Origin of the sequence: Geomonas anaerohicana, assembly GCF_016458305.1 — a bacterium.
GTDB lineage: Bacteria > Desulfobacterota > Desulfuromonadia > Geobacterales > Geobacteraceae > Geomonas > Geomonas anaerohicana.
In genome coordinates this window covers 1-57671 of the sequence record NZ_JAEMHL010000004.1, presented here as the reverse complement: position 1 = coordinate 57671, position 57671 = coordinate 1, and the positions used below count along the sequence as shown (strand labels likewise).

Annotated in this window: 50 protein-coding genes (1 of these 50 running past the window's edge); 18 read left to right on the top strand and 32 right to left on the bottom strand. The window is 62.4% G+C overall.

What is annotated here, in order from left to right:
- From JFN91_RS09355 to JFN91_RS09345, 3 genes are all read left to right on the top strand, one after another.
- Positions 1-2205, top strand: partial view of a hybrid sensor histidine kinase/response regulator gene (locus JFN91_RS09355; protein WP_199388951.1) — the 3' portion only. The gene continues 135 nt to the left of window position 1, outside the view; only the last 2205 of its 2340 coding nucleotides appear in the window; its start codon lies off the left edge, out of view; it ends in the stop codon at positions 2203-2205.
- 69 nt (positions 2206-2274) lie between these two features.
- Entirely contained in the window at positions 2275-3288 is a 1014-nt protein-coding gene (gene ruvB / locus JFN91_RS09350; protein WP_199388950.1) for a Holliday junction branch migration DNA helicase RuvB, read from the top strand.
- 1 nt (position 3289) lies between these two features.
- Positions 3290-3997: a DnaA/Hda family protein gene (locus tag JFN91_RS09345; RefSeq protein ID WP_199388949.1), complete on the top strand. Its 708-nt coding sequence runs from the start codon at positions 3290-3292 to the stop codon at positions 3995-3997.
- Positions 3998-4230: 233 nt separating this feature from the next.
- Here the strand turns inward: JFN91_RS09345 and JFN91_RS09340 are convergent, their stop codons facing one another.
- From JFN91_RS09340 to trpB, 4 genes are all read right to left on the bottom strand, one after another.
- The gene (locus tag JFN91_RS09340) at positions 4231-6129 is read right to left on the bottom strand and encodes an ABC-F family ATP-binding cassette domain-containing protein (protein ID WP_199388948.1); all 1899 of its coding nucleotides are present in this window, start codon (positions 6127-6129) and stop codon (positions 4231-4233) included.
- Between the two features lie 190 nt (positions 6130-6319).
- On the bottom strand, positions 6320-6814 hold the full coding sequence (locus JFN91_RS09335) for an LEA type 2 family protein (RefSeq protein WP_199388947.1): 495 nt from the start codon (positions 6812-6814) through the stop codon (positions 6320-6322).
- A 100-nt stretch (positions 6815-6914) separates the two neighbouring features.
- A complete protein-coding gene (locus JFN91_RS09330) occupies positions 6915-7607 on the bottom strand; it encodes a transglycosylase SLT domain-containing protein (RefSeq protein ID WP_199388946.1) in 693 nt (230 codons plus the stop codon).
- Between the two features lie 239 nt (positions 7608-7846).
- Positions 7847-9037 (bottom strand): tryptophan synthase subunit beta, encoded by a 1191-nt coding sequence (gene trpB / locus JFN91_RS09325; protein ID WP_199388945.1) that lies wholly within the window; start codon positions 9035-9037, stop codon positions 7847-7849.
- 264 nt (positions 9038-9301) lie between these two features.
- Here trpB and JFN91_RS09320 point away from each other — a divergent pair, with 264 nt between their 5' ends.
- Both JFN91_RS09320 and JFN91_RS09315 read left to right on the top strand, forming a co-directional pair.
- The gene (locus JFN91_RS09320; protein ID WP_199388944.1) at positions 9302-9778 is read left to right on the top strand and encodes a tRNA (cytidine(34)-2'-O)-methyltransferase; all 477 of its coding nucleotides are present in this window, start codon (positions 9302-9304) and stop codon (positions 9776-9778) included.
- Between the two features lie 65 nt (positions 9779-9843).
- Positions 9844-10167, top strand: coding sequence for a cupin domain-containing protein (locus tag JFN91_RS09315; protein WP_199388943.1), 324 nt, complete (start codon positions 9844-9846; stop codon positions 10165-10167).
- A 9-nt stretch (positions 10168-10176) separates the two neighbouring features.
- Here the strand turns inward: JFN91_RS09315 and JFN91_RS09310 are convergent, their stop codons facing one another.
- Positions 10177-10731, bottom strand: coding sequence for an exopolysaccharide biosynthesis protein (locus tag JFN91_RS09310; RefSeq protein ID WP_236015083.1), 555 nt, complete (start codon positions 10729-10731; stop codon positions 10177-10179).
- A 249-nt stretch (positions 10732-10980) separates the two neighbouring features.
- Here JFN91_RS09310 and JFN91_RS09305 point away from each other — a divergent pair, with 249 nt between their 5' ends.
- On the top strand, positions 10981-11481 hold the full coding sequence (locus JFN91_RS09305; protein ID WP_199388941.1) for a rubrerythrin family protein: 501 nt from the start codon (positions 10981-10983) through the stop codon (positions 11479-11481).
- A 172-nt stretch (positions 11482-11653) separates the two neighbouring features.
- Here JFN91_RS09305 and JFN91_RS09300 read toward each other — a convergent pair whose 3' ends face one another.
- The 6 genes from JFN91_RS09300 to JFN91_RS09275 all read right to left on the bottom strand — a co-directional run bounded on the left by JFN91_RS09300 (position 11654) and on the right by JFN91_RS09275 (position 18329).
- The gene (locus JFN91_RS09300) at positions 11654-12391 is read right to left on the bottom strand and encodes an alpha/beta hydrolase (protein WP_199388940.1); all 738 of its coding nucleotides are present in this window, start codon (positions 12389-12391) and stop codon (positions 11654-11656) included.
- Between the two features lie 11 nt (positions 12392-12402).
- On the bottom strand, positions 12403-14142 hold the full coding sequence (locus JFN91_RS09295) for a sensor histidine kinase (RefSeq protein WP_236015082.1): 1740 nt from the start codon (positions 14140-14142) through the stop codon (positions 12403-12405).
- 267 nt (positions 14143-14409) lie between these two features.
- Positions 14410-14712 (bottom strand): hypothetical protein, encoded by a 303-nt coding sequence (locus JFN91_RS09290; RefSeq protein ID WP_199388939.1) that lies wholly within the window; start codon positions 14710-14712, stop codon positions 14410-14412.
- A gap of 288 nt (positions 14713-15000) precedes the next feature.
- The gene (locus JFN91_RS09285) at positions 15001-15741 is read right to left on the bottom strand and encodes a succinate dehydrogenase/fumarate reductase iron-sulfur subunit (RefSeq protein WP_183349514.1); all 741 of its coding nucleotides are present in this window, start codon (positions 15739-15741) and stop codon (positions 15001-15003) included.
- A complete protein-coding gene (locus JFN91_RS09280; RefSeq protein ID WP_199388938.1) occupies positions 15741-17654 on the bottom strand; it encodes a fumarate reductase/succinate dehydrogenase flavoprotein subunit in 1914 nt (637 codons plus the stop codon). Before JFN91_RS09280 ends, JFN91_RS09285 begins: the two co-directional genes overlap by 1 nt.
- Positions 17655-17663: 9 nt before the next feature.
- Positions 17664-18329, bottom strand: coding sequence for a succinate dehydrogenase cytochrome b subunit (locus tag JFN91_RS09275; RefSeq protein ID WP_199388937.1), 666 nt, complete (start codon positions 18327-18329; stop codon positions 17664-17666).
- Between the two features lie 435 nt (positions 18330-18764).
- Between JFN91_RS09275 and tgt the strand changes: the two genes are divergently transcribed.
- The 3 genes from tgt (at position 18765) to mazG (ending at position 21172) form a co-directional block, all read left to right on the top strand.
- The gene (gene tgt / locus JFN91_RS09270) at positions 18765-19874 is read left to right on the top strand and encodes a tRNA guanosine(34) transglycosylase Tgt (RefSeq protein ID WP_199388936.1); all 1110 of its coding nucleotides are present in this window, start codon (positions 18765-18767) and stop codon (positions 19872-19874) included.
- 5 nt (positions 19875-19879) lie between these two features.
- Positions 19880-20227: a c-type cytochrome gene (locus tag JFN91_RS09265; RefSeq protein ID WP_199389246.1), complete on the top strand. Its 348-nt coding sequence runs from the start codon at positions 19880-19882 to the stop codon at positions 20225-20227.
- Positions 20228-20371: 144 nt separating this feature from the next.
- Entirely contained in the window at positions 20372-21172 is an 801-nt protein-coding gene (mazG, locus tag JFN91_RS09260; protein ID WP_199388935.1) for a nucleoside triphosphate pyrophosphohydrolase, read from the top strand.
- A gap of 302 nt (positions 21173-21474) precedes the next feature.
- On the opposite strand, the gene murJ is transcribed toward mazG, so the two are convergent.
- The 18 genes from murJ to JFN91_RS09170 form a co-directional block, all read right to left on the bottom strand.
- Positions 21475-23043 carry a murein biosynthesis integral membrane protein MurJ gene (gene murJ / locus JFN91_RS09255; protein WP_199388934.1) on the bottom strand — a complete coding sequence of 523 codons (1569 nt, stop codon included), beginning with the start codon at positions 23041-23043 and terminating at the stop codon, positions 21475-21477.
- 147 nt (positions 23044-23190) lie between these two features.
- Positions 23191-24360, bottom strand: coding sequence for a class II aldolase/adducin family protein (locus tag JFN91_RS09250; RefSeq protein ID WP_199388933.1), 1170 nt, complete (start codon positions 24358-24360; stop codon positions 23191-23193).
- Positions 24361-24363: 3 nt separating this feature from the next.
- The gene (locus JFN91_RS09245; protein ID WP_199388932.1) at positions 24364-24588 is read right to left on the bottom strand and encodes a hypothetical protein; all 225 of its coding nucleotides are present in this window, start codon (positions 24586-24588) and stop codon (positions 24364-24366) included.
- On the bottom strand, positions 24575-25126 hold the full coding sequence (locus JFN91_RS09240) for a nucleotidyltransferase family protein (RefSeq protein ID WP_199388931.1): 552 nt from the start codon (positions 25124-25126) through the stop codon (positions 24575-24577). The genes JFN91_RS09245 and JFN91_RS09240 overlap by 14 nt, the downstream gene beginning before the upstream one ends.
- Positions 25127-25145: 19 nt before the next feature.
- On the bottom strand, positions 25146-26885 hold the full coding sequence (locus JFN91_RS09235) for an aldehyde ferredoxin oxidoreductase family protein (protein ID WP_199388930.1): 1740 nt from the start codon (positions 26883-26885) through the stop codon (positions 25146-25148).
- Positions 26886-27066: 181 nt separating this feature from the next.
- Positions 27067-28140, bottom strand: coding sequence for a mannose-1-phosphate guanylyltransferase (locus JFN91_RS09230; RefSeq protein WP_199388929.1), 1074 nt, complete (start codon positions 28138-28140; stop codon positions 27067-27069).
- A 56-nt stretch (positions 28141-28196) separates the two neighbouring features.
- The gene (locus JFN91_RS09225) at positions 28197-29348 is read right to left on the bottom strand and encodes a Na+/H+ antiporter NhaA (RefSeq protein WP_199388928.1); all 1152 of its coding nucleotides are present in this window, start codon (positions 29346-29348) and stop codon (positions 28197-28199) included.
- A complete protein-coding gene (locus JFN91_RS09220) occupies positions 29349-29741 on the bottom strand; it encodes a cupin domain-containing protein (RefSeq protein ID WP_199388927.1) in 393 nt (130 codons plus the stop codon).
- A 108-nt stretch (positions 29742-29849) separates the two neighbouring features.
- Positions 29850-30680, bottom strand: coding sequence for a dTDP-4-dehydrorhamnose reductase (rfbD, locus tag JFN91_RS09215; protein WP_199388926.1), 831 nt, complete (start codon positions 30678-30680; stop codon positions 29850-29852).
- A 231-nt stretch (positions 30681-30911) separates the two neighbouring features.
- Positions 30912-31982 carry a dTDP-glucose 4,6-dehydratase gene (rfbB, locus tag JFN91_RS09210; protein ID WP_199388925.1) on the bottom strand — a complete coding sequence of 357 codons (1071 nt, stop codon included), beginning with the start codon at positions 31980-31982 and terminating at the stop codon, positions 30912-30914.
- 127 nt (positions 31983-32109) lie between these two features.
- Positions 32110-34242 carry an LPS-assembly protein LptD gene (locus JFN91_RS09205; protein ID WP_199388924.1) on the bottom strand — a complete coding sequence of 711 codons (2133 nt, stop codon included), beginning with the start codon at positions 34240-34242 and terminating at the stop codon, positions 32110-32112.
- A gap of 43 nt (positions 34243-34285) precedes the next feature.
- Positions 34286-35560, bottom strand: coding sequence for a bifunctional folylpolyglutamate synthase/dihydrofolate synthase (locus tag JFN91_RS09200; protein WP_199388923.1), 1275 nt, complete (start codon positions 35558-35560; stop codon positions 34286-34288).
- Positions 35561-35620: 60 nt separating this feature from the next.
- Positions 35621-36247 (bottom strand): LysE family translocator, encoded by a 627-nt coding sequence (locus tag JFN91_RS09195; RefSeq protein ID WP_199388922.1) that lies wholly within the window; start codon positions 36245-36247, stop codon positions 35621-35623.
- Between the two features lie 295 nt (positions 36248-36542).
- Complete coding sequence (gene accD / locus JFN91_RS09190) at positions 36543-37394, bottom strand: acetyl-CoA carboxylase, carboxyltransferase subunit beta (protein WP_199388921.1); 852 nt, start codon at positions 37392-37394, stop codon at positions 36543-36545.
- A gap of 141 nt (positions 37395-37535) precedes the next feature.
- Positions 37536-38333 carry a tryptophan synthase subunit alpha gene (gene trpA, locus JFN91_RS09185; protein WP_199388920.1) on the bottom strand — a complete coding sequence of 266 codons (798 nt, stop codon included), beginning with the start codon at positions 38331-38333 and terminating at the stop codon, positions 37536-37538.
- A 345-nt stretch (positions 38334-38678) separates the two neighbouring features.
- Positions 38679-40883: a methyl-accepting chemotaxis protein gene (locus tag JFN91_RS09180; protein WP_199388919.1), complete on the bottom strand. Its 2205-nt coding sequence runs from the start codon at positions 40881-40883 to the stop codon at positions 38679-38681.
- Positions 40884-40887: 4 nt separating this feature from the next.
- Positions 40888-41247: a cytochrome C gene (locus tag JFN91_RS09175; RefSeq protein WP_199388918.1), complete on the bottom strand. Its 360-nt coding sequence runs from the start codon at positions 41245-41247 to the stop codon at positions 40888-40890.
- A 62-nt stretch (positions 41248-41309) separates the two neighbouring features.
- A complete protein-coding gene (locus JFN91_RS09170; protein ID WP_199388917.1) occupies positions 41310-42614 on the bottom strand; it encodes a cytochrome C in 1305 nt (434 codons plus the stop codon).
- A gap of 245 nt (positions 42615-42859) precedes the next feature.
- On the opposite strand from JFN91_RS09170, the gene JFN91_RS09165 reads away from it, so the two are divergent.
- From JFN91_RS09165 to JFN91_RS09155, 3 genes are all read left to right on the top strand, one after another.
- Positions 42860-44698, top strand: coding sequence for a cytochrome C (locus JFN91_RS09165; protein ID WP_199388916.1), 1839 nt, complete (start codon positions 42860-42862; stop codon positions 44696-44698).
- A gap of 9 nt (positions 44699-44707) precedes the next feature.
- The gene (locus tag JFN91_RS09160; protein ID WP_199388915.1) at positions 44708-45238 is read left to right on the top strand and encodes an epoxyqueuosine reductase QueH; all 531 of its coding nucleotides are present in this window, start codon (positions 44708-44710) and stop codon (positions 45236-45238) included.
- Positions 45239-45319: 81 nt separating this feature from the next.
- Positions 45320-45532, top strand: a complete 213-nt coding sequence (locus JFN91_RS09155) for a DUF2905 domain-containing protein (protein WP_199388914.1) — start codon at positions 45320-45322, stop codon at positions 45530-45532.
- Positions 45533-45640: 108 nt separating this feature from the next.
- On the opposite strand, the gene hpnI is transcribed toward JFN91_RS09155, so the two are convergent.
- The 3 genes from hpnI to JFN91_RS09140 form a co-directional block, all read right to left on the bottom strand.
- Positions 45641-46837, bottom strand: coding sequence for a bacteriohopanetetrol glucosamine biosynthesis glycosyltransferase HpnI (gene hpnI, locus JFN91_RS09150; protein WP_199388913.1), 1197 nt, complete (start codon positions 46835-46837; stop codon positions 45641-45643).
- Positions 46837-47403 (bottom strand): tRNA (mnm(5)s(2)U34)-methyltransferase, encoded by a 567-nt coding sequence (locus JFN91_RS09145; RefSeq protein ID WP_199388912.1) that lies wholly within the window; start codon positions 47401-47403, stop codon positions 46837-46839. The genes hpnI and JFN91_RS09145 overlap by 1 nt, the downstream gene beginning before the upstream one ends.
- A gap of 315 nt (positions 47404-47718) precedes the next feature.
- Complete coding sequence (locus tag JFN91_RS09140) at positions 47719-50367, bottom strand: MMPL family transporter (RefSeq protein ID WP_199388911.1); 2649 nt, start codon at positions 50365-50367, stop codon at positions 47719-47721.
- A 231-nt stretch (positions 50368-50598) separates the two neighbouring features.
- Between JFN91_RS09140 and shc the strand changes: the two genes are divergently transcribed.
- The 6 genes from shc to JFN91_RS09110 all read left to right on the top strand — a co-directional run bounded on the left by shc (position 50599) and on the right by JFN91_RS09110 (position 57534).
- Positions 50599-52641: a squalene--hopene cyclase gene (gene shc, locus JFN91_RS09135; protein ID WP_199388910.1), complete on the top strand. Its 2043-nt coding sequence runs from the start codon at positions 50599-50601 to the stop codon at positions 52639-52641.
- 9 nt (positions 52642-52650) lie between these two features.
- Complete coding sequence (gene hpnA / locus JFN91_RS09130; protein ID WP_199388909.1) at positions 52651-53643, top strand: hopanoid-associated sugar epimerase; 993 nt, start codon at positions 52651-52653, stop codon at positions 53641-53643.
- 70 nt (positions 53644-53713) lie between these two features.
- Positions 53714-55621, top strand: coding sequence for a 1-deoxy-D-xylulose-5-phosphate synthase (dxs, locus tag JFN91_RS09125; RefSeq protein WP_199388908.1), 1908 nt, complete (start codon positions 53714-53716; stop codon positions 55619-55621).
- Positions 55622-55745: 124 nt separating this feature from the next.
- Entirely contained in the window at positions 55746-56744 is a 999-nt protein-coding gene (gene hpnH, locus JFN91_RS09120; RefSeq protein WP_199388907.1) for an adenosyl-hopene transferase HpnH, read from the top strand.
- Between the two features lie 186 nt (positions 56745-56930).
- On the top strand, positions 56931-57209 hold the full coding sequence (locus JFN91_RS09115; RefSeq protein ID WP_199388906.1) for a type II toxin-antitoxin system RelE family toxin: 279 nt from the start codon (positions 56931-56933) through the stop codon (positions 57207-57209).
- Positions 57178-57534 (top strand): helix-turn-helix domain-containing protein, encoded by a 357-nt coding sequence (locus tag JFN91_RS09110; RefSeq protein ID WP_199388905.1) that lies wholly within the window; start codon positions 57178-57180, stop codon positions 57532-57534. The genes JFN91_RS09115 and JFN91_RS09110 overlap by 32 nt, the downstream gene beginning before the upstream one ends.
- Positions 57535-57671 lie beyond the last annotated feature (137 nt).

The window sequence follows — 57671 nt, the reverse complement described above, 5'->3', positions numbered from 1 at the left end:
ATGGTTGGACGCCAGGTGACCAGCGAGGTCTATGCCCCACTGCAAAAGGGCGAGCTCGGGCACGTCGGGCACATCCTTGAAGCGGCCACCGCTGACCCGGAAGTTGCCTTCGTCATGGTGAAGTCCCTGGACGGGGAGGTGTTGGCTGCACGTTGGATGAAAGAGGTCACCGGAGGCGTGAAGGAATACGACTTCCCCGTGCGCGCCCAGTCCAAGGAGAGCGTCGCCCGAAGCGAGATGACCTTCGGAACCATAACCTCCCTCGCCGGCGGGAATCAGATCGCCGTGGTCGCAGTAGGTGTCGACCTGGACCCAATCACCAAAACGGAGCGAGCACTGATTATCAGAACCGCAATGGCGGTGGTACTGGGATCTGTGATCGCACTGTCCCTTGGCCTCGCCATCGTACGCAGGCTGCTCAACCGCTCCATCAACCCGCTGCTTGACGGGATCCGCACCATCACCTCGGGGGATTTCTCCAGCCGCGTCCATCCGGATCCACACCGGGAGATCGCGGAAATTGGTGCCGCCTTCAACGACATGGCCGAACGGTTTTCCACCACGCTCATCTTCAAGCACGAACTGGAGGAAACCGTCACCAAGCGCACTGCCCAGCTGCAGCAGGCCCTGGAAGACCAGATCAGGGTGCGCGAGGCTCTGGCCGAACGGGAAGAACATATCCGGCTGCTTTTCAATTCCACGGCGGAGGCGATCTTCGCCATCGATCGCGACGGGACCTGCTCCTTCTGCAACCCTGCCTGTGCCACGGTGCTGGGGTACGACACGCCGGAGCAGATCGTGGGCAACCGGATGCACAGGTTCCTCGGACATACCGCCTCTGATGGGACCGTCCTCGAGGAAAGCGAATGCCCCATCTGCCAGACGCTCGCCGCCGGCCACGGCAACCATAACGTCAACGATCATTTCCGTAAGAAGGACGGCACCGCCATCCCGGTAGAGTACTGGTCGCACCCGATCCTGCGTGACGAGGAGCTGGTCGGCTGCGTGGTAACCTTTCTCGACATCTCCCAGCGCAACATGCTGGAGAGACAGCTGCTCCAGGCCCAGAAGCTGGAGGGGATCGGGGTGCTGGCGGGAGGGATAGCGCACGACTTCAACAACCTGCTCACCGCCATCATCGGCGGGGCCGAAATAGCGCTCTACGACGTCCCCCCCCAGACCAAGGGAGCCAAGGCGATCCACGGCGTCCTCGACGCCGCCACCAGGGCCGCCGACCTCACCCGCCAGATCCTCGCCTTCAGCCGAAAGCAGGTCATGACCATGAAGGAACTGAACCTGAACGACGAGGTGCTGTCACAGTCCAAGATGCTGCGTCGCCTGATCAGCGAGGACATCAAGTTCCAGGTGAACCTGGCTCCGGAGGAGTTGTGCATCAGGGCTGATGCTGCACAGTTGCAGCAGGTTCTTTTGAATCTCGCGGTCAACGCGCGCGATGCCATGGCGCCTGGAGGGTCCATCACCATCGAGACCACCGCGGTGGTGCTGCAGCGGTCCGACCGCTGGCTGGAGGAGGGGATGGCGCCGGGGAAATATGCTGTGGTCTCGGTGAGCGACACCGGGGCCGGCATGGACGAGGAAACCAGGTCCCGGATCTTCGAGCCCTTCTTCACCACCAAGGGGCCCGGGGAGGGGACCGGCCTCGGCCTCTCAACGGTTCACGGCGTGGTGAAGCAGCACCAGGGGAGCATCTCGGTGTACAGCGAACCCGGCAAGGGCACCACCTTCCGTATCTACCTGCCCCGCATCGAGAGGAGCGAGGCTGCCCAGGTGGCACCGGAAGCGGGGCCCATTCCGCGCGGATCCGGGAAAGTCCTGGTGGTCGAGGACGAAGTGGCGGTGCGCGACTTCCTGGAAAGCGCCCTGCAGGATAACGGCTTCAGCGTCACCAGCGTGGGGAGCGCCCCCGAGGCGATGCAGGCGTGTGCCACAACGACCTACGACCTGATGATATCCGACGTGGTGATGCCGGGGATGAGCGGCCCGGAACTGTACCAGGCGATCCGGGAGAGTCAGCCCCAGCTCAAGGTAATGTTCATCTCGGGCTATCCCGCGAAATCCGCCTCGTTGCAGGACATACTCAAGTGGGATGCCCCCTTCCTCGCAAAACCCTTCTCCGCCAAGGTGTTCCTCGCCAAGACGCACGAGCTGATGCAGTCGACCCCGCCGGCCGGGCATGCCCCTTGACCTTTACCTTCAACTGTTATAATTTGGCTCCCTGCATTCAGGCGGCACAAGCCGCCGGCAAGGAGAGGTATGACCCGCTTTATCAGCGCCGAGAGATCCGAAGACGACCTCCTTGAAGCATCGCTGCGCCCCCGGGCACTGGCGGACTACGTGGGACAGGAGAAAGCCAAGGGGAACCTCGGCCTCTTTATCGACGCTGCACGCGGCAGGGGCGAGGCCCTGGACCACGTGCTGCTGTACGGCCCCCCGGGGCTGGGCAAGACCACCCTGGCCAACATCATCGCCTGCGAGATGGGGGTGAACATCAAGTCCACCTCGGGCCCGGTGATCGAGCGCCCGGGCGACCTGGCCGCCATCCTCACCAACCTCGAGCCGCACGACGTCCTCTTCATCGACGAGATCCACCGTCTCTCCCACGTGGTCGAGGAGATCCTCTACCCCGCCATGGAGGACTTCCAGCTCGACATCATCATCGGGCAGGGGCCGAGTGCGCGCACCATCAAGCTCGACCTCCCCAAGTTCACCCTGGTCGGCGCAACCACCCGGGCCGGCCTGCTCTCCTCGCCGCTTCGGGACCGCTTCGGCGTCATCTCGCGGCTGGAGTTCTACACCCACGACGAACTTGCCTTCATCATCACCCGTTCCGCACGCATCTTCGGGATGGACATCGCGCCCGACGGCGCCCTGGAACTCGCGCGCAGAAGCCGCGGCACACCGAGGATCGCCAACCGCCTGCTGCGCCGCGTGCGCGACTTCGCCCAGGTACGTGCCGACGGCGTGATCACCCGCGAGGTGGCGGACCAGGCGCTGGCGCTCTTGGAGATCGACGACATGGGCTTCGACACCATGGACCGCGCCATCCTCCTGACCATCATCGACAAGTTCGGGGGGGGACCGGTAGGGCTGGACACCATCGCGGCTGCCATCAGCGAGGAGAGCGACACCATCGAGGACGTCTACGAGCCCTTCCTGATCCAGAACGGTTTCCTGAACCGTACCCCCAGGGGGCGCGTCGCCACCGCCGCGGCCTACAGCCATTTCGGCAGGATCGCGCCGGAGCCGCCGCAGGGAAGGTTGTTCTAGAATGCAGATGATCTTCGACTTCCCGGTCGTCCCCCGCTTTTGCTTCGAGAACTTCGTGGTCTGTAGCGGCAACAAGACCGCCTACCAGTTCGCCCAGAGGCTCGCCGGCGGCAGCGACGCCGAGAACCTCCTCTACATCTACGGCCCCGAAGGGTCGGGCAAGACCCACCTCTTGACCGCCCTATCCAGCGCCATCGACGGCAGGTACTTTTCCTTCCGCGACGCCGACGCCCTGTACGGTAAAAGCTACTCCAGCGAAGGTCCCTCGCGTCTGGCCGAGCACTTCGCCGGGGCCAAGGCGCTCATCCTCGACGATCTGAACCTCTTGCCGGACCGCCAGGAGTTGCGGGTCGAGCTTTGGGAGCTGTTCAACGCCTTTTACAGTGCGGGGAAAAAGATCGCCATCTCCGGCCTCACGCCCCCCAAGGAGCTGCCGCACCTGGACGGGCACCTGACCAGTAGGCTGTTGTGGGGGCTGGTGGCGCGCATGGACGTCTCCGACGACGAGTCCCGGCGCATGATCCTCAAGAAGCTCGCCGAAGACCGGCAGATGACCCTGCCCGACGAGGTCATCGACGAGATGCTCCTGAAGGTGAGGCGTGACATCCCGTCGCTGGTGTACGCGCTGGAGACCATCAACCGCACCGCCATCGCCACCAAGCGGAAGGTGAGCCTCAGGCTGGCCAAGGAAATCTTCAAAGGGAATTAGGGGACTGGCTCCGCCAGGTGCCGGTCCCCCTTGCCTTTCAGGGTAAGGGAGTTTGCCAAAGGCAACATGACGGCAGCCTGCAGAGCCCTCACCCGCCCTTCGGGCACCCTCTCCCGGAGGGAGAGGGGACCTTCCGGAAAGGATGCTTGCACCATAGAAAAAGGCTTCTGCAGGGACGTGCCCGCAGAAGCCTTTTTTGATACAAACGTCGGCAGATTATCAGCTGTCCACCGTCAGCCGCCCTTCTTGGTCTCCAACTCCTCCCAACGCCCGTAGGCCGTGGCCAGCTCCGTTTCGAGCCTGCCATAGTCGGCGGTGATGGCGGCAATGCCCCCCGCCACCGTGTCGTAGCGGGATGGATCCCCCAAAAGCTCCTGCACCCGGGCGAACTCCTGCTCCAGCACCTCGATGCTCCCCTCCAGCTTTTCCAGCTCGATCCGCTCGGCGTAGGTGAGCCCCTTCTTCGGCTTCTCCGCCTTGGCCGCCTGGGCCTCCTTCTTCTCGACCCGTTGCGCGGAGGCCGCCACGCGGGCCGCCTCCTTGCGCTCGCGGTAGTTGGTGTAGTTCCCCTCGTAGAAGACCACTTCGCCGTCACCCTCGAAGGCCAAGACGCCGGTGGCCACCTTGTCCAGGAAGAAGCGGTCGTGGGTCACCATGAGCACGCAGCCGGGAAAGGCGGAGATGGAGGCGTCCAAAAGCTGCAGGGTCGGGATGTCCAGGTCGTTGGTCGGCTCGTCCAGCACCAGCAGGTTGGCATCCTGCAGCATGAGTCGCGCCAGTATAAGCCGGCTCTTCTCGCCGCCGGAGAGGCTCCCCACCGGCCGCCTGCGGTCCTCGCCCGAGAACAGGAAGTCCTCCAGGTAGCCGATCTTGTGCCGCTTCTCGCCGGTGGCGGTGGTCACGTAGTCCCCCTCGCCGAAGAAGTCGTAGATGGTCTCGTTGGGGTCGAGCACCTCGCGCAGCTGGTCGAAGTAGGAGATCTTGGTCTTCTTGCCCACCACGACCTTTCCCTGGTCAGGCTCCTCCTCCCCCATGATCATCCGGATCAGGGTGGTCTTGCCGCAGCCGTTGGGGCCGATCACGCCGATGCGGTCGCCGCGCTTCATGCCGAAGCTGAGACCGTTCACCAGCTTCCTTTCGCCGTACCCCTTGACGACACCGTCCATCTCCAGGATGGTCCCGCCCAGCCCCTCTTCGGTATTGAACCCGATTTTGAGGTCGCGGCGGGCGGGGCCGGAAAGGCTCTCTTCCAGCGCGTGGTAGCGGTCGATGCGCGCCTTCTGCTTGGTGGAGCGCGCCGGCGGTCCGCGCCGGATCCAGTCGGTCTCGATGCGCAACAGGTTCAAAAGGCGCGAGCGGCGACTCGCCTCCCCCATGAGTCGTTCTTCGCGCAGGGTGAGGTAGGTGGAGTAGCCCCCCTGGTAGGAGATGAGGGCACCGCGTTCCAGCTCCAGCATCCGGGTCACCACCTGGTCCAGGAAGTAGCGATCGTGGGTGATCAGCATGACCGCGCCCGGATACGCCTTCAGGTGCTCCTGCAGCCACTGGGTGGTGTCCGCGTCCAGGTGGTTGGTCGGCTCGTCCAAAAGCAGCAGCTCGGGCGCCTGCAACAGGAGCTTCGCCAGGGCCACGCGCCGCTTGGTGCCGCCGGACAACGTGCCGATCACCTGGTGCGGGTCGGGAAGCTGCAGGTGGGTCATCATCTCCAACACGCGGTGGTCGGTGTTCCAGCCACCGTGGTGCTCGATCCAGACCGAGAGTTCCCCCTGTCGGGCGAGCAGCCGGTCCATGTCGGGCGGGTTCCCCGCCATCTTCTCGGAAAGCTCGTTGAAGCTCGCCATGGCGGCGCGGATGGCGGTGAGGCCGCTCTCGATCTCGGCGGCGACGGTGGCGCTGTCGTCCAGCACCGGCTCCTGGCTCAGGTAGCCGACCGAGGCGCCGCGCTTCATGGCGATGGAACCGCCGTCACGGTCCTCGACGCCGGCGAGGATGGTGAGCAAGGTCGACTTGCCGGCACCGTTGGCGCCGATCAACCCTACCCTCTCGTCCTCCCCCACGGCGAAGGTGACGCCGTCCATCAGGACACGGGGGCCGAAACTCTTGGAAAGACCCGTGATATCAACAACGTTCATAAAATCTCCAACGATCAGCGATGATGCTCCGGCACCCTGCGGACAGTGCGTCCCCGCCCCCGGAGGGGGAGGGACAGGGAGGGGGATTTCGCCTCTGCCCGCGCCCCCCTCCCAGCCTCCCCCCTCCGGGGGGAGGAGCGTGGACTGCAGCTCCCCTGTCCTGCGGCGGAAGCTCATGCCTTACGTACGTTTAGAATTTGAGGAAGTCGGCGATCTTACCGAAGATGGCTGCCGGACGGTACTTCTTGGGGATGGCGTAGGTGCCGTTCTTTTTGACCGGAACGGTCATCTGTCCCACCGGGGTCTCCAGGTCCAGCCCCGCCGCCACCTGGTACGGGATCCGGTCCGGATCCGGCTTGCGCTTGAGGATCTCCAGCAGGTCGGCATAGGTGATGCGGACCGGAATGCGGACGTCGGTCTCCTCGTGGGCGGGGAAATTGATCTCTTCGCGCGCCCCCCCCTTGGCCAGCGGCAGCGCCATGATCTTGATGTCATAGCTGTATCCCTGCAACTTGACGTCGAAGCTGTTGGTGTTGAGCACCCGCAGGTAGAGTTCCATGCCGGCGCCGGTCGGGTCGACCGAAACCACGCTCAGGTCCTGAACGGTAACCTGCGGCGCGCTGACCAGCTTGCTGCACCCGGAGAGAAGAACGACGACTAACAAAAGGGCAACGATTTTTCTCACAACCAGACTCCTGAAAAGACGGTAGCCCATAAACAAAGCGGGCGGGTCCCCGAAAGAACCCGCCCACTATAGCACAACCAAACCTCAAACAGCAAAAGGACTATCCGTTGACTGCCACCTGCTGCATCAGCATGCCCCTTTGCACCTCCCGCAGTATCTCCGTCCTGAAGCGCTTGCGGATCTTGTCGTAGGCCCTCGCCGCCGGCCCGGTACCGCAGTAGAGCCTCTTGGCGCGGCCCATATTGCCCTTGGCCATGTCCAGCTTCTCGTACAGCTCCTTCACGGCCGCTTCCGCGCACTTCTCGTCGTCCCACATGTCCTGCGGCGTGTAGCCGTGGCTTTCCGCCCGCTCCGGCATCAACTGCCAGACCCCCAGGGCACCCTTGGGGGATACCGCTCTCGATGAGAGCTTGTGTCCGCCTGTTTCCGCCAGAGCTATCTCAGCCAGGTCCAGCGGTGTGAATTTCGTTCCCTCCGTTTTTTCGTAGCAGATCTCGGCGAGCCACTTGGCCCGGGCCGGTGTGGTCCTGCGGGCGAACGTGGCGTAAATGGCGGGAACCAGTTTCTTCCTCCCGTCCAGTTCTGCCGCCTTGGGCAGATCCATCTGCATGGCGGGGGCCGAGGCGGGAGATTTCTCACCCTGCTTCTCGCTCCCCTCCGCCCAGGTGAGCAGCGCCCGGTCCGACTCCGACACCGAGGGAGTCACCGGGACCTGCGCCTGCTGCAGGTGGGACTGGTCGCACGATGCCGTCATCATGAGCACCGCGACCAGCACTACAATTTTTCGTTTCATAAATCGCTGTTGAATGGCTTTTGCCGGCTTTAGGTAGAGATACTAAATGTCGGTAGTGAAGCCCGCGCCAATCATCTCCTTTCATTAGAATCACATTGACTCGTCGCCAATCTGAGGTTATTAGTGTAATCAAATCCGACGGACATTGCAAGCCACACATTAGATTTATACAATCCTGCCGAATAAAAAGGGAGCCCCGCCCAGCGGACCTCCCCCACTAAAGCCTCGAATTTTCTATATTAAAGCTGCACCCCCATAACATCAGCCACGGTATGGATGTCCTTATCGCCCCTGCCCGACAGACAGACGACGATGCTCTCATTGGTGGAAAGTGTCGGAGCCAGACGCAGTGCATGGGCGACTGCGTGGGAAGACTCCAGTGCGGGAATGATCCCCTCCTCGCGGGTCAGCACCTGGAACGCATCCAGCGCCTCGTCATCGGTGACGGAGACGTAGCTGGCCCGACCGATCTCCTTCAGGTACGAGTGCTCAGGTCCGACGCCCGGGTAGTCCAATCCGGCGGAAATGGAATGGGCATGGGCGATCTGACCGAACTCGTCCTGCAGGAGGTACGTTTTGTTGCCGTGCAGCACCCCGACGCTGCCGGCGGAAAGCGGTGCGGCGTGCTTGCCGCTGTCGATGCCGTAGCCGGCGGCCTCGACGCCGATCATCTGCACCGACTCGTCGTTGACGAAGGGGTGGAACAGCCCGATGGCGTTGCTCCCCCCGCCTACGGCGGCGATCAGGTAGTCGGGGAGCCTACCCTCGGCTTCCAGGTGCTGCGCCCTCGCCTCCTGGCCGATGATGGCCTGGAAGTCGCGCACCATGACCGGGTAAGGATGGGGGCCGGCGACGGTGCCGATGATGTAGAAGGTGTCCACCACGTTGGTCACCCACTGGCGCATCGCCTCGTTCATGGCGTCCTTCAGGGTCGCGGTACCGGAACTGACCGGGTTCACCTTGGCGCCCAGAAGCTTCATGCGGAACACGTTCAGGGACTGGCGCCGGATGTCCTCCTCGCCCATGAACACCTCGCACTCCATGCCGAACAGCGCCGCGACGGTCGCGGTCGCCACGCCGTGCTGGCCGGCGCCGGTCTCGGCGATCACCTTGTTCTTGCCCATCCGCTTGGCAAGCAGCGCCTGACCGATGGTATTGTTCACCTTGTGAGCGCCGGTGTGGTTCAGGTCCTCGCGCTTCAGATAGATCTTCGCGCCCCCCATTTTCCGGCTCAGTTTCTCGGCGAAATAGAGCGGGTTGGGGCGGCCGACGTACTGGCGCAGGTAGTAGGCGAACTCCTCCTGGAACCCCTTTTCGTTGCGAAAATGGTTGTACGCTTGCTCTAGTTCGAGCAGCGCCGGCATGAGCGTTTCCGAGACGTATCTGCCGCCGAAACGGCCGAAGTGACCACTGTTGTCAGGCGTATCCAAAGTTGCCTCCGGTAGGTGTGTGAGGGGGGCATCATAGACTATCTGTCGATAAATTGCAAGCTTACAGAGCCTACCCCCCAGACAACCCCCCGCCGTTACAGGCTTTTAGCCGTTTCTCTTTGCCTTATTTTTTGCTTTGAGCTACAAATATCACCCATCCTGGAAGCTCGTTTTCGGGGACCAAATTCCACTCATCCTGTGGAACTTTTTTCTATGACTGAGCCCTTTTTTGCTTCCACAAAAGCACCGTTTTCGAGGTAACCGATGTCATCGCAACACCCGTTTCACATAGTGCTGGTGGAGCCGGAAATTCCGCCCAACACCGGCAACATCGCCAGGCTTTGCGGCGCCACCGGCACCATCCTGCACCTGGTCGGCAAGCTCGGCTTCTCCACCGACGACCGCTACCTGAAGCGGGCCGGACTCGATTACTGGAGCGAAGTCGACATCCGTTACTGGGACGATCTCGACGCACTCAGGCGCGCCTTCCCTGACGGGCGCTTCATCTACACCAGCAAGAAGGCCCCGCAAAGCTACCTCCAGTTCGCGTTTCGCCCCGGCGACTTCATCGTTTTCGGAAAGGAAACCAAGGGTCTCCCCGAGGAACTCATCGAGGCGAACCCGGAGACCGCGGTGCGCATCCCGATCACCGGCAAGGTGCGCAGCCTGAACCTCTCCACCTCGGCGGGGATCGTGCTCTACGAGGCGCTGCGCCAGACCGGCGCACTGGAAGGCGCGTGAGCGGGACAACGATTACGCCCCCCCTCCCGCAAGGGGCGGGGGAACCGAAAGCAAAGGAGAAAAAGATGTTCGAGAAGAGAAGCGACGCAGGTTACCAACAGGTACTGCCGGGGATCCGCCAAAAAACACTGGTGCACGGGGATAAAACCCTGATGGTGGAGTTTCTCCTGGAGAAGGGCGCACAGCTTCCGTTGCACAGCCACCCGCACGAACAGACCGGATACCTGGTAAGCGGCCGGATCAGGCTCAGCATTGGGGAGAAGAAACAGGAGGTACTGCCGGGGGACAGCTGGTGCATCGCAGGTGGCGCTCAGCATAATGCCGAGATACTCGAGGATTCGGTGGCCATCGAGGTGTTCTCCCCGGTGCGTGAGGAGTACCTCCCTTAAGCCGCCCATCTAGCTGAACTGGTAGATCACCAGCCCGAAACTTACCGCGGTCACCACGAATGCGATCAGCGCGAGCAGGCCGTCGCGCGAGATAAGGGCCAGCCCGAAGGCCGACAGGGCCAAGCCTGCTCCATGTGCCGAGAACGGGACCAACTCCATCATCGGCATCACGATCGCTATGGACGCACAGATGAAAGAGATCAGGTAGATACTTCCCCCCCTGATCAGCGACGGCAAACGTGGACGCAGCCACCGGTCGATGAATCGCGCCAAGGGACGCAGCCACCTGATCGCCTTGGTCACTTTGTCTCGGGCCAACGAGCGCCGCAGCAGCCATCTCGGCAGCCAGAAGTGATCCCGGCGGAAGAAGAGCTGCCCCGCAATCAGCAGGATCAGCACCCCGGTTGCGGTCGGGACCCCCGGCATACCGCTCAACGGCGACGCGGCGATGACCCCCACCATGAGCAGCAGCGGCCCGAAGGAGCGGTTTCCGATTGATTCCACGATTTTCCCCAAGGAGACGCGCCCCGCGTCATCAGCGGAATCCCCGATCCGGTCCAGCATCTCCTGAAGAGTGGTGATCTCTCGCGCCATGCAAACCTCTCTGGTGCCGCCGCAAGCTCTACCGACACTCTCACCCCAAACACCCCACGAAGATTACATTGGCATATCTTAATGTCAAGAAGGCGGGCGCTCTCCAGTCGGCGAAAAAACGTATACATATCAGATAAATATAATGTACACGACGCCTTGACTGGGACAGATGCCCCGTTATATTCAAGCTGCACATTTTGACATAATGAGGAGGAAGAGATGTCGACCAAGGATAATCTTGCCGAGGCGTTTGCCGGAGAGAGTCAAGCCAACCGTAAATACCTTGCCTTTGCCAAGAAGGCCGAAGCGGAGGGGCTGCCGCAGGTAGCCAAGCTGTTCCGCGCCGCGGCACACGCCGAAACGGTGCATGCCCATGCGCACCTGCGCGCCATGGACGGGATCAAGAGCACCGTCGACAACCTGAAAGAGGCCATCGAGGGAGAAGGGTTCGAATTTCAGAAGATGTACCCGCCGTTTCTCGAGCAGGCCAGGCAGGAGGGGCACCGCGCGGCAGAGAACTCCTTCAAGTTCGCCCTCGCGGTGGAAGAGGTTCATCACGACCTGTACCAGCAGGCCCTGGCGGCGGTACAAAACGGTGTCGATCTTGCCGACCGCCCCATCTACGTCTGTGAAGTCTGCGGCAACACTGTGTACGACGAGGCGCCCGACAAGTGCGCCGTCTGCCTGGTCCCCAAGGACAAGTTCACCAGGATCGCTTGATGCAGAAAGGGCGCTGCCGATCCCGGCGGCGCCTGTTGTTTACCCCTTTAAAAAACTCAACGCAAAGACGCAAAGGCGCCAAGCCGCAGAGAAAAGACCTAGAGGTTTTACCCCTCAAAGCTTATCTTTGCGCCTCAGCGCCTTTGCGTCTTTGCGTTAAAGCCTCCAGGTGTTACGGGTTCCTGATGCTCACCCGCCCCGGCGTCGCCCAGTCGTTGTGCCCGCCTTCGATCTCCCGGAACACGGTGCCCGGCCTGCTCTCGGCAAGGCTTTTGGCGAATTTCTCCGGAATCACCTTATCCTCCCTGGCACCGAAGATCTCCACCCTCCCCTGATACCCCTTGAGTGCCTTTATGTTGTCCCAGTCGTCAGGGAGGAGCAGGCGCACCGGCAAAAACCAGTAGTGGTGCTGCGCCACCCTGTGCAGCTTGTCGAACGGCGTCACCAGCACGATCTTGTCCGGCGCAGGCTGTACTGTGGCCAGGGAGCAGGCGGGACCGCTCCCGAGCGACTCCCCCACCACGCAGACCGGCTTGTCCGGGTACTCGCGCCGCAGCAATAGGTATCCCTGCCTGCCTGCCTGGTTCAGTGCCTCCTTGGAAGGGGAACCGGGGCGTTGGCCGTAGCCGGGGTATTCCAAGATATAGACGCTGTCTTCGGCGGCAAACGAAGGGAGCGCATAGGCGCGGTCGCTGGCCTGCCCGCCGTTGCCGTGCAGCATGAGCCAGACGTTCTTAGGGCTGGGGACGGTCCGGGCGAAACCGATTACCTCACCCTGGTCGCGCCACGGCACCAGTCCGTTGCTGCCATCGTGATGGGTCGGGAAGTACAGCAACTGCCGCTGCCAGGTGGCGGCAGTCAGCACGAGGGCCACCAGGCAAACAAGCAGCAACCGGCAAAGACGTCCCATGTCAAATCCCCCTATCCCCGCGGCAAGGTGAAGTAGACGGTGGCGCCCTCATCGACCACGCCCTGCGCCCAGACCGATCCGCCGTGCCGCTCCACGATCCGCTTCACCGTTGCCAACCCGATGCCGGTCCCCTCGAACTCAGCGCCGTGCAACCGCTGGAACGCCCCGAACAGCTTGTCCCGGTACGCCATGTCGAACCCGACGCCGTTGTCCTTGATGAAAAAGGCCTCGCCCTCCTCGTGCAGCGAAGAGCCGAGCTCGATCCGGGCCCGCTCCCGGACGCTGGAGTACTTCCATGCGTTGCCGACCAGATTTTCCAGCATCAACTCCAGCAGCAGCCGGTCTCCCTCGACGTGCAGACCAGGCTGGATCAGGAAATCGACCCGTCGCGACGGCTCGGAATCCTGCAGCTTGCAGCCGATGCCGAAGGCGAGTTCGCTCAGGTTCACCGTGCCCCGGTTCAACTCGGAGCGCCCGATGCGCGAAAGCTCCAGCAGGCCGTCGATCAGGTCTCCCATCCTCTTGCTGGAGGTGCGGATCCGCTCCAGGTATCCCCGCGCCTCGGGCACCAGGTCCGGGCCGAATTCCTCGAGCAGTATCGAGCCGTAGCTGTTGATATGCCGCAGCGGCCCGCGCAGGTCATGGGAGACCGAGTAGCTGAACGCCTCCTGCTCCCTCATGGCCACTTCCAGCCGCGCGGTCCGCTCAGCCACCCGTCGCTCCAGTTCTTCGTTCAGCAGCCGCAGTTCCTCCGCCATGCGCCGGCTCTGGGTAACGTCGCGGGCGATGCCGAATAAACCGACCACCTGTCCCTGCTTGTTGTGCAGCGGCCCCTTGATCACCTCGACGACAAAGCGCCCGCCGGCCCCACCCACTTCCCGCTCCCCCAACTGCACCCGGTTGCCCGTCAACACCTCCTGGTCCATTGCCATCACCGTGCCCGCGACCTCGGGAGGAAAGACGTCGAAATCATCCCTGCCCAGCACCTGCTCCTGCGTTTTCCCGGTCATGCGGCAGGCCGCCGAGTTGAAGAGGAGATAGCGTCCGCTGATGTCTTTGACGAAGATGGCATCCGTCGTTCCATCGATCACCGAGTTGAGCAGTTCGCGGTTTTGCAGCAGTGCCCCTTCCACCGCGGCACGCTCCACGATGGCGCGCTGGAGCTCCTCGTTCACCGTAACCAGCCGGGTTTGCTCCTTCTCGTAATTTCTCAGCAGTGACCACAGCATAACGCCACAACAGACCGTGGTAACCGCAAAGCCGACCATGTTGTCGGCGATACGGTCCTGCTCGGACTGAAAGGGGGTTACCCACTCGGGAAACCTCAGCTCCAAAGCCATCAGGGCAATGCCGTCCAAGGTGAGCAGGACCAGGGGGAGCCACCGCGCACGCCCCCGGAAAAAGATGGGGAGGTACATGAGCAGGCAGAAAAAGTACAGGGGGAGGCTTCCGTCCGATGCGCCGTTGGGAAACCAGATCACGTTCAGGAGGACCATGAACAGGAAGAAGAGTGCCGTCGTGCGGTAGCGCCCCCGGCTCGCCTCACACAGAAGCAGCAGCACGAACACTCCGAAGGCGGCGACGCAAACGTTGATGTAGACAGGAAGGTGCTGCAGGTAGTTAGTGGGAATGACGACAAAGAACGAGGCGACGGCCGCCGTGATGCACAGCAGCACGAAGAGGTTTTGCTCCATGGTGGAGCCCCACCTCTTCCCTATGCAGTCCTTGAAACTCGCTATGGGAGATGGCATCTCGCTCAAGTGTTACCTCGTGCGCTGCCGGAAGTGACAGCGGGACAACGGAGGGATAAAAATAACACATTAAGCCAGACTGATAAACCATTTTCTTCGTTTCAGAAACAATTAGAGTCATTGCTGCAACTGGATGGCTCCGGATCCGTACAGAGTAAAGACAGTGACAGGACCCGCAATGACAGTGCGTGCGAGTTCTCCCCTCAGGGCCGCGTATCGACCTTCAGGTGCGCTTGCCACTAGGCGAAGGGGACCAAGGGGACGCCGTCAGTGCCCCCGGGGCCCGGCCATCTTGCGGAAGATGACCATCTGCGCGGTGATGTCCACGGCCAGCACGGCAGTGGTGCAGTACAAAAGCCACGGGATCCCGTCGAAGTAGGCGAGGCAGTTGAAGAACATGTACAGGGCCACCACCGCTGAGAGCAGCCGGCGGATGCCCCGCACCGACTCCTCGGCTCCATCGGCATCGCTCCCCACCAGTGCCGCCAGGGCCGGAGCCGCGTAATACCCGACGGTAGCGTCGATGAAGGTCAAAAAGATGTTGGCCACGAAGGCATAGGTAAGTTGCATATCACTCCCAACGGCTGAAGCCGGCTGCGCCAGAAAGTAAGGTAAATCCGGGCCGGAATCAAGTACTAAGAAGGGACTGGCTCCGTAGGTGCCTGTCCCTCTAGCGGAGCGCGCCATTCCGCCCTGCCCGCCTTGCGCAAGCCTTAAGGGGACAGGCACCTGGCGGAACCGGTCCCCTCCTTCGGTGCAGGGCGCTAGGGAGGAGAACCAACGCGGATCGCTAATAAAGCCATAAAAAAGGGCGGAAGGTTTCCCTTCCGCCCCGGGTTCTTCTTTGATACGAGCCGCCTACTTGAACAGCGCCTTCTGGTACTCGCGGTTCAGCTTGGCGATGAACTTGACGTTGATCCCTTTCGGGCATGCCGCCATGCACTCGTAGTGGTTGGAGCAGTTGCCGAAGCCGGCTTCCTGCATCGCCTCGGTCATGGCGCAGACGCGCTCGGCGGCCTCCGCCTGGCCCTGCGGCAGGGCTGCCAGTTGGGCAACCTTGGCCGAGGTGTAGAGCATCGCCGAGCCGTTGGGGCAGGCGGCGACGCAGGCGCCGCAGCCGATGCACTCGGCGGCGTCCATGGCGTAATCGGCGTCCTGCTTGGGCACCAGGATGGCGTTGCCGTCGGCAACACCGCCGGTGTGGCAGGAGGTGTAGCCACCGGCCTGCATGATCTTCTCAAGGGCGTTTCTGTCCACGATCAGGTCCTTCTGGATCGGGAAGGCGAGCGCACGCCACGGCTCGATGTAGATGGTGTCGCCGTCGTTGAAGCGCCTCATGTGCAGCTGGCAGACGGTGGTGCGCTCCTGGCCGCCGTGCGGCACGCCGTTGATGACCTGGGAGCACATCCCGCAGATCCCTTCGCGGCAGTCGTGGTCGAATGCGATCGGGTCTTTGCCTTCTTTGATCAGGTGCTCGTTCACTTCGTCGAGCATCTCCAGGAAGGACTGGTCGGGGCTTACGTTTTTGGCCTCGTACTGCTCGAGCTTGCCCGGAGCTTTGGGGCCACTTTGGCGCCATACGTGTAGTGTGAGGTTCATTATTTATAACTCCTTACCGCCAGATGAACGTTTTCGAACGTCAACGGCTCCTTGTGCAGTTCGGGCTCCTTGTCGACACCTTTGAACTCCCAGGCTCCAACGTAGCAGTAGTTCTCGTCGTCGCGCTTGGCCTCGCCGTCCGGCATCTGGTGCTCGACGCGGAAGTGGCCGCCGCAGGACTCGTTCCTGTGCAGGGCGTCCTTCGCCATCAGTTCGCCGAACTCGAGGAAGTCCGCCACGCGGCCGGCGTTCTCGAGCTGCTGGTTGAGCTCCTCGCCCTTGCCGGTGACCTTGACGTTCTGCCAGAACTCCTCGCGCAGGACCGGGATGCGCTTGATGGCGTCCTTGAGGCTCTCTTCGCTCCTCGCCATGCCGACGTTTTCCCACATGATCTTGCCCAGTTCGCGGTGGAACTCGGAAACGGTCTTCTTGCCGTTGATGTTCAGGAGGCGGTTGTTGTAGGCCTTGACGTCCTCGACCGACTTCTTGCACTCGGGGTGGTCGGCGCTGACGGTGCCCGGCTTGGTCTTGGCCAGGTAGTTGGCGATGGTGTAGGGAATGACGAAGTAGCCGTCGGCCAGACCCTGCATCAGCGCGGAAGCACCCAGGCGGTTCGCGCCGTGAACGGAGAAGTTCGCCTCGCCCAGGACGAAGAGGCCCGGGACGTTGCTCTCGCAGTTGTAGTCGACCCAGAGACCGCCCATGGAGTAGTGCGGTGCCGGGTACATACGCATCGGCTGTTTGTACGCGTTCTCGTCGGTGATCTTCTCGTACATCTCGAAGAGGTTGCCGTAGCGCTCGCGGATGGTGTGCTCGCCCACGCGCTTGATGGCAGCGGAGAAGTCGAGGTTGACGCCGCGGCCGCCGGGGCCGACGCCGCGCCCGTCGTCGCACTGCTCTTTGGCTGCGCGGGAGGCGATGTCGCGGGGAGCGAGGTTACCGAAGGAGGGGTACTTACGCTCCAGGTAGTAGTCGCGCTCCTCTTCGGGGATGTCGTTGGGGTGACGGTTGTCGCCCTTCTTCTTCGGTGCCCAGCAGCGGCCGTCGTTCCTGAGGGACTCGGACATGAGGGTCAGCTTGGACTGGTGATCGCCGGACTGCGGGATGCAGGTCGGGTGGATCTGGGTGTAGCAGGGGTTGGCGAAGAAGGCGCCTTTTTTGTGGGCACGCCAGTTCGCGGTGACCGAGCAGCCCATCGCGTTGGTGGAGAGGTAGAACACGTTGACGTAACCGCCGGTTGCGAGAACGACCGCGTCACCTACGTGGGTGCGGATCTCGCCGGTGATCAGGTCGCGCACGGTGATGCCTTTGGCCTCGCCGTCGACCACCACGAGGTCCAGCATCTCGGTGCGGGCGAAGAGCTTGACGGTGCCGGCTTTCACCTGGCGGGACAGGGCCGAGTAAGCGCCCAGGAGGAGCTGCTGACCGGTTTGACCGCGGGCATAGAAGGTACGGGAAACCTGGGCGCCGCCGAAGGAGCGGTTGTCCAGGTAGCCGGCGTAGTCGCGGGCAAACGGAACGCCCTGGGCCACGCACTGGTCGATGATGTTGTTGGAGACCTGGGCCAGACGCCACACGTCCGCCTCGCGGGCACGGAAGTCGCCGCCCTTGATGGTGTCGTAGAACAGACGGTAGATGCTGTCGCCGTCGTTGGGGTAGTTTTTCGCTGCGTTGATGCCGCCCTGCGCTGCGATGGAGTGGGCGCGGCGTGCGCTGTCCTGGTAGCAGAAGGCTTCGACGTTGTAGCCGAGCTCACCCAAGGAGGCTGCGGCTGCGCCACCGGCCAGGCCGGTGCCGACAACGAGAACCTTGTACTTACGCTTGTTGGCGGGGTTAACCAGCTTCAGATCGAAGCGGTGCCTGTCCCACGAGGTCTGAATCGGTCCTTTCGGACATTTTCCGTCGAGTATCACTTGAACCCCCTAAAGTTTCAATAAGCCGGCCAGGATGACCGCAGGAATCGAGATGTAAGCAAGCATGAGGATGGCGGAGATAACCTTGCCACCGGTACCGAAGGCCGGGATGGTCTTCTCGTTGTTCCACCCCATGGTCTGCAGGAAGCTCGGGATGCCGTGGGAGAGGTGCAGGAACAGCATCAGCATGGCGAACATGTAGGCCAGGGCGATCAGGCCGTTGCCGAAGCTGGTCACCACCATCCTGAACACGTCCGGACGGTTGGCGGAGTCGAGGCCGACTACGACGTCGGGGGTGCCGTGAATGGTGAACTGGATCAGGTGATAGATGATGAAGCCGGCGACCAAGAGGCCGGTCCAGATCATGTTCTCGGAAGCGAAGCTCGCCTTAAGGTTCCTTTTCACCGCGTAAGCGCCGGGGTTGGCGGCCTTGTTCTCCAGGGTCAGCGTGACGCCGTAGCAGATGTGAACGGCGATGGCTGCCAGCATGAACAGGCGGAAGGCCCAGACCAGCGGCGGCAGGCTATGCAGGTGCTCAGCATAGGCGTTGATGCCGTTGGGGCCGAAGAAGATGGTGGAGTTTCCGATCAGGTGTATCAGGATGAAGATGATCAGGAGCTGACCCGTGATGGACATCAGGATCTTTCTTCCCACAGAGCTAGATAAGATTCGCATGTTTTTTGTCCCTTTGCCTTTTTTCGATAATCAGTTGAGTTGGATTGCGTGCGTACACCGGAGGAGTACAAGTCCCGAAAACCCGGTCACGGGGCGGACTCGCGGCTTCCGCTTGGGGGGGATGGGGGACCGCGCCACGGGCTCAGTGTCTGCATTCGATCTCTCCTTTATTGAACTCACATTAGCAACAGTGGATGGTATCTATAACATAAAAATCGGCGGGTTGATAGACGCGCATATTAAATGCCGTTATACGAAAATGCAACAGTTTTTTGTATACAGCATACAATTAATGGTTCAGAGACCTTAGCCTCCTCTAAAGTGCAGTAACCCTGTTTTGAAATAACGCTTACGCGGCCGTATTGTTGCATTTTTCACCCCGCTCTGCTAATTAGGATAGGCACCCTCAGTAAAACATTAAAGTCAGGAAGGTTCATGATTTATAAACTGCTCAAGAAGGACCCCAAGTCGGGGGCGCGCCGCGGCGTGGTGACCACCGCCCACGGCGAGATCCAGACCCCGATATTCATGCCGGTGGCGACCCACGCCGCCATGAAGGCGATGACCCCGGCACAGGTCAAGGAGACCGGCGCCCAGATCATCCTCTCCAATACCTACCACCTGCACCTGCACCCCGGCGAGGCCCTGGTGCAGAAGGCGGGCGGGCTGCACAAGTTCATGTGCTGGGACGGCCCCATCCTGACCGACTCCGGCGGGTTCCAGGTCTTCTCGCTTCCGAAAAAGCGCATCACCGAGGAAGGGGTATTCTTCCGCCACGAGGACACCGGCGAGGAGATCTTCCTGGACCCGGCCAAAGCGATCGCCATCCAGGAGGCCCTGGGTGCCGACATCATCATGAACTTCGACGAGTGCATCCCCTACCCCTGCGACAAGGCGTACGCGGAGCGCTCCACCGAGAAGACCATCCGCTGGGCCAAGCAGTGCATCGATGCGCACTCGCGCGAGAACCAGTACCTGTTCGGCATCGTACAGGGGAGCGTGTTCGAAGACTTGAGGAAGCGCTGTGCCAAGGCTCTGGTGAAAATGGACTTTCCCGGTTACGCCATCGGCGGGGTTTCCGTGGGTGAAGGACTGGAACTTCTCAAGCAGGTGGTGGGGTACACCGCACCGCATCTGCCGGAAGACAAGCCGCGCTACCTGATGGGTGTCGGGCTTCCCGAGGACATCCTGGAGAGCGTCGAGCGCGGCATCGACATGTTCGACTGCGTCATCCCGACCCGGTACGCGAGGAGCGCGACCCTGTTCACCAACCGCGGCCGCATCCGGCTCACCAACAAGAACTACCGGCGCGACTTCTACCCGGTCGAGCCCAACTGCACCTGCTACACCTGCCGCAACTTCACCAGGGCCTACCTGCACCACCTGTTCACCTCGAACGAGGTGCTCTCGGCGATCCTGGCCAGCATCCACAACGTGCACTTCTACCTGAACATGATGGCGGAGATCAGGACCTCCATCGAAGAGGGACGCTTCGTCGAATACAAGCAGCAGTTCCTTGCCGCCTATATGAAGGGGAATAAGTGATCCGCATGCGAGAAAGCTTCATAGTCGCGGCAATGGCCTTGGCGCTCTTTTGCGGCTGTTCCAGACACGAGGAAGCGCAGGCGCCGGCGCCGAAGCAGTCACCGGCCCGGCTGGAGCTCCTCGGCGAGGAACTCTTCAACGAGCGCTGCCGCGATTGCCATATCGTCAAGGACAAGGGGGGCGTGGTCGGCCCCGAACTGTCGCACGTCGGCAGCAAGAGGGACCGGCGCTTCCTGGAGCAGGTCATCCGCGAGCCGGCCAAGGTCTACCCCGGCACCGCCATGCCCCCCTACGACACCTTCTCGAAGAAGCAGATCGACTCCCTGGTCGACTACCTGAGCGGGCTCAAGTAGCTTCCGCTCTCCCTTTGCGCCCCTCCCCCCGGAGGGGGGAGGCTGGGAGGGGGGAATCGCCATAGCTGTCCGCAGATGATCCCCCTCCCCTACCCTCCCCCTCCGGGGGAGGGAGCAAACAATTTCCTTCCGGAGAACAGTGCCATGTCCAGTGAAACCACCCAAGACCGCTTCGACCGCCTCATGGAAATCATGCGCAGACTGCGCGCGCCGGGAGGGTGCCCGTGGGACGCCGAGCAGAGCCACGAATCGCTCAAACGTTACCTGCTGGAAGAGTCCTACGAGGTGATCGAGGCCATCGACGCCAAGGACGACAAGCTCCTCAAGGAGGAACTGGGAGACCTGATCCTGCAGCCGGTCTTTCACGCCGCGGTCGCCGAGGAACGCGGGGCCTTTACCATGGACCAGGTGCTGGACGCGATCAACGAGAAACTGGTGCGCCGCCACCCCCACGTCTTCGGGGACCAGGTCATAGAGAGCAGCGCGGCGCAGGTGGAAAACTGGGAGAAGATCAAGAAGAACGAAAAAGGGGACGAGCGGAAGTCGGCGCTGTCGGGGATCCCGCCGCACCTGCCTGCCCTGATGAAGGCGCAGAAGATCACGGAGAAGGCGGCGCGGGTCGGCTTCGACTGGGAACATACCGACCAGGTTTTTGCCAAGGTGATGGAGGAACTGCACGAGTTCCAGGAGGCGATGGCCGCCGGGGACCAGCAGGAGATGGAGGCGGAACTGGGCGATCTCATCTTCGCCATCGTGAACCTGGGGCGTTTCCTGTCGCTCGACCCGGAGGAAGCCCTCAGGAAGACCATCCAGCGTTTCACCCGGCGTTTCAGTCACGTCGAGGAGACCCTGCACGGCCGCGGTCGCAAGCTGCAGGATGCCACCCTCGAGGAGATGGATCTCATTTGGGAAGAGGCCAAGAAATTAGAGAAAGGTTCAATCTAATTAATGTTTTTGGGAGACCAGCGGCTTATCCACATTTTGTGTGGAAAAGGTGTGGATAACGATGTTGACAAACTGAGAAACCTACGGCTTTTAAGCACTTTCCGCGTTCTGCATAATTATTGGCCACAACGATATTCGAACGAAAAATCAACTACTTACACCGGATCGTATACAAACGTGGTCTATCGACCACACGCTGTATTAGCTGCACCTAATTAGGTGGCAACCCCGGTGGAAATCCTGTGCATAACTACCCGATTTCCGCCCACCTCGCGCCCCCTTGGCTTCCCAAAGCGCCCCTTCTATTTTTTAAGCAGCTTCCTCTTCACCAGGCGGATCACGTCACCGGCCTCCTCGCAGCGCAGCAGGTACGCCGACACCAGGAAGATGGCCATCCCTGCCAGCACCCCGCTCCCCAGCACGCCCCCTTTCAAGAGCCTTTTCCCAGCGGGCGACCAGTCGATGAGGCGCATGATCCAGTACACCGCCAGCGCCATCGGGATGGAGGCGACCACCCCTTTCACCCCGGCAACGGCAATGGCCCGACCGCCGAATGGTCCGATCTTCTTCCTCAGGAACCAGAGCAGGAGCAGCATGTTGCCCAGCGCGGAGAGCGACGAAGCCAGCGCGAGCCCGCCGTGCTGCATCGGCCCCATCAGCAGCAGGCTGAACAGCAGGTTGAGCAGGAAAGCGGCGAAGGCGATGACCACCGGGGTCTTCGTGTCTTTGAGCGCGTAGAAGGCGGGGACCAGCACGCGCACCAGCGCCACGAAGGAAAGCCCTACGGAGTAGTAAAGGAGCGCGGTGCCGCAGTTGACCGCCTTGGCATAGTCGAAGGCGCCCCCCATGAACAGCAGCGAGAAGATCGGCGTGGCGCAGAACATGAGCCCTACCATGGCGGGGATGGTGATGAACAGGGTGAGCCGGACGCCGTAGGAGAGCGACTCCTTGAGCGCGTCCATGTCGCCTATGGCAGCCTGCCTGCTCATGGACGGGAGCACCGCCTGGGCAACCGAGACGGTGAAGATCCCCTGGGGAAACTCGAACAGCCGCTGGGCGTAGTACAGGTAGGAAACGCTCCCCTCGGGAAGCAGCGACGCGAGGATGGAGCCGACCGTTATGTTGAGGTAGTAGACGCCGACCCCGAACACAGAGGGCCCCATGAGCAGCGTGATCCTCTTCAGGGCCGGGTGGTCGAAGTTGAAGTTGGGCCTGAGCGGAAAGCCCATCCGGTACAGCACCGGCAACTGCAGCACCAGTTGCAACACCCCGCCGATCAGTACGCCCACTGCCAGGGCGACGATGGGGACCTGGAACCGGTCGTGCAGCAGCAGGGCGCTCAGGATCATGGAGATGTTCAGGAACACCGTGGAGATGGCCGGAGTGAAGAAATGGCGCAGCGTGTTCAGTATCCCCATGCACAGGGCGACCAGGCTCACGAAGAAGATGTACGGGAACATGAGCCGGTTCAGCAGGATGGTCACCGAGAGTTTCTCGGGGTTGGACGAGAAGCCCGGGAACATCAGGTGCACGAGCTGCGGCGAGAAGATGATGCCGAGGATGGTGATCCCGGCCATGACTATGGTAAGCGCGGTGAAGCAAACGTTCGCCAGTGCACGGGTCTCCTCCGCTCCCTTGTTGGTGTGCCACTCCGAGAAGGTGGGGACGAAAGCGGAGGTGAGCGCCCCCTCGGCGAAGAAGCGGCGCAGCATGTTGGGGATCTGGAATGCGGCGAAGAATGCGTCGGTATAGAGGCCGGCGCCGAACAGACGGGAAACGACCATGTCGCGGATCATGCCCATGATGCGGGAGAGCATGGTGGCTGCGCCCAAAACGCCTGCGGCGCGGGCTATGTTCTTCTTTTCAGACAAACATCCTCCTAAAAACCGAAAACCGTCAAAAGCTTCAACGCAAAGACGCAAAGCCGCGGAGGCGCGAAGAAAAACAGACGTACAACGGGTTTAAAACCTGAAGTCCCTCTGCGTCTTAGCACCTTTGCGCCTTTGCGTTAGCGGCTTTTACGCCTTTATCCCGTCCACCTGCCGGAAGTATTCTTCTCGGCAGAAATTCTCCACGTCGACCAAGGCCCTGAACGCCTCGCCGAAGCCTCGCCGCCCCAGCGTGAAGACGCCGTGGCCGTAGACGATGGCGGAACCGCTGGCGCCGATCACCGGCGGCACCCGCTTGGCTAGCCCGCCGGCCCCGATCTCGCCGGCGACGACCGGCGTCCCCCCCAACTCCCGCACGTGGGGGCAGTCCTTCCAGCAATCCTTGATGGCACATTCCTTCTTCTTGTCGCAGAGCATGCTCATCACCACGGAAAACTTGGGGTGCCCGTGCAGGATGACGCGGGCGCCGGTCTGCTCGTAGATCTTGCGGTGCGCCAGGAGTTCGCTGGAGGCGGTGATCCCGGTGGTGGAGGAGTTGTCGGCGGGAACGGGGTCGATGCACCCCTTCAATTCGTCGAGGCTCGCCGCGGTCTGCGAGATGTAGATCCGCTCGCCGGCCACCGCGGAGATGTTGCCGAAGAAGGAATCCACCAGCCCCCGCTCCACGGTGTAGCGCCCCACCCGCTCGATCTCGGCCAGAATCTCTTCCTTCTCCAGGGAGAGGGTGCCGATGAAGTCGAGCCCCGATGCGGAAAGCGGCCTCAGCCAGTCCCTGCGGAAGGAGTCGAACGCCTCACGCTCGCCCGGAAGGCAGAACCCCTCGACCAGCACATCCTGCAGGTACTTCACGAAGGTGGAATGGAACACGGAGCAGTAGTTGATGAAGGCCTGCTCCACGGTGATGGCGCCGACGGCGACGATGCCGACCCCCTCGACGATGACCCCTTTCCTGTTGCCGAGCATCTTGGCGAGGATGGGAGCTGGGTCGCCGGAGAGATCCTGGCGGCGCAGGAAAGGTATGTCGTGCAGGAAGGTCCGGGTCTCGGTATCCTGCGGCACGATGCACTCCTCCCCCTGCCCGGCCCGTGCCACCAGGAAGTCGGCAAAGGGAAGCGTCGGGCGCGCGGCCACGAGCGCCAGCGAGTTCAGGCGCGACAGCGTGCCGCCGGCCAGTGTGGCCAATTCGGGGGCACCGGCCGTGATCAGGACGTCGTCCTGCGCCGCGAAGGCGATGCCGTCGGCACAGGCCGAGCGGTCGGCAAGGAGCTTGCCGGTATATTTACTGATCTGGTCTCGCATATCTCACAGCTTCATGTTGGTTTCGATGAACGGCCGAGGAACCTTGAAAGGGTGATTGAGGAACTCGTTGTACTGCGTCAGAAATTCAACGACACGATCAGGGTCAATGACACCGTCAACAACAAGCGGGTTATGTCGGGTCGCCGCAACATGGGCCATGTCCCGGCGCAGTGCATCGGACTTGGAAAGTGCCCGCAATTCCTCTCGCTCCTTCTCACTCAGCCGCATGGTATTTCCTTTTCAGTGACTCAAAAAGCGGGAGGTTGTCAAACACCTCGAAATAGGACCCGACCAGTTCCCAGTCCATAGTCGCATGATGTATCTTCATAAGCGTCTCGATGTCGTACATATCGAGGGCCTCACGTGTCCCATCATTGGCAAAAGCCTGCACCTTCAGCCCAATCAGATCCTCCGGGATCAACACCTGTATGGACACTCCTTCCTGGAAAAGTGACTTCGTCGCGGTGCGCTGCAACATAGCCAGCGATGCTGCCCGGAAGGCGTGCAGAAAATCGATCTCGCCGAAAATCCCGTCTTTCGACTGGTACTGTGTCACGTTCTCCGATGAAAAGCGCACCTCGTAGCCGGTTGACTCCATGATCCGCTGAACCTTTGGCAGGTCGACGAGGCGGACTAAAAAGTCCATATCCACAGTCCCGCGAGGTACACCCCACAACCCCACAGCGTACCCGCCGATGAGACCGTAGGCGATCCCTTGCTGCGAGAATTCTGCAACGAGTTTTCGTGTAACAGCTCTGAAGTCCAAATTGCTCCCTTGGCCCCGATCAGGGCAGCTCGTCGAGGAGGTTGCAGTCGCCGAAACGTCCGTTCTCGTCCAGGCCGCGGATGCGGTAGTACTTCTGCAGTTCCTCGTCGAAGCGGGCACGATCGATGGGGGGGACGTCGATACCTTCGCCGGCACTCCCCGCCTCCTCGAAGAACCGGCGCGGCAGCGTATCTTGGCTGCGGTCGAAGCCGTTCGCGCAGTTGTAGAAGCGCTCGGTGAGGTAGATGCGCTCGCCGATGGCCTTCAGCGACTCCGGCCCGTACTCCACGCCGGTCACCGCGGAGAGGAGCTCCCCGTACTCCTCAAGGGTCGCACCGAAGAAGGCGAACTTGCAGGCGACCAGGGAATCGACCGCCGCGTTGACGTCTTCGGCGATCTTGATGATGCGGGCCTTGCCGGAGAAGGAGAAGCGGTCGGTGGGGACCGGCTTTCTCAAGATCTCGTGCGAAATAGGATAGGCGCGCAAATGGCAGCCGCCGCGGTTGGAGGTGACGTAGGCGAGGGCCATGCCGTAGGCGCCGCGCGGGTCGTAAGCGGGCAGCTCCAGGGATTTCACACTCATGGAAAGCTCTGGCTTACCCAGGACCTCCGCCATGCGCCGCGAGCCAAGGCTCAAAAGTTCGCCCTGGTCGTGCCGGTAGGCGATGTCGGCAAGCAGGCTCGCCACCTCGGCAGCATCCGGGAAGCGTCCGCGCGCCTCGCCGAAGGCGGACAAGGTTGCCGCGGCGGAGATGGTGTCGAGCCCCAGTTCGTTGCACAGGGAGTTGGCCTTGACGATGGCATGCAGGTTGGAGATGCCGTTCAGGGCGCCGAAATGGTTCACCGTTTCGTATTCCGGCAGCGGCTCACCGGCGGCACTGGCCTTCTTGCACTGGATGGGGCAACCGTAGCACCCTTCCTTCTTGGCGCCGCACTCCTTGCGGATGGCAGGGCCGGAGTAATTGCCTGAGTCGGCAAAGAAGGTGGAGCGGAAATTCTCGGTGGGAGCCATGCGCCGCTGCGCCATCAGGTCGACCAGTGCCGGAGTGCCGTACTCGGCGATGCCCAGCTCCCCGAAAATGACCGGGGAGGCCCGGAACAGGCGCATGACGTCGCCGCGGGCGGCGTCGAAGCGCTCCTTGTCGGCGACGCCGGTCACGCCGTCCCCCTGCGCGGTGATCGCCTTCAGTCCCTTGGCACCCATGACGGCGCCCAGGCCGCCGCGGCCGATGGAGTTCCCCTCCCCCATCATGATGTTGGCATAGAGGACGCCGTTTTCCCCGGCGGGGCCGATGGTGGTGACCGAGCCGCGCCCGCTGAGGGCTGCGACCGTCTCTTTTACCCCCTTGCCCCACAGCGACTGGGCCGGATGCAGCTCATCCCGTGCGGGATCGATGGAGAGAAAGACCGGCTCGGCGCTCTTGCCGGTGATGAATACGGCATCGAGGCCGGCCGCTTTCATGCGCCAGGCGAAGCGTCCCCCGGCCGAGCAGTCGTAGATGGTTCCGGTGAGCGGCGACCGCGAGACGCAGGAGAGGCGGGCCGCGGTGGGGGAGTTGGTGCCGCACAGTGGGCCGACGGCGAAGATGAGCGGCAGGTCCGGCTCGAAGGGGCCGAGGCGGAAGTAGTCGCGCATGAGCCGGACGCCCAACCCGCGTCCCCCCAGGTAGGCATGCAGGATATCAGTGGGGATCTCCCTGCGCTCGCAGGTGCCGCGGGTGAGATCGACATGCAGCAACTTTCCGGTCCAGCCAAACATAGAAACCTCAACATCCGTTCGACGTTCAACGTTCAACGTTCGATACCTTTCTCCCTACGGCCAAGCCCGACGTGGCGGCATGGGTACATTTCCACGAGTGCCGGAGTGACCAGTGTGCCGTAGCGAGTAGGGTGCCCGCAGGGGAAGTGGGTAACGTTGAACCTTGAACGTTGAACCGGTTTTAAAGCAGTTCCAGCTTCCCCTGCCGCTCCAGTTCCTCGACCACTTTCTTCACGTCCTGGGCAGCCTCTTTTGAGCAGACCAGCAGGGCATCGGGGGTGTCGACCACGATCAGGTCGTTCACGCCGACAAAGGCTACCATTTTACCGTTGCCGTAGGCAAGACACTCCTTGGCCCCGACGGACACGGCACCAGTGGAGTTGATCACCACGTGCCCCGCCGCATCGGCCTCCATCACCTCGGGCAAGGCGCTCCAACTCCCCACATCGCTCCAGCCGAACGAGGCGGGCAGCACCTGCACATCCTTGGCCTTCTCCATCACCCCGAAGTCGATCGACTCCCCCTTGATGCCGCCGTAGATGTCGGCAATCTGGGGCTTCAGATCGGAGAGCTCCCAGACGTCGGACTCGAAGCTGAGCTTGGCCAGGGCGAGGGAGAGCTCGGGCATGTGCTGCGCGATCTGGTCCAGGATGGCGCACGCTCCCCAGACGAACATGCCGCTGTTCCAGTAAAAACGCCCGGTGGCCAGAAACTCCAGGGCACGCTCCAGGTTGGGCTTTTCCACGAAGCGCTGCACCGGCGCCGCACCCGAATCGGACGGCCGGGAGGCCTCGATGTAGCCGTAGCCGGTCTCGGGCCGGGTCGGGGTGATGCCGAGGGTCACCAGCGCCCCGCTCACCGCCACCGACCGGGCAGCCGTCAGGGTGGCCCGGAAAGTTTCCTCGTCGACGATGTAGTGGTCGGCGGGAAGCACCACCATGATCCCGTCCGGATCGAAGCGGGCGATGATGGATGCGGCCAGACCGATGGCAGGCGCCGTGTTGCGCCCCACCGGCTCCTCGATCACGTCGACCGGAACCCCCTCGATGTAGGACAACTGGTTCCTGGTCTCCGCCGCCTGCAGGGCGTTGGTGATCACCATTACCCGCTTGGGATCCAGCGGCAGGACGCGTTCCACCGTCCTTTGCAGCATGGACTTGCCGCCGAAGACGGACATGAGTTGCTTCGGGGTGCTCTTGCGGGAGAGCGGCCAGAACCTGGTGCCGGAGCCCCCGGCCAGGATGACGATGTACATGGTTTCCTCCAGCTCTGCAAAGATCCCCGCCAAAGGAGGGGGAAGAAACAACGAGGCTACGCGCCTCCCTGCCGGGTGCGGCGCAATTTCATCACCAGTGCCGCGGGCACAAAGGCGAACAGGCTCAGCATGGCCCCCATCTTGGCGGACGAACCGGCTTCGGAATCCGGAAACGCCTCTCCGGCGACGAAAAGCGCCACGGTGAAACCGATCCCGGCGACCAGGCCGGTGGCGCAGAGTTCCCTCACCCCCAGTCCGATGGGGAGCGGGAAACCAAGCTTACTCCCCAGCAGCCCGAACCCGACGATGCCGATCACCTTGCCGCAGATCAGCGAGGCCAGCACCAGCCAGGTGGCGGCGCCGACGGAACCGAAAGCGACGCCGGCGTTGACCAGCCCGAACACGAACAGCCCCAGGTCGACGAACAGTTTCCAGTCATGCTCGAAGCGCGACAGCGGCGTGAGGTCGTCGGGGTCGATGTCGAACATGTGGCGTTTCTCCACCGGCGGGTGCGGCAGGAGCGGCACCACCAGGGCCAGCGCCAACGCGGGGTGCAGGCGGGCCTCGTGCAGCCCGAACCAGCTCAGCGTCCCCCCGAAGACGAGATAGGGCCAGTAATTGACGACACGGGCGCGGCGCAAGAGCCAGCAAAGGGCCAGCGCGGCGCCGCACAGCAGCAGCCATTGGGGCTGCACCGGGACAAGCGGGTCACCGTAGAAGAGGGCTATGATGACCAGCCCCACCGCATCGTCGGCTATGGCCAACAGGAGCAGGAACGAGATGGCCGGGTGCCCCTTGCCGAAGATGAACCGTGCGGCGAGCCAGGCGAGCGCGATGTCGGTCGCCGTCGGGATGCCCCAGCCGTGGTACAGCGACGGATCGCCGAAGGCCTTGTTCAGCAGCAGGTAGAGCACGACCGGCCCCAGGATGCCCCCCACCGTGGCCAAAAGCGGGTTGAGGGCGCGCCGCAAGGGGTGCAGGTCGCCCCCCGGCAGACAGCTCTGGGTGATCTCGACGGCGGCGATGCCGAAGAAGAACGCCATGAACAGGTCGTTGGTGACGAAGTGAACAGAAAGACCCGCGAAAAGCGGGTCGTGCAGGAAGTGGTGGTACTGCTCCGGGGCCAGGTTGGCCCAGAAGAGCGCGGCAATGACGCCGGCCGCCAGGGGAACCGAGAACTCCCTGAGCAGGCTCAGAGGTTTATTCATTTATACGACAGGCTCCACGGCCGCCTCGACGGCGCTCTCCGCACCGGGGGCCTCGACGCGATGGTAGTCGTCCTGGAAGCGGACGATGTCGTCCTCGCCCAGGTACTCGCCGCTTTGCACCTCGATGATCACCAGCGGGATCACGCCGGGGTTCTCCAGGCGGTGCGTCGATCCGATGGGGATAAAGGTCGACTCGTTGATGTTGACGATCTTCACGTCCTCCCCGCAGGTGACCTTTGCCGTACCGGAGACCACGATCCAGTGCTCGCTGCGGTGATGGTGCATCTGCAGCGAAAGCCTCTGGCCCGGCATCACCTCGATGCGCTTGATCTTATAGCCGTTGTGCTCGTCCAGGACGGTGTATGTTCCCCAGGGACGCTCTCCGCGCTCCATGATGGCCTCCGTGTAGTTGTTGATACCGTTTCACGCCAGGTCCCCCCTCCCCTTGCGGGAGGGGGAGGGGCAATGTAGGGGCGAATAATCATTCGCCCGCCTTCGGGATTACGCCGGCCTGAGCTCCAGGTAGCGTTTGAGCGCGTCCTGCCAGGGCTGGGGCACGAAGCCCGTGTCCTGCTGCAGCTTGCCGCAGTCCAGGGTGGAATAAAGCGGCCGCGGTGCGGGGCGGTTCAGTTGCTCCGTGGTCATCGGCAGGACGGCGACGTCGAGTCCGGCCAGCCGGAAGATCTCCTTGGCGAACCCGTTCCAGGAGACGAACCCGGAGTTGGCCGCGTGGTAGGTCCCCTGGCACCCCTTGTCCAGCAGTGCCTTGATGGCCAGGGCCAAGTCCCGGGTCCAGGTGGGGGAGCCGATCTGGTCGTCCACCACGGTCAGTTCCTTCTTCTCCGCGCCCAGTTTCAGCATGGTCTCCACGAAATTCTTGCCGCCGTGGCCGTAGAGCCACTGGGTGCGCACGATCAGGTGGTCGGGGTTGAACCAGGTGTTCATCTCGCCGCCCAGCTTGGACTCTCCGTAGACGCTGAGCGGCCCCGCGAGGTCGTCCTCCAGGTAGGGGGAACCCTTTTTGCCGTCGAAGACGTAGTCCGTGCTCACCTGGACCAGCTTGGCGCCAATCTCCTTGCTGATCATGGCCAGAAAGGCCACCCCTTCACTGTTGACCATCATCGCCTGTTCCGTGTTGGACTGGCAGCCGTCCACATCGGTGTAGGCGGCGGCGTTGATCACCACGGAGGGTTTCAGGGTGAGCAGCACCCGCTGCACCGACTCGAGGTCGGTGATGTCGATCTCGTCGACGTCGACCCCGCGCGCCGCATCGCCGTACAGCGCCATCAACTCCTGCCCCAGCATCCCTTTGCTGCCGACTACCAGAATCATCAAACCTCCAAAAGCAGAATCCGTTCAAGGTTCAACGTTCAACGTTCGCCGGGAGTGCCGCTTCGGCCACCGGCAACGTGACGGCTCCGGAACGCGGAACAAGAAAAGATAATAGCCGACATCGATGAAATATGAACCTGCGGATGTGTCTAACGTCGAACGTCGAACCCTGAACGGCCGTTTGCCCCTGCCGTTGTGCCTGACGTCGAACGTTGAACGTTGAACGGCCGTTTAAGCCGTCGCTCCGTACTGCATCTCGTAGTATTCACGGTAGGCGCCGCTGACTACCTCTTCGACCCACCCCTGGTTGGCCAGATACCAGTCGATGGTCTCGGCGATGCCGCGCTCGAACGTGTAGCTCGGCTCCCAGGAGAGCTCGCGCTTCAGCTTGGAGGCGTCGATGGCGTAGCGCCGGTCGTGCCCCTTGCGGTCCTTGACGAAGGTGATCAGCTCCCGACTCTCCCCCGCCGCACGCCCGAGACGCTCGTCCATCAGGTCGCAGACCAGCTTCACGATATCGATGTTCTTCCACTCGTTGTTGCCGCCCACGTTGAAGATCTCTCCCGGCTTGCCCTGTTTCAACACCCGCTCGATGGCGGCGGAGTGATCCTTCACGTGCAGCCAGTCGCGCACGTTGAGACCGTCGCCGTACACGGGCAGGGAGCGCTTCTTGAGGATGTTGTGGATCATGAGCGGGATCAGCTTCTCGGGGAAGTGATATGGACCGTAATTGTTGGAGCAGCGCGTATTCAGGGTGGGAAGACCAAAGGTCTCGAAGTAGGCCCGCACCAAAAGATCGGCCCCGGCCTTGCTCGCGGAATACGGCGAGTTGGGCGCCAGCGGCGTCTCTTCGGTGAAATACCCTTCGGGGCCGAGGCTGCCGTACACCTCGTCGGTGGAGACCTGCAGGAAGCGGAAGTCGGCAAGCTGCTCGGCATGCTGCCGGCTCGCCTCCAGGAGGGTCTGGGTCCCCAGCACGTTGGTTCTCACGAAGATGTCGGGGCCGGTGATGGAGCGGTCCACGTGCGATTCGGCGGCGAAGTGCGCCACGGCATCGACCTTCTCCTCGGCCAGCAGACGCGCCACCAGGTCGGCGTCGCAGATGTCGCCCTTGACGAAGCGGTAGTTGGCGTTTCCCTCCACCGCGGTCAGGTTCTTCAGGTTCCCGGCGTAGGTCAGCAGGTCCAGGTTGATCACCCGGCAGTCCGGGTTACCGGCCATGAAATGGTTGATGAAATTGGAACCGATGAACCCGGCCCCACCGGTAACCAGTAACGAGGTGGGTGTGAACACATCCTGCATAACGCCTCCGGTCGGCTCTGTCGGTGCCTCGATGCAGCGGCGCACCTTTTTCAGCCGACTATTGTAGATACACCGGGAAAAGCAAAAGTGTCAACTTCTTCCCCTTCGGGCAACATGGCAACCCGACCTAGAAGGTCTGCAGCGGCCCCAGCGACCCCAATCCTGCCAGCGAGAAGTTGATGGTGAACTGTTTTTCGCCGCTTACCTGGTGGCTGCTGACCCGGTCCGAATAGGCAAGGATCACGCTCCAGCACTGCTGCCGGTACTCCACCGCGTAACGCGACTCGAGGAAGCCCCCCCTGTCGAAGGAATAGCGCCCCAAGAGGTCGGCGGTGAGCTGGCTGGTGAGCGGGAAGGTCACGCCGGCTCCCAGGTAGTCCAACTCGTCGCGGCTGTGCCGGTAGGTGACGTTGGCCTGGGTGCGCCCCTCTCCTTTGACCTGCAGCCCGAGGTTGGCAGTGGAAAGGACGTTGTCGGTGGTGTTGTAGCGCCCGTCGACCAAGAGGGAAAGATCCTTCACCGGGGTGATGACGCTCTCCAGCATCAGGTCGGTGAGGTGGTTCCCCTCGTCCACCAGGGTGAGCAGGTCGCGGCGCTGCCCCGAAAACTGGTATCCCTGGGAGAGCTTCAGGTAGAGGATGTCGCGGTATTCGTCCGGCATTCCTTCCCGGACGTACTTCCTGGTGAAGGTGTTGGCGACGGACCAGTAGGTGATGTTCTGCCCGAGTACCCGGTCGCCGTAGTCGTAGAAAGGAAGGTCCTCGTCGCTGCGCCGCTGCACGTAGTTGTACTGCAGCGAGGGAACCAGCAGGTGCCGCAGCGTGCCGTGGTCGTAGATCCGCTCCAGCGGCAGCGACAGCGCTGCGCCGCCGTCGGCCTGACCGATCTGGCGCCAGCCGTTCTCCGGGGTGTCGCCGTGCGCGTTGTACAGGCGCTGCTGGAAGGCGCCGAACATGGAGAAGTCGATGATTTCGGCGGGCTTGGCGTAGTAGCTGACCCGGGGGTGCAGCACCAGGCGCTGCCCGGTCGGCCCCACCGCGTGCTCGAAGTTGGTCAGGCTGGAATCCATGGACAAAAAGACCGGCCCTACCTTTTCGCCGGAGGCGATGAAGCCGAAGGTGGGGAGGCGCTGCAGCGTGGCGCGGTTGTTGGGCGCCTCCAGGTCCTGGTCGTAGGTGAGCGCGCCGAACAGGGCGGAGCGCTCCCAGCGCCGGTCGAAGGAGACCGACGACTCCAGGAGCTGGCGGTTGTACTCGCCGGAGAACTCGCCGTAGTCGAGGTAGTACTTGCGGTCCGACACCACGTGGATGGTGGAGGCGAGGGTAAGTTCAGGGGTCAGCAGTTCCAGGTGCTTTTGCTGCAGCTCACCGCGGAACTTCGACTCGTTGGTGTCGTAGATACCGAAGGCCCGCAGGCGCCCTTGGCTGTCGTTGGGGCGCAGGTATCGGTAGTCGACGCCGGTGCCGACGCCGCGCGAGCTCTCCAGGTCGAGATCGAAGGTGGCTTCCTGGCTGGGGTCGATCGCCCAGTAAAAGGGCTGGTCCAGGTAAAACCCCTTCTTGGAGGAGAAGCCGAGCTTGGGGATCATGAGGCCGGACTGGCGCTCGGTGTTGGCCGGGAAGACCAGGTACGGCGTGTAGAAGATAGGGACATCGTCGACGTAGAAGACGGCGTTTCTCGCCGTGGCGTACTCATCCAGCGTGACGTCCACCTTCTTGGCCTCGAAGCGCCAGCTCGGGTGTTCCCCGTCGCAGGTGGTGAAGATGCCGTGTTCGACGCGGTAGTCCTCTGCGCCGGTCTTCAAAAGGCGCGGGGCACGCAGCCGGAAATTGGACTTCTTGATGAAGAGTTCGCCGTTTACCAGTTCACCTTTCTGGGTGATCAGGTTCAGGGAGAGCTGCTCCCCTTTCATGGTGTCGCCGCCGCGCTCCATCAGCACGTCCCCTTCGGCCAGGGCGTCCCCGGTCAGGCGACGGTAGATGACGCTGTCTGCAAGCAGAGAAGCGCCCCCCTGCAGGATCTGCACGTTCCCTTCGGCGTTGTAGCTTTCGTTGGGTGTATCCACGTTGAGGGAGTCCGCTTTGAGCGTCACCTCCTTATCAGGGAGAACCACCTTTTCGGTCGGGGTCGTTGTCTCGGCAGGAGCCGCCTTCTGGGCAAGGGGCGCCTTGCTGAAAGACATCGCGTTGTCCTTGCCGTGGGCAAGCGCCGCCGACAACAGCAGGTATGTGACAAGCCACAAGGCTTTTACAGGTTTCATCGGACTCCGGAAAAACAAAAGATATTCAACGTTCAACGGGTTCTCACCCTCTAAACGCCTCGAAGCTGCGCGACTTCAGGTGGCTGCGCGCCTCGCCCACGGTGAAGAGGGAGCCGCAGACCAGGATCAGGTCGTCATCCTGGGCCAGGTTGCGCGCCAGTTCGATCCCCTGAGCCACGCTCCCCGCTTCCATCGCCTCCACCCCCGCGCCGAAGCAGTAGGTGGCGAGCTCCCCCGCCGGGAGAGCCCGCTCCAGGGCTGGAGCGACGGCAAAGACGCGGTCGACCAGCGGCAACAGCGGCGCCAGTATCCCCGACAGTTCCTTGTCGGCCATGACCCCGGCCACCAGGAAGAGCTGCCCGCGCGGGATGTCGGCGAGCGCCTCGGCCAGCGCGGCCGCACCTGCCGGGTTGTGGGCGCCGTCGAGCAGAAGACGCGGCGGCCCGGGGAAGAATTCCATCCTGCCCGGCCAGCGTGCATTGGCCACGCCGGCGATCATCGCCTGGGGCGTCACCGGGAAACCCACCGCCCGCAGCAGTTCCGCGCAGGCGAGGGCCAGCGCCGCGTTGCCGCTTTGATAACGACCGTACAGGCCGCAGGATAGGGCATCCAAGGTAACGCCGATGCCGCGGTAGTTGAGCAGGCCGTCCAGCCAGAAGGCGTCGAAGGATTCCCCCTGGCGGTAAAGCGGTGCGTCGAGCTGGGCCGCCTGGTGCTCGATGATGAACTGCGCGTCGCGGTCCTGCCGCGCCGAGAGTATCGGGGCACCGGGCTTGCAGATCCCTGCCTTCTCCGCCGCAATATCCTCGATAGTTTTACCAAGATAGTCGGTATGTTCCAGGGAGATGGGCGCAATGGCGCAGAGCACCCCCTGCAAAATGTTGGTTGCATCGAGCCGCCCCCCCATCCCCGCCTCGAAGACGGCGATCTCGACGCCCGCCTCGGCGAAGTGGAGAATGGCCAGCGCGGTCACGATCTCGAAGAAGGTGGCCTCCGCGGGCGCGGCTGCCATCACCATCCCGGCGAATCGCACCACGTCCGCCTCACCTATTTCGGAGCCGTTGACCTGGATGCGCTCGGTGAAGGAGATCAGGTGCGGGGAGGTGAAGAGTCCCGTCCGGTAGCCGCCGGCCTTGAGGATGGAACTGAGGAAGGAAGCCGTCGACCCCTTGCCGTTGGTGCCGACCACGTGGACCGCCTTGAAGGCGTCCTGCGGGTTGCCCAGCGCAGCAAGCAAAGCCGTGATCCTATCCAGTCCGGGCTTGATGCCGAAGCGACCGAGGGCATAGATGTGCGCAAGCGTTTCGGCGTAGGTCATGACAGGCGGGGATTATAGGTAAAGAAGGTGAAAAAGTCCATATTAATCCCGGTCGCCGGGTTACCGCTCGGGCCACGCCAGGCGCAGCCCCAGGCCGATCAGGATGCATCCCGCCCCCTGCCCGATCCGGTTCCCGGCACCGGCGCTGCGGTTCAGCCAGCGCCCGATCTCGCCCGACAAGAGTGCGACCACGCCAAAGCCGAGCATGGTGAGCACGACAAAGGTGCTACCAAGGATCAGCATCTGCATGGGAACGCCGCCGCGGGCACGGTCCACGAACTGCGGGAAGAAGGCGAGGAAGAAGAGAGCCACCTTGGGGTTCATGATGTTGGCCAGGATGCTCTGCCGGAAGATGACCCGGCACGACAGTTCCCCCGCCGCCCCCTCTTGAACAAAGGAAGACTTGCTGCGCAGCATCTTGAAACCGATGTACATGAGATAAGCAGCCCCGGCATACCTGACGCAGGCGAAGGCGGTGGCGGAGGAGGTGATCAGGGCGGAGAGGCCGACGATGGCGAAGAAGGTGTGGGCGAAGTTGCCGATTGCGAAACCTGCTGCCGCGGCGAGCCCGGCCTTTCTCCCTTGCGCCACACCACGGGTCATCACGTAGATGATGTCCGGGCCGGGGGTGAAGATGAGCACGGTCGAGGTGAGAGCGAACAGGGCCAGTTGGGAAAGGGAAACCATGGGAACTCCGGGACAGACTAGATTAAATAAAGATTGAGAGAAAGATTTGAATGCGACTTGAACTCGTTCCCAAGGTCCGCCTTGGGAACGCAATGCCTCTCCGAAGCTCCAGCTTCTCTCGGATGCAAAGCTGGAGCTTTGCGCGCCGTATTGGGTTCCCAAGCTGAAGCTTGGGAACCAGGAAGGTGAAGGCGTAGGCCCCTAAAAAGAAAGGTTAAGACAGCAAAGGAATCATCTTCACTGTCTTAACCTTTCACATCCCAATTAAGTCTTAATCTTAATCTTAGTCTTAGTCTTAAGCCGCCTTGTAGAGCATCTTGAGGATGCTGGAGAGCTGCGACTTCATCTTGGAACGCTCCACGATGACGTCCACCATGCCGTGGTCGAGCAGGTACTCGGAGCGCTGGAAGCCCTGGGGGAGCTTCTGGCGGATGGTCTGCTCGATGACGCGGGGACCGGCAAAGCCGATCAGCGCCTTGGGCTCGGCCATGTTGATGTCCCCCAGCATCGCGAAGCTCGCGGTGACGCCGCCGGTGGTCGGGTCGGTCAGGATGGAGACGAAAGGAAGCCCCGCCTCGCGCAGTTTGGCCAGTGCCGCCGAGGTCTTCGCCATCTGCATGAGCGACAGGATGCTCTCCTGCATCCTGGCGCCGCCGGAGGCGGAAACGATGATGCACGGGGTGCCCTGCTCCAGGGCGCGCTCGATGCCGCGGGTGATCTTTTCGCCGACCACGCTACCCATGGAACCGCCCATGAAGGAGAAGTCGAAGACGCAGATCTGCACCGGGGTGCCTTCGATCTTGCCGGAACCGCAGACGATGGCGTCCTTGCTGCCGCCCTTGGCCAGCGCCTGGTCGATGCGATCCTGGTAGCTCTTGCTGTCCTTGAATTCGAGGAAGTCGACGGAAACCATGCCGGCGTCGAACTCGGTGAAGGTCCCCTCGTCGATGAGCAGCTCGATCCGCTTCTTGGTGGAGACGCGGTAGTGATGGCCGCACTTCGGGCAGACGTTCAGGTTGTTCTCGATGTCCTTTGTATAGATGGTCTCGCCGCAGCTGACGCACTTCGTCCAGAGCCCTTCCGGAACCTTTACCTTGTGCTCCCCAGCCTTCGCCATCGGCGGATTATCCCTTTTGAACCAAGCCATATGTGCCCTCTTTTGGGGGAATGCCCCAAGCTGTTTTATTAAGACGTAAATCAGCGCTGATTCTTAGCAGATCGAACCTGCTATGTCAAACAAAACGGTATGACATCGCGGCTAAACAGCTGAAAGTAAAACCGATTATTTCTACCCCTGCAGCACCCCTTGTTTTAAAGCGGAGACGAAGGCAGAGACTTCATTGAGCAGTTCCTTGCCCTGGTACTTCTCGAAATACTTGACCAGGGCGCTTCCCACCACCACGCCGTCGGCGACCCGCGCCACCTGGCCGGCCTGCTCCGGGGTGGAGATGCCGAAGCCCACCACGAGCGGCAGGTCCAGCGCGTTGCGCACTTCGGTGACGCGATCGGCAAGCGTATCGGCGACCGCGGTCCTCGCGCCGGTGACGCCGGTGACGGAGACGTAGTAGATGAATCCGGAGCCCTGGCGGGCCACGGAATCCACGCGCGAGGCGTCCGAGGTGGGAGTCAGCAGGAAGATCAGGTCCAAACCGCAGCGGTCGGTGTGCTCCTTGAGTTCCGCCGCCTCCTCGGGGGGAAGATCGACCACCAGCAGGGCATCCACGCCGGCCTTGGCGGCATCGCAGGCGAAACGCTCGGCGCCGTAAGCGAAGATCGGGTTGAAGTATCCCATGAGGACGATGGGGATCTGGGTCCGGGTGCGGAGGCGGGTCACCAGCTCCAGGATTCCCGGCAGGGTCGTGCCCGCCGCCAGTGCGCGATCGGAGGAAAGCTGGATGGTCGGTCCGTCCGCCATGGGATCGGAGAAGGGAACCCCCAGTTCGATCAGGTCGGCGCCCGCCTGCTCCAGTGCCAAGACGACCTGCTCCGTGCTGGCGAGGTCGGGGTCGCCGGCCGTGACGAACGTCACCAGTGCCTTTTCCCCGCGGGTTTTCAATGCTGCGAATCTATCGGCAATCCTGCTCATAACAACTCCTTAACAACCGTTCTACGTTCTACGTTCTACGTAAAACCCAAAACGTAAAACGTGAAACGTCGCCATTACGTCCCCCCCTTTGCGAAGGGGGGACAGGGGGGATTTAGCCGCGGCAGCCACCCCATCCTGCGCTGCAAGTGGGGACTGGCTCAGCCAGGTGCCTGCCCCTCACTGCTTGCGGAAGTCGGCTGAGCCGAAAGGAGCGCCCCGCTAGAGGGACAGGCACCTCACGGAGCCAGTCCCTTCTGCCAAGCCGGCCTCCCCTTATAACAAAAAAAGTCCCCCTCGGGGAGAGGGGGATTTGGTCGGTACTGCAAAAAAGGGCTGGGCCGCGTGCTAGATCTTGAATGCGTCCATTTCCTGCTTCAGCATCTCGGTCTGGCGGAACAGCTTGTAGACGGCTTCGTCCATGACGCGGGTCGCCTCGAGGTTGGCATCGGTGGCCTGCTGGATGTCCTCAACGGACATGACGATCTGCTCGGAACCGCGGGTCTGCTCGTCGCAGGCGCGCTTGATGTGGCGGATCATCTCGGTGATGCTCTCGGTGGACTGGGCGATCAGGTTGCCCACCTTGTTCTGCTCGCGGGTGGAGGAAAGCACCTGGGAGGTCAGGCTCTTCATGTTCTCGACCGCCGCCATGATCAGCTCGCTCCCCTGCCCCTGCTCCCGGGTCGCCTTGGCGATCTGGGCCACCATCTCGGAGACCTGCTCCATGGCCTCGCGGATCATCTGGCTTCCCTTGGCCTGCTCGACCGTGGTGCGCGCGATCTCGCTCACCTGGGCGGTCGCCTCGGTGACGCCGACCACGATCTTGTTGAGCGCCTCGCCCGATTTCTGCGACAGCAGTTCGCCGTCGGCGATGGAGCGCTCCGCCTGGTCGATGGCCTCGACTGCGCGCTGGGTTTCCTCCTGCACGCCACGGATCACCAGGGATATCTCGCGGGTGGAACTGGAGGTACGCTCTGCCAGTTCCTTGATCTCATCGGCCACCACGGCGAAGCCCTTGCCGTGCTCGCCGGCCTGGGCCGCGATGATGGCGGCGTTCAAGGCCAGGAGGTTGGTCTGCTCGGCCACCTCGTCGATGACGGAGAGGATGTCGCCGATGTCTGCGGCCCGCTCGGAGAGGGTGGCGACGACCTCGCTGGTGATCAGGGAGGCGCGCTTGATCTCCTGCATGCCGTTGATCACGGCGTCGACCGCCTCGCGGCCGGTCTCGGCGTCGATACGGACCGCCTTGGAGATGGCTGCGGTCTCGTTGGCGTTTCTTTCCACCTGCTTGATGGAGCTGTCCATCTCCATCACCGAGGAGGCGGTGGCGGTGGATACTTCCATCAGGCTCACGACGCCGTTGCCGACCTGCTTGATGGATGCCCCCATCTCGACGATGGACGAACTGACCTCGTTCACCGACAGGGCCAGGTTTTCCATGTTCTGCACCACCTCTTCGACGCTGGAGGCCATCTCCAGGATCGACGAGGAGCTTTCGGATGCGGAGATGGAGAGGGAGTCGACCCCCTGGGCCACCCCCTTCACCGAGGTGTTGATCTGCACGATGGCAGCCGAGGTCTTGGAAACGCTCTCCGCCTGGGTCTTGGCGGAGCCGACCACGGAATGGGAGGCCTTGGCCATGGTGTCGGAAATACCGGCCAGCTCATTGGAGGAGCGGGAAACCTTGCCGATCATCCCGGAGAGCTTGCCGACCATCTCGTTGAAGTCGCTCCCCAGCTTGCCGATCTCGTCGTGGCTCCCCATCTCGACCCGTGCGGTAAGATCGCCCTCCGATCCCTTGTCGACGGCCTCGGCCATCACCGAGAGGCGGGAAACGATGTTGCGCGTAATGAGCAGGCCCAGCAGGATGGCCAGGGCCACCGCCACCAGGATGACGGCGGCGAAGGTGATCCCTGCCGATTTCTGGATGTCGCCGACCTGCTTGTTGGCATCCGTCATCCGGTTGCCGACCTCGACCAGGATGTCGTCCAGGGCCTCCTTGGCCTTGTCGTTGGCGGTCGCGATGTCCTCGTTGGCAAGCTGGTTCAGCCGCTGATCGGCCAGGGCGTCCTTGGCCGCCTGGCTGATGGCCCCGGTCGGGACCCCCTTCATGAGCGTCTGCTTGCGCGCGATCAGCTCGTCGGCGACCTTCTCGAAGTCGGCCCAGCTCACCAGGAACTGGCGGGTCCTCTTCTCGACCACGCTCCCCTTGGCCACCGGGAGCACGCCCAGCTTCTTGTTCCCTTCCAGGATGATCTGGGCCTGACTAAGCAGGGTGTCCCGCTTCATCTGGTAGTCGTCGATGTACTCCTGGAGCTTCTCCGGGTCGTTGGGAACCAGGGCCGCCTGCATCAGGCTCACGTGGCAGTACTTCTGGGTCACTCCCATGAGGAGCACCAGCTTTTGCTGCTTGGCGAGCTGCTCGAGGATGTTCTGGATCTGGCCGCCGACCCTCTTGATGTTGAGGGCGCCGAAACCGCCGGTGAAGGCGACCAACAAGGCCATGATCAGGAAGGACCCGATCAGGCGGGTACGCAAGGTCAGGTCTTTCATTTAATTACTTCTCCGCTTCAGAGAGGAGGTAGTTCATCAGGTCCACGGAGGCCTTCACCTCGGCCTTGTTCATGTTGGAGTCCGGCTTTCTCAGCATCTTGATGCCGTACGCCTTGGTGGCGTTGCGGTCGAAAGGCTGGCCGGAGATGGGCGCAACGCCGGTCTGGATGGCGACGATGGTGCGCTCCAGGGTGTGACATTTCACGCACTTCACGCGCATGATCTCGTAGTTGGCTTTCATGGCCGGCGGGAACCCGGACGGGTCGAGACGCATGGCGTCGCCTTTGCCGACGACCCTGAGACCGGCATGGGCGGTGGCAGCGGTTGCTGCGACAAGGAGCATGGTAACCAGGAGCTTCTTCATAGTACGTCCTCCAAATTTTGTCGGCGGCGGCCGCCGCCGTTTGGGCATGTCCGGGCCGTCAGCTACATGCTGAAGGCGATGGAAGCAAAGGCGATGTTGCCGGTTCCTTCCGGGGCAATGCTGTGTGTGTATTCAAGCGACATGCGCACGTTCTGCAGCGGAGCGTAGGCGATAGCCGGGGTCAGACGTTTGATGGTGCCGTCGCCGGCGTTCACGTACTCGTAGCGGAAGAGCGGGACGACGTTCACCGGCGCCCCCAGGTAGTACTCGGCCTCGAGGGTGTAGGCCTTGCTGTCGACGGGCGCCTTGAAGACCCCGAATTCCGGGTTGGAATCGCGACCGAAGCTGCCGCTTCCCTTGAGGTGCAGCCGCTGGTAAAGGATGTCGGCCTCGGCGCCGATCCTTCTGAAGCTGTTCAGGTTCTGCGCGACGCCGTTGGCGTTGAACTCGCCGTTTTGCCCCCAGTAGCCGAAGGCGCCCAGGGTAACGCTCAGGTAATCCCACAGGCTGTCCTTCTCCAGGTCGACTTCCGGCTCCTGCCCCTTGAAATCGGTCCCGCCGATCTTCAAGGAGATGTGCCCGTAGCCGTCTTCCCGGTCCTGACCGTTGCGGTCAACGACCCCCCCGGCGACGAAGAGTCGGTTACCCAGCAGGGCGTTCAGCTCCACTCCGTCCTCGGTGGCATCGCTGCTGAAGGGGGAGGCGCCGACCCGGTAGGTGGTGGACGCATAGGACGGCACCGGCAGGATGCGGTTGCTTTTCTTCCACAGCGAAAGCTTCGGCTCGAAACGCCCCACCTTCACGTTGACCGGGGAGCCGAGGGCCTGGCGCCAGACCAGGAACAACTCGTCCAGGTCGGGGTCGTTGCTGGGAGGAACGTTGGTGTTGTTGGCGGGGTTGGTGAGCGAGGAGGCCCGCTGCATCCCCTGGGAGTAGAGGTTGTAGGTGGCGAAGAAACCGAACAGGTCGCGGAAGGAGCCGCCGGCCTGCAGCGTGATCGACCTGGTGGAAAGGTCGAGCTTGTTGCCGTCCACGGCATCCTCGTCATAGGCGAGGTCGGCGCTCGCGGTAAGCGAGAGCGGTATCTGCTGGGGCAGGCCGGAGATGATGGACCATTCGTTGCCCGGCTCGGCAGCCTTGGCGGCCCCCTTCGCCGCATCCTTCTTGTGAGGGTAAACGTAGCCGTTTTTCAGGAAAGCGTCGCCGAACTCGTTGAGCTCGGGGTAGACGGTGTGACAGGTGGAACATTCGGTCTTGTGCTGCCGGCTGAAAGCCGGGATGGCGTTGGCCGTGCCCGGGGCCAGCAGAGGGGCACAGGAGACACCGAGAAGGAACATGACCGCTACAGTATTCTTTTTGAGAAACATTTTCGTCCTCCTACACTGCAATCAGCGATAAAATTAGATTTTATTAATACTATTAGCGCGTCTCAATCCCTCGCCAAATGCGTACTTGACGCAATTGGACTGATGATTAATACAATATTGCAGAAGTGAAGTCAACTTAACAAAAAGCGCATTGCGGCCGCTGTGAGCTAACACTCATTTTTCTCTACTTTTTTGCTGTAGAAAATGCTATAAGATAGCGTCTCAAATCTCAGGGAGGGCCTGCTATGCTGCTAAAAAGCCTTGTTTTCCTCATTCTCACTACGCTCCTCGTGGCGGGGTGCGGAGGTGGTTCCGCCAACAATGCCACTGGAGTCTCGAAGCTGGCCCAGTCCCAGAAGTGCATGGACGCAAGCTGTCATGCGGGCTCCGTCTCGCCGGGCACCGGCGCGCTGATCGTGCAGGAGTGGATGAATTCCACGCACAACACCCAAAACGGAGCGGGATGCGCCGACTGCCACGAGCCCCACCCCGGCCATCCGGAGTCATGTTCGAAATGTCACGGCGGAGGCAGCGGCGTCGCGACGCAGAATCCCGATGCCTCGCAGAAGTGCAACAAGTGCCACGGGCTCTCCCACCCCAACGACATCCAGGTCAGGCTCGCGCCGCAGCACTTCGGCAACATGACCGCGAGCATCAACAACAGCACCTACCGCGCCTCGTACCTGAGCTCCAATTACATCGGCAACTGCCGCAAATGTCATAACCCTCACGACCCGACCACGGCGATGGCAGCCAACGCCGAGTGGGCCGAGTCCGGTCACGGCGACGTCCTCTCCGGCGCGAGGACCCGCTACGAGTTCAAGACCCGCGGCAGCTACGTGCCGTACAACCTGACCTATGAGTACTACTGCGTCCGTTGCCACACCTCCACCGGCTATATCAACTTCGTGACCAGCGGCTTCACCGACGTGAGACCTTTCGCTGGTCCGGGATACGCGGTGGTGCAGAACGCCCCGGTCAAGGTAGCAGCCGGCGCCGCGCAGCCTGCCGACGCCCCGTCGCCGGACAAGACCAAGGAAGTTACCGCCTGCAACGTCTGCCACGACAACGGAGCCGGCCGGGCCTACAACTGGGCCACCCGCGCGGTGGGCGTGTACCGCGGCTATTACAACTTCTCGTCCTCCAACAGCTCGCCCACGGTGAAGCTCAACAACAAGGTCACCGTCTATCCCAACGTCAACGATTCCAATGTCTGCATCCCCTGCCACTCCGGCCGCGCCATCGGCTCCATGATCTACGACGCGCAGGCTGCCGGCATGGACTTCAGCAACACCAACACACCGAGCGCCCACGATCGTGCCGCCGCCACCCTGGTCTTCCGCACCGGCGGGTACGAGTTCGCCGGCAGGAACTATGTCCCGGCCAGGTTCCTCCACAACAGGATCGGCGTGGCCAACGAGCACGGCACCGGCAACGCCGGCCCCTGCGCGACCTGCCACATGAAGACTGCCACGCCGCACGGTTTCCAGCCGGTAGTGAGGGACAGCGCCGGCAAGATTTCCTCCATCGCCAGCACGGCGTGTGCCCACTGCCACACCGGTGACCCGCTGCAGCTTACTCCTGCCGTCCTGCAGGCCAAGAAGGATGGGTACGCCGCGGCCATGGCCATGCTGAACGTCCTCAAGACGGATTCCACGCTGCCGGTCGACCCGCTCAACCCGTCGCGTTCCAAGGTGCGTCCGCTGGCCAACAAGAACTCCGACTACAACGCAGCCTTCCCCGGCGGCGGTGCCAACACCATGGGTGCCTTCTTCAACGCGAGCCTGCTGCAAAACGAGCCGTGTGCTTTCGCGCACAACCCGCAGTACACCAAGCGGCTCATCTACGACTCCATCGACTGGCTGAACAACGGCGTGCTCGACAACGACGTCGAAGCAGCCATCAACAACGCGACCCTGGCTGTGAACAGCAGCACCGGAAAAGTCTCCCTCAGCAACCCCATCATGGGAGGCAACTACATTGCGGCGCAGGCTCCCGGCGTCGCCTACGCGCAGACTTTCCTCGACGTCAAGGCGGCCGCCATCAACTGGCTGTTGGGCGGCCCCGGCGGAGGACGCCCGTAAGGGAAGAGCATGAAGATACTGCTGCACATATGCTGCGCGCCCTGTGCCATCTACCCGGTCAAGGAGCTGAGATCCGCCGGGCTGGATGTCACGGGGCTCTTCTTCAACCACAACATCCACCCGTACACCGAGTACAAGCTGCGTATGGAGGCGCTACAGACCTACGCCAAGCTGGTGGAGTTGGAGGTGCACTACCGGGAGGAATACCTGCTGGAGGAGTTTCTTACCAACGTGGCCGGCGAGCCCCAGGGGCGCTGCGCCTACTGCTACCGCTCCCGCCTCGAGGAGGCCGCCCGCAGCGCGGCCGAGATGGGTTTCAAGAGGTTCACCTCCACCCTGCTCTACAGCCGGTACCAGAACCAGCAGATGATCCGTGAGTTCGGGGTCAAACTTGGCGAGCGCTACGGCGTGGAATTCCACTACGAGGATTTCCGTACCGGCTGGCAGGAGGGGATCAACCTTTCCAAGGAGATGGGGCTGTATCGCCAGAAGTACTGCGGCTGCATCTACAGCGAGAAAGAGCGCTACGTCAGGAAGTAACTGAGCCAGGCGAAATGTATGAAGGGGACTGGCTCCGCAGGTGCCTGTCCCCTTTTTCATGCAAGACAACAAAGGACACCCATGCCATCCTTCGGCAAATCCCTCATCATCCTGGGCCTGATCATCGCCGCCGTCGGCGCGCTCTTCACCCTCGCCGGGAAGATCCCGTGGTTGGGGCGGCTCCCCGGTGACATCTACGTGAAGAAGGAGAACTTCACCTTCTACTTCCCGCTTGCCACCAGCATCATCATCTCGCTGCTACTCTCCCTCATCCTCTGGCTCTTCCGCAGATGAGGGCTCCGCAGGGGGTGGGCGAATGATTATTCGCCCCTACAGTCCCCGATCTTCCCGGAGCTTCATAACGGCGCGTCCCGCAGCACAAGGTTGATCCCGCTCGGAGGACTAGGTCGAACCGGCGTCCCCCCCTTTGCGAAGGGGGGACAGGGGGGATTTGCCTTGTTCTCCCACCGGCACAATCTTCCCTCCCCTCTCCAAGAGGAACAGATCCCCGCGCCAGCGCACCCGGTTGCCGATCAGCGACAGCCCCCACACCCCGAAGGACAGCCCATCCCTAAACGGCAAAAGCCACAGCCAGCGCGGCAGCAGCCGATCCTTAACCAGCAACTGGCTGTACATCGTGCAAACAAGCGATCGCACCAGGTACAGCAACGCCGCGGCACCCCACCCCGCCGCAGAGAACCCCGAGACGAGCAGCGCAAGCACCGCCCCGGGGAAGGGCAGCGTGACCCCCGAAGCGAGATACCCTCCGGGGCGGGAGACGCGCATGGTGCGCCCCCAGCGTAGTTGCCGCGACAGCAGCTCGGAAAGCTTCTCGTCGCCGCGCATCATGCTCTCCACGAAATACGGCGAGAGCTCCAGCCGGTAGCCGGCCCTGTGGATCATGTTGCCCAGTTGGTAATCGTCGGCGAGGTAATCTACCAGCGCCTCGAATCCCCCGATCTGTTCCAGCGCCTCCCGGCGCACCGCCATCGACGCCCCCAGGGCGAAGGAAAGCCCTTCCAGTTTCAACGCCGTCATCACGTTGGGCATCATCTCGCAGCAAAAGCCCATGGCCTCGATGGCGCAGCCGGTCCCCTGTACCTCGGAGCTGCGGTACAGCGACGTCACCAGCCCGACCTTGGGGTCTGCAAAGGGGGCACAGACCTGGCGCAGGTACTGCTCCCCTACCCGGATGTCGCTGTCGCAGACCACCAGCAGGGGGTGCTTCGCGCGGGCGTAGGCATGCATCAGGTTGCAAACCTTGTAGTTCGCGCCGTGAACGGCGGGATCGACCACCAGCTCGATGTCGGTCTCCGGATAGGCCGTCATCAGCTGCCTGATCACGGGAATGACGGGGTCTTCGGGCGAGGCGACCGCGAAGACGATCTGGTAGCAGGGGTAGTCCTGGCGGCAGAACGAGGCGAAGTTCTCGAAGCTGTCGCCGTCCAGCCCCCGGACCGGCTTCAGGATGGAGACCGGCGGCGCGTGGTCGGCGAGGGGGGCAGGCGCGGCGAAGAAGCTGCGGCCGCAGTAGAGCGTGATTCCGGCGTAGGCCAGGGCGGGTGCGACGGCAAGAAACGGGAGTGCTTCGCGCAGCATCAGCGGATCCTTTCGATCAGCACCAGGTACGGTGCCGTGTCGGGGCGGTTCAGTTGCCGGTGCCGCCAGACGTTGCACCGGCCCGGGTGCAGGGCGGCAGCCCAGCCTTCGACCGCGGCCGCTTCCTCGGGGCCGCCGGCGTGACCGGTGTAGAGGGCGATGGTGATGATACCGCCCGGCGCGAGCAGTTGCGCCGTCTGCTCAAGGGCGGAGACGGTATTGCCAGGGTCGGTAATAAGGGTGGTGTCGCCTCCGGGAAGGTAGCCCAGGTTGAACGCGGCCGCCGTGATCCCGTGCGGCACGAACTCGGCAACCCGCTCGTGCCCCGCCTCGACGAGCCGCGCCTGTGCCAGCCGTCCTTCCCGTTCAAGGAGTTCGCGCGTGGCCGCGATGGCGCGCGGCTGGACGTCGAAGGCCCAGACGGTCCCCTCCTCCCCGACCAGTTGCGCGAGCAGGAGGGTATCGAGACCGTTGCCGCAGGTCGCGTCCAGCACCGTGTCACCCGGGCGTACCCGCTCCCTGAGGAAGTAGTGCGACAGCGGCACCGCCCCGCGCAGCGTTTCCATCCTTTACTCCTTTGATCTCGTTCCCAAGGTCCGCCTTGGGAACGCAAAGCCCCGAAGCTCCAACTTCCCTCGGATGCAAAGCTGGAGCTTTGCGCCATATGGGGTTCCCAAGCTGGAGCTTGGGAACCAGGAACGTATACACCCCCCTCGCCCTCCCGGGAGAGGGGCAGGGGTGAGGGCGTTGCCAGTGGCAACGTCTCCTCAACGTCTAGTTCCTGTAGGGGCGAATGATTATTCGCCCCTACAGTTGATGTTCTCCGCCCTTTGTTTTCTCAGATGTCCTCAGATTTTCTCCGTGGCCGATGGTTCTTGTTGTTATTTCTTCGCCGTCAGGTTCAGCACCGCCGGCAGCGTGACCATGAAGGCGATCTGGCAGGCGACCATGCCCAGCGACATCACCGCACCGATACTGAACACCCCCTGGTGCCGCGCCACCATGAGCGCCCCGAAGCTGGCCATAATGGTGAGCGTGTTCAGCAGTACCCCGACGCCGGTGGAGCTGAGAATCACGCCCGCCGCGCTCCCCTCCTCGCGCCGATACCGGTTGATGATGTAGATCCCCGAATCGACCGCGATCCCCAGGACCAGCGGCAGCACGATGATGTTGGCGGAGTTGAAGCTGATGCCGAAGAGCCACATGCCGCTCACCATGAAGAGCAGCCCCACCAGCAGCGGAACCAGCCCGATGAGCGCGAACTTCAGGCTGCGGAACGCGAACAGGAGAATCCCCACGATAGCAACGAAGGCGTAGATGAAGGCGAGGCGATAGGAGTCGCGCATGATGGTCATGGACTCGTAGACCATCACCGGTTCTCCGGTCGCGTGCGGGTCGACAGTTCTCACCTCGTCGATGAAGGTCTTGAGCGGCTCGCGGTTGAAGATCTCCCCCTTGGGGGCCACCTGCAGCATCAGCTTGCCGGTCTTGCCCACGAAACGGGAACGCAGCTCCTTGGGGACATCGGCCTCGGTTACCGGCCTGGCCGCGAGACTCTGCTTCAAAAGTTCGATCTTTGCCGGCAGCTCCTTGAACATCCCGCCTTGGAAATCCTGGAGCATCCCCACCGCGTTCTTGTCCTTCTCCTTTTCCAGCCCGGCGAAGAACTTGTCCAGGGTCGCCACGAAGGAGGCAGCCTGCTTCGCCTCCGGGCGCCGCTCCCGCTCCAGCCGCTCCTTGAGCGCCACCGCAGCGTTTCTGAACGCCTCGAAGACCTTGGGCAGCTCCATGAGCGAGAGGCTTTCCTCGTAGGGGGCGGGCTTCACGTCGGCAAGCTCATGTTGCAGCGCGGCCAGTTCGGCGAGCTTCTCCTGCTGATGGTCCGGCACCAGCGTGTTCAGGCTCACCACGTGGTCCACGCTCGGCAGCCGTTCCAGCCTGGCCGTCTTCGCCTGGGCGTCCGCGGCATTATCGGCCATCACCACCGCAAAGTAGCCGCTGTTCTCCTTGCTTCTCATCAGCTTATAGGCGTAGGTGACCGACTCCAGCCCCTTGGCCTGAAGGTTCATCAGGTTGTAGTCAAACGAGATCCTCGAGAGGGGATAGAGCGAGGCGACGCACAGCACCAGGGTCAGGCCGATGACCAGCTTGGGACGGCCGAAGAGCAGCCGGGACAGCACCCCGTGCTCGCTCAGGCGCGCCGTCGTGGCGCGGGTGCGGGTCTTGCGGTAGCGGGCCAGCAGCACCAGCAAAGCAGGCAGCACGGTGAAGGTGACCATGACGCAGATGACGACGCCGCCGGCGGCTATGATCCCCAGTTCTGCGATGCCGCGGAAGTCGGTGAACACGAAGGTGAGGAAAGCGGCGGCGACGGTGGCCGCGGCCATGACGATGGCCCAGACGTTCCTGGTCACCCCCGTTTCCAGCGCAATCATTTCCCCCGCCCCCAGGCGCAGTTCCTCCTGGTAGCGCAGCACCACCTGGATGCCGTACTCGATGCCGATGCCGATCAGCATGACGGCAAAGACCATGGAGAGAATGTTCAGATGCCCGACCGCGACGGTGGCGAACCCGAAAGAGAGGGAGATGGCGACCAGCAGCGAAACCACGGCGGCAAAGACGTTGAGCACCCCGCGGAAGGCAAAGAGAAGCAGGACCACCGTCAGTACCAGGGAAACCACCGTCGCCAGGGTGATGTCCTTCTCGCTGGTGGTCATCTCCTCGTGCTCGAGGACCGGGGTCCCGGTGAGCCCGACGCTGATGCCCTTGTATGCCGGCAGGGCCTTCAGTCGGGCCACCTCGGCGCGGACCACCGCTATCGCCGCCTTGGCCGGGACGAATCCCGCCATGTCCCGAACCGGGAGCGCGGTCAGTATCTGCTGCCGACCGGCCCGGGCGAAGGAGGAATCGGGATTCATGAAGACGCTTTCCATCGAGGGGACACTCCCCTTCCCGGTCCCGAAGCTGGTGAAGCCGGCGCCCAGTTTGTCGAGCATGAACATGATGCCCGGCAGCTGTTTCTCGTCACCGGCCAGGTAGCGATCGATGCTTCCGGTCATGTAGGTGAAGAGGGTCTGGACCGAGGGTGAGGCGGAGAGCGCCCGCAAGGCGGGGGCCGCCAGGGTCAGGTTGCGGCGCAGCTCCTTTATGTCGTCCAAAGACATGAACAACAGGCCGTTGTCGCGGAAAAACGGGAGTGCAAAGGGATAGAAGACGTCGGAGAAATGCCCCTTGTCCTTTGCCAGCGCGTCGCGCAGACGGGTGCCGAACTCTCCCACCTTGTCGGCATCCTGTCCCTCGATCACCACCACGATATCCTCCATGCTGCCGAACTCGGCACGGAAGGCGCGGTAGTCGCGGTTGAAGGAGGTGTTCTGCGGCATCAGGTCGTCGCGCCCGGTGAGAAACTCCATGCGCTGCGCCGTGAGCCAGATGGAAAGAACGGAGAACAGCAGCGCCAGGGTCAGCACCAGCCAGGGGCGCCGCGCGGCGAGGGAGAACAGGATGCTCGTTTTTGGGGCTTCATTCATAGGATCATTGACCTTTTTGGCATAAAAAATTAAGCCCCTGCAACCTAGCACACACAGGCGCCACAATCAACAGCACCGAGCAAATCCCTGTTTTCATTAAGAAAAAAAAGGAGCGTAAGGAAAAAACAGTGTACCTTTTGTCAAATACATGGTAGATTTCGAACCTTGTAACTATGAGTAAAGCAGCTACACTGGGTTAATCTGCACCAATCCGGCAGAAAGGAGTATGTGGTGACGTCCCCCTTCAAACACCCCATATCACATGCACTCACCTCATTCAACGGCACCGTTAGTGAGCCGGAGTTGAACGTCGAACACAAGGCAGGGGCAACGGTTCATCAGTTCCCCCCCGCTCTTTGGAAGAGTAAGCCGGGCAAGGTAAAGAGCCCTCTCGATCTCGCCATTGAAGGAAGCCGCGACTTCTTCTTCCGTGAACAGCTCCCCAAAGGTTATTGGTGGGCCGAGCTCGAATCGAATGTCACCATCACCGCAGAATATATAATGCTGCTCCACTTCCTCGGGCTGGTTGATCACGAGCGCGAGCGCAAGATGAGCAACTACCTCCTCTCCAAGCAGACCGAGGAGGGCTTCTGGACCATCTACTACGGCGGCCCGGGCGACCTTTCCACCACCATCGAAGCCTACTTCGCGCTGAAGCTCGCCGGCTACCCCGCCGAGCACCCGGCGCTGGAGAAGGCGCGCGCCTTCATCCTCTCCAAGGGGGGGGTGATCAAGTCCCGCGTCTTCACCAAGATCTTCCTGGCGCTTTTCGGCGAGTTCGACTGGCTCGGCGTCCCCAGCATGCCGGTGGAGCTGAACCTCCTCCCCAACTGGGCCTACATCAACATCTACGAGTTCTCCAGTTGGGCCCGGGCTACCATCATCCCGCTCTCCATCGTGATGTACAAGCGCCCGGTGCACAAGCTCCCCCCCGCGCGGCGGGTGCAGGAACTGTTCGTGCGGCCGCCGCGCGCCATCGACTACACCTTCACCAAGGAAGAAGGCATCTTCACCTGGAAAAACTTCTTCATCGGCCTGGACCACATGCTCAAGGTGTACGAGAGGAGCCCCATCCGCCCCCTGCACAAGCGGGCCATGGCCAAGGCCGAGGAGTGGGTGCTTGAGCACCAGGAGGAGTCGGGTGACTGGGGCGGCATCCAGCCGGCCATGCTGAACGCGGTGCTGGCGCTGAGCGTCCTTGGCTACGACAACGAGCACCCGGCGGTGGCCCAGGGGCTTAAGGCGCTGGAGCACTTCTGCATCGAGACCGACGAGCAGTTGGTGCTGCAGTCGTGTGTCTCGCCGGTGTGGGACACGGCCCTCGCCCTCAAGGCACTGGTCGATGCGGGCGTGCCGTCCGATCATCCCTCGCTGGTTAAAGGCGCACAGTGGCTTTTGGAGCGCGAGGTGAGAAGGCCCGGGGATTGGAAGATCAAGTCACCCGACCTCGAGCCGGGCGGCTGGGCCTTCGAATTCCTGAACGACTGGTATCCCGACGTCGACGACTCCGGTTTCGTCATGATCGCCCTGAAGGGGATCGAGGTGAAGGACCGCAAGGCGATGAACGAGGCCGTCAAGAGGGGCATCAACTGGTGCCTGGGGATGCAGAGCAAAAACGGCGGCTGGGGCGCCTTCGACAAGGACAACACCAGGCACATCCTGAACAAGATCCCCTTCGCCGACCTGGAGGCGCTCATCGACCCGCCCACCGCCGACCTCACGGGGCGGATGCTGGAGCTGATGGGGACCTTCGGCTATCCCATCACCTATCCGGCCGCGCAGCGCGCCCTGGAGTTCCTGAAAAAGAACCAGGAGCCGGAAGGACCCTGGTGGGGGCGCTGGGGGGTCAACTACCTCTACGGCACCTGGAGCGTGCTCTGCGGCCTTGCCGCCATCGGTGAGGACATGGAGCAGCCCTACATCAAGAAGGCGGTCAACTGGATCAAGTCGCGCCAGAACATCGACGGCGGCTGGGGGGAGACCTGCGAGTCCTATCACGACGCCACCCTGGCCGGGATGGGAGAGAGCACGGCATCGCAGACCGGCTGGGCGCTCCTGGGGCTCATGGCCGCCGGCGAGGCGCACTCCTCCACCGTGGTGCGCGGCGTCCAGTACCTGATATCGACCCAGAAGCAGGACGGCACCTGGGACGAGACGCAGTACACCGGGACCGGGTTCCCGAAGTACTTCATGATCAAGTACCACATCTACCGCAACTGCTTCCCGCTCATGGCGCTGGGGACCTACCGTGCCCTCACCGGCGCGGCGGAGTAGCGGCCGGTCATGAAAGCGTTCGTCACCGGGGCCACCGGTTTCATCGGCGCGAGCATCGTGCGCGAGCTCCTCAAGGATGGGGCACAGGTACGCGTGCTGGTGCGCCCCGGCTCGGACCGGCGCAACCTGGCCGGACTCGACCTGGAACTGCACGAGGGGGACCTCTCCGAGCGCCAGTCGCTGGTCAAGGCGCTTTCCGGATGTGACCTCCTCTTCCACGCCGCCGCCGACTACCGGCTCTGGACGCGGACACCGCAGGCGATGTACGACGCCAACGTGCTGGGCACCCGCAACATCCTTTCCGCGGCGCTGGCCGCGGACGTCGGCCGCGTGGTCTACACCAGCAGCGTGGGCACCCTGGGCAACCCCGGCGACGGCACTCCCGGCACCGAGGAGACCCCGGTCGACTTCGTGGACATGGTCGGGGATTACAAGAAGAGCAAATTTCTGGCCGAGCGCGCCGCCGAATCCTACCTGGAGAAGGGGCTGCCGCTGGTGATCGTGAACCCGTCCACCCCGGTGGGGCCGATGGACGTGAAGCCGACGCCCACCGGCAAGATCATCGTCGACTTTTTAAACGGCAAGATGCCCGCCTACCTCGACACCGGCTTGAACCTGATCGACGTCGAGGCGTGTGCGCGGGGGCACCTGCTGGCGGCCCAGAAAGGAAAGGTCGGGCAGAAGTACATCCTGGGGAACCGCAACCTGACCATGGCCCAGATATTCGAGATGCTCTCGGCGCTCACGGGGCTCAAGGCGCCGCGGGTGAAGCTCCCCTACTACCCGGTCCTCATGGCGGCCTATGCCAACCATGCCATCTCCGCCGTCACCGGGCGCGAGCCGCTCATCCCGCTGGCCGGCGTGCAGATGGCGAGGAAGTTCATGTATTTTGATTCCGGCAAGGCGCAGGCCGAGCTGGGGTTGCCGCAGGCTCCCGTGGAAGACGCCCTGGAGCGTGCGGTGAAGTGGTTCAAGGACAACGGCTACATTCAGAACCGGTAGCCTTCTCGTTTCAGATGTTCTCCGTGGCCAATGGTTTTGTTTTTTAATCGCAGGGTTCTCAAGGAGATCCATGTACACATTGCTCAGCAAGATAAACGGTCCCGACGACCTGAAGAAGCTGGATGCCGAGGAGCTGGTGCTGCTCGCAGACGAAGTGCGCGGCTTCCTCATGGATACGGTGGCGAAGACCGGCGGACACCTGGCCTCCAACCTGGGTGTGGTCGAGCTCAGCATCGCGCTGCATTACTGTTTCGACTCCCCCAAGGACAACATCGTCTGGGACGTCGGCCACCAGGCCTACACCCACAAGATCCTCACCGGACGCCGCGACAGCTTCCACACCCAGCGCTGCTACAAGGGGATCAGCGGCTTTCCCAAACGCTCCGAGTCCCCCCACGACGCCTTCGGCGCCGGACACTCCTCCACCTCCATCTCGGCCGGGCTCGGCCTCGCCGTCGCCCACACGTTGAAGGGTGACGACGCCCGCGTCATCTCCGTAATCGGGGACGGCTCGCTTACCGGCGGCATGGCCCTGGAGGCGCTGAACCAGGCCGGGCACCTGAAGAAGAACCTGATCGTGGTCCTAAACGACAACGAGATGTCCATCTCGAAAAACGTCGGTGCCCTCTCCTCCTTCATCTCCAGGAAGATGACCGGCTCCTATTACCGGGGGCTGAAGAAGGAGATGGAAGGTCTTCTGGCGGGCATCCCCGCCATCGGCGGCAACATCCTGCACTTCGCCAAGAAGGCGGAGAACTCGCTCAAGGGATTCCTCACCCCGGGGACGCTCTTCGAGGCGCTTGGCTTCGAGTACGTCGGCCCCATCGCCGGACACGACATCCCCACCCTCCTGGGCGTACTGGAGAACGTGAAGCGGCTGGAAGGCCCCATCCTGCTGCACGTCATGACCAAGAAGGGAAAAGGCCACGGCCCGGCCGAGGACATGCCGGACAAGTACCACGGCGTCGCCCCCACCAAGCCCGCCAGCGCCACCCCGAGCAAGCAGGCGCCCCCCTCCTACACCAGCGTCTTCGGCAACACCCTGGTGAAGCTGGGCGAAAAGGACGAGAAGATCCTGGCCATCACCGCTGCCATGCCCGACGGCACCGGACTTACGCCGTTTGCGGAACGCTTCCCGGAGCGCTTCTTCGACGTCGGCATCGCCGAGCAGCACGCCCTGACCTTCGCGGCGGGGCTTGCCGTGGAAGGGTTCCGCCCGGTCGCCGCCATCTACTCGACCTTCACCCAGCGCGCCTACGACCAGGTCTTCCACGACATCTGCCTGCAGAAGCTCCCGGTCACCATGGCCCTGGACCGTGCCGGCCTGGTGGGCGACGACGGCCCGACCCATCACGGCGCCTTCGACCTCTCGTACCTGCGCCACCTCCCCGAACTCACCGTGATGGCGCCCAAGGACGAGAACGAGCTGCAGCACATGCTGAAGACCGCCATCTACTTAGGCCGCCCCGTGTCGCTGCGCTACCCGCGCGGCGCCGGATTCGGCGTGGCCATGGACAAGGAACTGAAGTCGCTCGAAGTCGGCAAGGGGGAACTGCTGGTCGAAGGGACCGACCTGACCCTGGTCGCCGTCGGCTCCACCGTCTACCCCGCGCTGGAAGCCGCCGCCATCCTGAAGCAGAAGGGGATCTTCGCCTCCGTGGTCAACGCGCGCTTCGTGAAACCGCTGGACCGCGACCTGATCCTCGCCGAGGCCGGACGCACCGGCTGTGTCGTGACCGTCGAAGAGAACGCCCTCCTGGGCGGCTTCGGCAGTGCCGTCCTCGAGGCAATGGCGGATTCGGGACTGACCGGGGTGCGGGTGAAGCGGATCGGCATCCCCGACAGCTTCGTCGAGCAGGGAAGCCAGGCCCAACTGCGCGCCGACCTGGGGCTCGACGGCGCCGGCATCGCCGCCACCTGCCAGGCCTTCCTGAAGGGAGCGGGCAGCGTTCATCCGCAACTAACCGTGGTAAAGTAGCAGCGTTTTCGTTACACTCAGGCAGCTAACGCGGGACAGGCTGAAAGCTTCATCTCCTCGGCCTGTCCCGCAGCCGTCTTTATCAGCCGTCAAAACCAAAGAACAGCCGGAAGGATACTCTACAATGCGTTTTCCGATGCGATTGAATTACGATCTCACCCGTTACATCATGGGCAACAAGATGAAGAAGCAGGAGAAGTACCCCCTGGTCCTCATGCTGGAGCCGACCCACCTGTGCAACCTCGCCTGCTCCGGCTGCGGCCGCATCAGGGAGTACGCCGACACCATCCAGGAGATGATGAGCCTTGAGGAGTGCCTGGACTCCGTGGACCAGTGCCCGGCACCGGTGGTCACCATCACCGGCGGCGAACCGTTCCTGTACCCCCACATCTTCGAACTGATCGACGCCGTGCTCAAAAGAGGGAAGCACATCTATCTGTGCACCAACGCCCTGCTCCTTGAGAAGGCGCTGGACACACTGAAGCCGCACCCGAACTTCGTGCTCAACGTCCACCTGGACGGCATGGAGGAGACCCACGACCGCATCCTGGAGCGCCCCGGCACCTTCAAGATCGCCATGTCCGCCATCAAGAAGGCCAAGCAGCTCGGCTTCAGGCTCTGCACCAACACCACCATCTTCAAGGAAACCGACCTGATCGAGATCGAGATGCTCTTCTCGCACCTGAAGGACCTGGGCGTCGACGGCTTCCTGGTCGCTCCCGGCTTCGGCTACGAGGCGGTCGGCGAGAAGCTGTTCCTGGAGCGGCGCGAGATCCAGAAGAAGTTCGAGGCCGTGTACGAGATGAGCAAGCGTTTCCGCTTCTTCTCCACGCCGATGTATCTCAGGTTCCTCAAAGGCGACAAGGAACTCCAGTGCACCCCGTGGGGCAACCCAACCCGGAACCCGCGCGGCTGGAAGGCACCCTGCTACCTCATCACCGACGAGCACTACGGCAGTTTTGCCGAGATGATGGCGAAGACCCAGTGGGACAAGTACGGCGTCGGCAAGGACCCGCGCTGCGCCCAGTGCATGATGCACTGCGGCTTCGAGCCCACCGTCGTCGAAGAGATCGGCAAGAGCTGGAAAGAGATGTGGGAAATGTTCCTGTGGAACCTGACCTAAGATCGGTATCTTTGAAGCGCGAGTAAACAAGAAGGGGCGGCCTATGGCCGCCCCTTCTGCATTTGCACTGTTGCCAGATCCCTTTATAATCCAGAGCGTCCCGCTGCGCACTGTGCTTATTGTCCTATACCGCCCCCGGCTGCCTTCATTTCTACCTTGGGCTTTGATACACAAATAAGGTATATTATGAGCTACACGGTAAGGCTGACTCGGCAAGCAAACAAGCAGAAGGAGAAGTTGCCGGAAAAGGTGAAGGCAGCTCTTCTTTTCCTTTTACACGAGATAGCCAGATGTGGCCCAGTCCGCGGCGACTGGCCGAATTATGGGAAGCTTGGGGCTAAACGACATCACTGTCACATCAAGAAGGGAAAACCTACTTACGTTGCCGTGTGGGAAGAGATAGATGGAGAAGTCCGACTTGTGGAGCTAACTTATGTTGGAACGCACGAAAAAGCACCCTACTGACCAAAAGGCTGAGGCCCGCTTTATAGGCAGCCAGGACAAGATCAGCATGCTCCGGCATTACGCCAAGGAGATCGGTGTGCTTGAGGCAAGCGAGTATGTCACGGTTGAAGAAGCCTATCCGGGCTACGCGGAAAATGCTCAAGGAATGGCTCTAAAAGGTGCACGGCACCGCGAAGGGATGACCCAGCGCCAACTCGCGGAGTTGACCGGGATTCCGCAAAGGCACATTTCAGAGCTCGAAAGTGGCAAGCGGCAGATGGGCAGGGAATGGGCCAGAAAACTGGCGCAGGCGCTTAATGTCACCGACTACAGGGTTCTTTTATAGTCCCAAGAAGAAAAGGGGACAGGCTACTTTTCCTTTTCCAGCAGCCGGACTTAAAAAAGTAGCCTGATAATCATCTAAAGGCACCTCCTGGCATAACAAGAGGCAAAGAAACTTCCTGATATGCTGTTACAGAGACG

Excerpts from the sequence above, each read along its gene's own strand:
- JFN91_RS09300 (WP_199388940.1), bottom strand. The coding sequence starts at position 12,391 with ATGGGACGTCTTTGCCGGTTGCTGCTTGTTTGCCTGGTGGCCCTCGTG.
- mazG (WP_199388935.1), top strand. The coding sequence starts at position 20,372 with ATGTCCAGTGAAACCACCCAAGACCGCTTCGACCGCCTCATGGAAATC.
- JFN91_RS09245 (WP_199388932.1), bottom strand. The coding sequence starts at position 24,588 with ATGCGGCTGAGTGAGAAGGAGCGAGAGGAATTGCGGGCACTTTCCAAG.
- JFN91_RS09180 (WP_199388919.1), bottom strand. The coding sequence starts at position 40,883 with ATGAAAGACCTGACCTTGCGTACCCGCCTGATCGGGTCCTTCCTGATC.
- JFN91_RS09305 (WP_199388941.1), top strand. The coding sequence starts at position 10,981 with ATGTCGACCAAGGATAATCTTGCCGAGGCGTTTGCCGGAGAGAGTCAA.
- JFN91_RS09330 (WP_199388946.1), bottom strand. The coding sequence starts at position 7,607 with ATGAAACGAAAAATTGTAGTGCTGGTCGCGGTGCTCATGATGACGGCA.
- ruvB (WP_199388950.1), top strand. The coding sequence starts at position 2,275 with ATGACCCGCTTTATCAGCGCCGAGAGATCCGAAGACGACCTCCTTGAA.
- JFN91_RS09205 (WP_199388924.1), bottom strand. The coding sequence starts at position 34,242 with ATGAAACCTGTAAAAGCCTTGTGGCTTGTCACATACCTGCTGTTGTCG.
- JFN91_RS09175 (WP_199388918.1), bottom strand. The coding sequence starts at position 41,247 with ATGAAGAAGCTCCTGGTTACCATGCTCCTTGTCGCAGCAACCGCTGCC.
- JFN91_RS09340 (WP_199388948.1), bottom strand. The coding sequence starts at position 6,129 with ATGAACGTTGTTGATATCACGGGTCTTTCCAAGAGTTTCGGCCCCCGT.
- JFN91_RS09290 (WP_199388939.1), bottom strand. The coding sequence starts at position 14,712 with ATGCAACTTACCTATGCCTTCGTGGCCAACATCTTTTTGACCTTCATC.
- JFN91_RS09285 (WP_183349514.1), bottom strand. The coding sequence starts at position 15,741 with ATGAACCTCACACTACACGTATGGCGCCAAAGTGGCCCCAAAGCTCCG.
- JFN91_RS09110 (WP_199388905.1), top strand. The coding sequence starts at position 57,178 with ATGTTGGAACGCACGAAAAAGCACCCTACTGACCAAAAGGCTGAGGCC.
- JFN91_RS09115 (WP_199388906.1), top strand. The coding sequence starts at position 56,931 with ATGAGCTACACGGTAAGGCTGACTCGGCAAGCAAACAAGCAGAAGGAG.
- JFN91_RS09320 (WP_199388944.1), top strand. The coding sequence starts at position 9,302 with ATGTCATCGCAACACCCGTTTCACATAGTGCTGGTGGAGCCGGAAATT.
- hpnA (WP_199388909.1), top strand. The coding sequence starts at position 52,651 with ATGAAAGCGTTCGTCACCGGGGCCACCGGTTTCATCGGCGCGAGCATC.
- hpnI (WP_199388913.1), bottom strand. The coding sequence starts at position 46,837 with ATGCTGCGCGAAGCACTCCCGTTTCTTGCCGTCGCACCCGCCCTGGCC.
- JFN91_RS09145 (WP_199388912.1), bottom strand. The coding sequence starts at position 47,403 with ATGGAAACGCTGCGCGGGGCGGTGCCGCTGTCGCACTACTTCCTCAGG.
- JFN91_RS09220 (WP_199388927.1), bottom strand. The coding sequence starts at position 29,741 with ATGGAGCGCGGAGAGCGTCCCTGGGGAACATACACCGTCCTGGACGAG.
- dxs (WP_199388908.1), top strand. The coding sequence starts at position 53,714 with ATGTACACATTGCTCAGCAAGATAAACGGTCCCGACGACCTGAAGAAG.
- JFN91_RS09345 (WP_199388949.1), top strand. The coding sequence starts at position 3,290 with ATGCAGATGATCTTCGACTTCCCGGTCGTCCCCCGCTTTTGCTTCGAG.
- JFN91_RS09195 (WP_199388922.1), bottom strand. The coding sequence starts at position 36,247 with ATGGTTTCCCTTTCCCAACTGGCCCTGTTCGCTCTCACCTCGACCGTG.
- JFN91_RS09160 (WP_199388915.1), top strand. The coding sequence starts at position 44,708 with ATGAAGATACTGCTGCACATATGCTGCGCGCCCTGTGCCATCTACCCG.
- JFN91_RS09315 (WP_199388943.1), top strand. The coding sequence starts at position 9,844 with ATGTTCGAGAAGAGAAGCGACGCAGGTTACCAACAGGTACTGCCGGGG.
- JFN91_RS09295 (WP_236015082.1), bottom strand. The coding sequence starts at position 14,142 with ATGCCATCTCCCATAGCGAGTTTCAAGGACTGCATAGGGAAGAGGTGG.
- JFN91_RS09140 (WP_199388911.1), bottom strand. The coding sequence starts at position 50,367 with ATGAATGAAGCCCCAAAAACGAGCATCCTGTTCTCCCTCGCCGCGCGG.
- JFN91_RS09230 (WP_199388929.1), bottom strand. The coding sequence starts at position 28,140 with ATGTACATCGTCATCCTGGCCGGGGGCTCCGGCACCAGGTTCTGGCCG.
- trpA (WP_199388920.1), bottom strand. The coding sequence starts at position 38,333 with ATGAGCAGGATTGCCGATAGATTCGCAGCATTGAAAACCCGCGGGGAA.
- JFN91_RS09275 (WP_199388937.1), bottom strand. The coding sequence starts at position 18,329 with ATGCGAATCTTATCTAGCTCTGTGGGAAGAAAGATCCTGATGTCCATC.
- rfbD (WP_199388926.1), bottom strand. The coding sequence starts at position 30,680 with ATGATTCTGGTAGTCGGCAGCAAAGGGATGCTGGGGCAGGAGTTGATG.
- JFN91_RS09165 (WP_199388916.1), top strand. The coding sequence starts at position 42,860 with ATGCTGCTAAAAAGCCTTGTTTTCCTCATTCTCACTACGCTCCTCGTG.
- JFN91_RS09225 (WP_199388928.1), bottom strand. The coding sequence starts at position 29,348 with ATGAATAAACCTCTGAGCCTGCTCAGGGAGTTCTCGGTTCCCCTGGCG.
- JFN91_RS09200 (WP_199388923.1), bottom strand. The coding sequence starts at position 35,560 with ATGACCTACGCCGAAACGCTTGCGCACATCTATGCCCTCGGTCGCTTC.
- JFN91_RS09250 (WP_199388933.1), bottom strand. The coding sequence starts at position 24,360 with ATGCGAGACCAGATCAGTAAATATACCGGCAAGCTCCTTGCCGACCGC.
- JFN91_RS09310 (WP_236015083.1), bottom strand. The coding sequence starts at position 10,731 with ATGCTGGACCGGATCGGGGATTCCGCTGATGACGCGGGGCGCGTCTCC.
- rfbB (WP_199388925.1), bottom strand. The coding sequence starts at position 31,982 with ATGCAGGATGTGTTCACACCCACCTCGTTACTGGTTACCGGTGGGGCC.
- accD (WP_199388921.1), bottom strand. The coding sequence starts at position 37,394 with ATGGCTTGGTTCAAAAGGGATAATCCGCCGATGGCGAAGGCTGGGGAG.
- JFN91_RS09235 (WP_199388930.1), bottom strand. The coding sequence starts at position 26,885 with ATGTTTGGCTGGACCGGAAAGTTGCTGCATGTCGATCTCACCCGCGGC.
- hpnH (WP_199388907.1), top strand. The coding sequence starts at position 55,746 with ATGCGTTTTCCGATGCGATTGAATTACGATCTCACCCGTTACATCATG.
- JFN91_RS09265 (WP_199389246.1), top strand. The coding sequence starts at position 19,880 with ATGCGAGAAAGCTTCATAGTCGCGGCAATGGCCTTGGCGCTCTTTTGC.
- JFN91_RS09170 (WP_199388917.1), bottom strand. The coding sequence starts at position 42,614 with ATGTTTCTCAAAAAGAATACTGTAGCGGTCATGTTCCTTCTCGGTGTC.
- JFN91_RS09155 (WP_199388914.1), top strand. The coding sequence starts at position 45,320 with ATGCCATCCTTCGGCAAATCCCTCATCATCCTGGGCCTGATCATCGCC.
- tgt (WP_199388936.1), top strand. The coding sequence starts at position 18,765 with ATGATTTATAAACTGCTCAAGAAGGACCCCAAGTCGGGGGCGCGCCGC.